This is a genomic window from Trichocoleus sp. FACHB-6 (assembly GCF_014695815.1).
GTDB lineage: Bacteria > Cyanobacteriota > Cyanobacteriia > Cyanobacteriales > FACHB-T130 > Funiculus > Funiculus sociatus.
The window spans coordinates 115344-173014 of record NZ_JACJOY010000050.1; the positions used below are offsets into that span (position 1 = coordinate 115344).

The 57671-nt window shown below is 46.4% G+C and carries 46 protein-coding genes and 1 tRNA gene (2 of these 47 cut by a window edge); 27 read left to right on the plus strand and 20 right to left on the minus strand.

Going from position 1 to position 57671, the window contains the following annotated elements; translation table 11 throughout:
* A protein-coding gene (locus H6F66_RS09545) for a hypothetical protein (RefSeq protein ID WP_190420553.1) crosses the window boundary here: on the minus strand, positions 1 to 372 show its 5' end (the start). It extends 897 nt beyond the left edge of the window; 372 of the gene's 1269 nt are visible here — the first part of the coding sequence; the start codon lies at positions 370 to 372; its stop codon lies off the left edge, out of view.
* A 1108-nt stretch (positions 373 to 1480) separates the two neighbouring features.
* On the opposite strand from H6F66_RS09545, the gene H6F66_RS09550 reads away from it, so the two are divergent.
* The 3 genes from H6F66_RS09550 to H6F66_RS09560 all read left to right on the plus strand — a co-directional run bounded on the left by H6F66_RS09550 (position 1481) and on the right by H6F66_RS09560 (position 3712).
* Positions 1481 to 2002, plus strand: coding sequence for a hypothetical protein (locus H6F66_RS09550; RefSeq protein ID WP_190420555.1), 522 nt, complete (start codon positions 1481 to 1483; stop codon positions 2000 to 2002).
* Between the two features lie 41 nt (positions 2003 to 2043).
* Positions 2044 to 3066: a mechanosensitive ion channel family protein gene (locus tag H6F66_RS09555; protein ID WP_190420557.1), complete on the plus strand. Its 1023-nt coding sequence runs from the start codon at positions 2044 to 2046 to the stop codon at positions 3064 to 3066.
* A 265-nt stretch (positions 3067 to 3331) separates the two neighbouring features.
* Positions 3332 to 3712, plus strand: coding sequence for a DUF2614 family zinc ribbon-containing protein (locus H6F66_RS09560; RefSeq protein ID WP_190420559.1), 381 nt, complete (start codon positions 3332 to 3334; stop codon positions 3710 to 3712).
* A 72-nt stretch (positions 3713 to 3784) separates the two neighbouring features.
* Here the strand turns inward: H6F66_RS09560 and H6F66_RS09565 are convergent, their stop codons facing one another.
* Positions 3785 to 4225, minus strand: a complete 441-nt coding sequence (locus H6F66_RS09565; RefSeq protein ID WP_206755778.1) for a hypothetical protein — start codon at positions 4223 to 4225, stop codon at positions 3785 to 3787.
* Between the two features lie 66 nt (positions 4226 to 4291).
* On the opposite strand from H6F66_RS09565, the gene H6F66_RS09570 reads away from it, so the two are divergent.
* The 4 genes from H6F66_RS09570 (at position 4292) to H6F66_RS09585 (ending at position 8843) form a co-directional block, all read left to right on the plus strand.
* The gene (locus H6F66_RS09570; protein WP_190420561.1) at positions 4292 to 4471 is read left to right on the plus strand and encodes a hypothetical protein; all 180 of its coding nucleotides are present in this window, start codon (positions 4292 to 4294) and stop codon (positions 4469 to 4471) included.
* 68 nt (positions 4472 to 4539) lie between these two features.
* The gene (locus tag H6F66_RS09575) at positions 4540 to 4887 is read left to right on the plus strand and encodes a hypothetical protein (protein ID WP_190420563.1); all 348 of its coding nucleotides are present in this window, start codon (positions 4540 to 4542) and stop codon (positions 4885 to 4887) included.
* Between the two features lie 249 nt (positions 4888 to 5136).
* Positions 5137 to 7341: a pentapeptide repeat-containing protein gene (locus H6F66_RS09580; RefSeq protein ID WP_190420564.1), complete on the plus strand. Its 2205-nt coding sequence runs from the start codon at positions 5137 to 5139 to the stop codon at positions 7339 to 7341.
* 308 nt (positions 7342 to 7649) lie between these two features.
* The gene (locus H6F66_RS09585; protein ID WP_190420566.1) at positions 7650 to 8843 is read left to right on the plus strand and encodes a glycosyltransferase; all 1194 of its coding nucleotides are present in this window, start codon (positions 7650 to 7652) and stop codon (positions 8841 to 8843) included.
* Between the two features lie 66 nt (positions 8844 to 8909).
* On the opposite strand, the gene H6F66_RS09590 is transcribed toward H6F66_RS09585, so the two are convergent.
* Positions 8910 to 9239, minus strand: coding sequence for an SDR family NAD(P)-dependent oxidoreductase (locus H6F66_RS09590; RefSeq protein ID WP_190420568.1), 330 nt, complete (start codon positions 9237 to 9239; stop codon positions 8910 to 8912).
* Between the two features lie 110 nt (positions 9240 to 9349).
* Positions 9350 to 10090 carry an SDR family oxidoreductase gene (locus H6F66_RS09595; RefSeq protein WP_190420570.1) on the minus strand — a complete coding sequence of 247 codons (741 nt, stop codon included), beginning with the start codon at positions 10088 to 10090 and terminating at the stop codon, positions 9350 to 9352.
* A 162-nt stretch (positions 10091 to 10252) separates the two neighbouring features.
* On the opposite strand from H6F66_RS09595, the gene H6F66_RS09600 reads away from it, so the two are divergent.
* Positions 10253 to 10630 (plus strand): winged helix-turn-helix transcriptional regulator, encoded by a 378-nt coding sequence (locus H6F66_RS09600; RefSeq protein ID WP_190420661.1) that lies wholly within the window; start codon positions 10253 to 10255, stop codon positions 10628 to 10630.
* 81 nt (positions 10631 to 10711) lie between these two features.
* On the opposite strand, the gene H6F66_RS09605 is transcribed toward H6F66_RS09600, so the two are convergent.
* From H6F66_RS09605 to H6F66_RS09620, 4 genes are all read right to left on the minus strand, one after another.
* On the minus strand, positions 10712 to 11245 hold the full coding sequence (locus tag H6F66_RS09605; RefSeq protein WP_190420572.1) for a hypothetical protein: 534 nt from the start codon (positions 11243 to 11245) through the stop codon (positions 10712 to 10714).
* A gap of 233 nt (positions 11246 to 11478) precedes the next feature.
* The gene (locus H6F66_RS09610; RefSeq protein ID WP_190420574.1) at positions 11479 to 12264 is read right to left on the minus strand and encodes a DUF3891 family protein; all 786 of its coding nucleotides are present in this window, start codon (positions 12262 to 12264) and stop codon (positions 11479 to 11481) included.
* 148 nt (positions 12265 to 12412) lie between these two features.
* On the minus strand, positions 12413 to 12673 hold the full coding sequence (locus H6F66_RS09615) for a hypothetical protein (RefSeq protein ID WP_199297688.1): 261 nt from the start codon (positions 12671 to 12673) through the stop codon (positions 12413 to 12415).
* Positions 12674 to 12828: 155 nt separating this feature from the next.
* A complete protein-coding gene (locus H6F66_RS09620) occupies positions 12829 to 13728 on the minus strand; it encodes an alpha/beta fold hydrolase (RefSeq protein ID WP_190420576.1) in 900 nt (299 codons plus the stop codon).
* A gap of 130 nt (positions 13729 to 13858) precedes the next feature.
* Between H6F66_RS09620 and H6F66_RS28320 the strand changes: the two genes are divergently transcribed.
* A complete protein-coding gene (locus tag H6F66_RS28320; protein WP_190420578.1) occupies positions 13859 to 15892 on the plus strand; it encodes an S-layer homology domain-containing protein in 2034 nt (677 codons plus the stop codon).
* 147 nt (positions 15893 to 16039) lie between these two features.
* Here the strand turns inward: H6F66_RS28320 and H6F66_RS09630 are convergent, their stop codons facing one another.
* From H6F66_RS09630 to petB, 3 genes are all read right to left on the minus strand, one after another.
* On the minus strand, positions 16040 to 17221 hold the full coding sequence (locus tag H6F66_RS09630; RefSeq protein WP_190420665.1) for a glycosyltransferase: 1182 nt from the start codon (positions 17219 to 17221) through the stop codon (positions 16040 to 16042).
* 277 nt (positions 17222 to 17498) lie between these two features.
* Positions 17499 to 17981 (minus strand): cytochrome b6-f complex subunit IV, encoded by a 483-nt coding sequence (petD, locus tag H6F66_RS09635; RefSeq protein WP_190420580.1) that lies wholly within the window; start codon positions 17979 to 17981, stop codon positions 17499 to 17501.
* 98 nt (positions 17982 to 18079) lie between these two features.
* A complete protein-coding gene (gene petB, locus H6F66_RS09640) occupies positions 18080 to 18748 on the minus strand; it encodes a cytochrome b6 (protein WP_190420582.1) in 669 nt (222 codons plus the stop codon).
* A gap of 184 nt (positions 18749 to 18932) precedes the next feature.
* Between petB and ctpA the strand changes: the two genes are divergently transcribed.
* The 4 genes from ctpA (at position 18933) to trmFO (ending at position 26720) form a co-directional block, all read left to right on the plus strand.
* Positions 18933 to 20168, plus strand: a complete 1236-nt coding sequence (gene ctpA / locus H6F66_RS09645) for a carboxyl-terminal processing protease CtpA (RefSeq protein ID WP_190420584.1) — start codon at positions 18933 to 18935, stop codon at positions 20166 to 20168.
* Positions 20169 to 20462: 294 nt separating this feature from the next.
* On the plus strand, positions 20463 to 23420 hold the full coding sequence (locus H6F66_RS09650; RefSeq protein ID WP_190420586.1) for an ATP-binding protein: 2958 nt from the start codon (positions 20463 to 20465) through the stop codon (positions 23418 to 23420).
* A 325-nt stretch (positions 23421 to 23745) separates the two neighbouring features.
* Positions 23746 to 25251: a site-2 protease family protein gene (locus H6F66_RS09655; RefSeq protein WP_190420588.1), complete on the plus strand. Its 1506-nt coding sequence runs from the start codon at positions 23746 to 23748 to the stop codon at positions 25249 to 25251.
* A 122-nt stretch (positions 25252 to 25373) separates the two neighbouring features.
* Positions 25374 to 26720, plus strand: a complete 1347-nt coding sequence (gene trmFO / locus H6F66_RS09660; RefSeq protein ID WP_190420589.1) for an FADH(2)-oxidizing methylenetetrahydrofolate--tRNA-(uracil(54)-C(5))-methyltransferase TrmFO — start codon at positions 25374 to 25376, stop codon at positions 26718 to 26720.
* Between the two features lie 64 nt (positions 26721 to 26784).
* On the opposite strand, the gene H6F66_RS09665 is transcribed toward trmFO, so the two are convergent.
* Complete coding sequence (locus H6F66_RS09665) at positions 26785 to 26946, minus strand: hypothetical protein (protein WP_190420590.1); 162 nt, start codon at positions 26944 to 26946, stop codon at positions 26785 to 26787.
* Between the two features lie 409 nt (positions 26947 to 27355).
* Between H6F66_RS09665 and H6F66_RS09670 the strand changes: the two genes are divergently transcribed.
* Complete coding sequence (locus H6F66_RS09670) at positions 27356 to 28498, plus strand: peptidoglycan DD-metalloendopeptidase family protein (protein WP_347269358.1); 1143 nt, start codon at positions 27356 to 27358, stop codon at positions 28496 to 28498.
* 27 nt (positions 28499 to 28525) lie between these two features.
* Positions 28526 to 28598: transfer RNA gene (locus H6F66_RS09675), tRNA-Arg, on the plus strand.
* Between the two features lie 104 nt (positions 28599 to 28702).
* Here the strand turns inward: H6F66_RS09675 and H6F66_RS09680 are convergent.
* The 5 genes from H6F66_RS09680 to H6F66_RS09700 form a co-directional block, all read right to left on the minus strand.
* On the minus strand, positions 28703 to 28882 hold the full coding sequence (locus H6F66_RS09680) for a hypothetical protein (protein WP_190420592.1): 180 nt from the start codon (positions 28880 to 28882) through the stop codon (positions 28703 to 28705).
* Entirely contained in the window at positions 28883 to 29731 is an 849-nt protein-coding gene (locus H6F66_RS09685; RefSeq protein ID WP_190420593.1) for a class I SAM-dependent methyltransferase, read from the minus strand. It abuts the gene before it with no gap.
* A 377-nt stretch (positions 29732 to 30108) separates the two neighbouring features.
* Positions 30109 to 31674, minus strand: coding sequence for a circadian clock protein KaiC (kaiC, locus tag H6F66_RS09690; protein WP_190420594.1), 1566 nt, complete (start codon positions 31672 to 31674; stop codon positions 30109 to 30111).
* Positions 31675 to 31796: 122 nt separating this feature from the next.
* Entirely contained in the window at positions 31797 to 32111 is a 315-nt protein-coding gene (kaiB, locus tag H6F66_RS09695) for a circadian clock protein KaiB (protein ID WP_190420596.1), read from the minus strand.
* 74 nt (positions 32112 to 32185) lie between these two features.
* Positions 32186 to 33103, minus strand: coding sequence for a circadian clock protein KaiA (locus tag H6F66_RS09700; protein ID WP_190420597.1), 918 nt, complete (start codon positions 33101 to 33103; stop codon positions 32186 to 32188).
* 328 nt (positions 33104 to 33431) lie between these two features.
* Between H6F66_RS09700 and H6F66_RS09705 the strand changes: the two genes are divergently transcribed.
* The 3 genes from H6F66_RS09705 to H6F66_RS09715 all read left to right on the plus strand — a co-directional run bounded on the left by H6F66_RS09705 (position 33432) and on the right by H6F66_RS09715 (position 39017).
* Positions 33432 to 36656 (plus strand): hybrid sensor histidine kinase/response regulator, encoded by a 3225-nt coding sequence (locus H6F66_RS09705; RefSeq protein WP_190420598.1) that lies wholly within the window; start codon positions 33432 to 33434, stop codon positions 36654 to 36656.
* Positions 36657 to 36891: 235 nt separating this feature from the next.
* A complete protein-coding gene (locus H6F66_RS09710; protein WP_190420599.1) occupies positions 36892 to 37896 on the plus strand; it encodes a hypothetical protein in 1005 nt (334 codons plus the stop codon).
* Positions 37897 to 37940: 44 nt separating this feature from the next.
* Positions 37941 to 39017 (plus strand): hypothetical protein, encoded by a 1077-nt coding sequence (locus H6F66_RS09715; RefSeq protein WP_190420600.1) that lies wholly within the window; start codon positions 37941 to 37943, stop codon positions 39015 to 39017.
* 71 nt (positions 39018 to 39088) lie between these two features.
* Here the strand turns inward: H6F66_RS09715 and H6F66_RS09720 are convergent, their stop codons facing one another.
* Together H6F66_RS09720 and H6F66_RS09725 are read right to left on the minus strand one after the other, a co-directional pair.
* A complete protein-coding gene (locus H6F66_RS09720; RefSeq protein ID WP_190420601.1) occupies positions 39089 to 41005 on the minus strand; it encodes a glycosyltransferase family 39 protein in 1917 nt (638 codons plus the stop codon).
* Between the two features lie 236 nt (positions 41006 to 41241).
* A complete protein-coding gene (locus H6F66_RS09725; RefSeq protein ID WP_190420602.1) occupies positions 41242 to 41838 on the minus strand; it encodes a hypothetical protein in 597 nt (198 codons plus the stop codon).
* 181 nt (positions 41839 to 42019) lie between these two features.
* Here H6F66_RS09725 and H6F66_RS09730 point away from each other — a divergent pair, with 181 nt between their 5' ends.
* Genes H6F66_RS09730 through tilS form a run of 3 tightly spaced genes read left to right on the plus strand, consistent with a single transcriptional unit; the run spans position 42020 to position 44471 of the window.
* Positions 42020 to 42376 carry a DUF565 domain-containing protein gene (locus tag H6F66_RS09730; RefSeq protein WP_190420604.1) on the plus strand — a complete coding sequence of 119 codons (357 nt, stop codon included), beginning with the start codon at positions 42020 to 42022 and terminating at the stop codon, positions 42374 to 42376.
* Positions 42376 to 43404 (plus strand): glycerate kinase, encoded by a 1029-nt coding sequence (locus H6F66_RS09735; RefSeq protein WP_190420606.1) that lies wholly within the window; start codon positions 42376 to 42378, stop codon positions 43402 to 43404. Before H6F66_RS09730 ends, H6F66_RS09735 begins: the two co-directional genes overlap by 1 nt.
* Complete coding sequence (gene tilS, locus H6F66_RS09740) at positions 43404 to 44471, plus strand: tRNA lysidine(34) synthetase TilS (RefSeq protein WP_190420608.1); 1068 nt, start codon at positions 43404 to 43406, stop codon at positions 44469 to 44471. Before H6F66_RS09735 ends, tilS begins: the two co-directional genes overlap by 1 nt.
* 33 nt (positions 44472 to 44504) lie before the next feature.
* Here tilS and hmpF read toward each other — a convergent pair whose 3' ends face one another.
* Entirely contained in the window at positions 44505 to 46265 is a 1761-nt protein-coding gene (gene hmpF, locus H6F66_RS09745) for a pilus motility taxis protein HmpF (protein ID WP_190420609.1), read from the minus strand.
* Positions 46266 to 46871: 606 nt separating this feature from the next.
* Between hmpF and H6F66_RS09750 the strand changes: the two genes are divergently transcribed.
* The 6 genes from H6F66_RS09750 to H6F66_RS09775 form a co-directional block, all read left to right on the plus strand.
* Positions 46872 to 48194, plus strand: a complete 1323-nt coding sequence (locus tag H6F66_RS09750; RefSeq protein WP_190420612.1) for a response regulator — start codon at positions 46872 to 46874, stop codon at positions 48192 to 48194.
* Between the two features lie 121 nt (positions 48195 to 48315).
* Entirely contained in the window at positions 48316 to 48462 is a 147-nt protein-coding gene (locus H6F66_RS09755) for a hypothetical protein (protein WP_190447935.1), read from the plus strand.
* A 47-nt stretch (positions 48463 to 48509) separates the two neighbouring features.
* Positions 48510 to 48875, plus strand: coding sequence for a response regulator (locus tag H6F66_RS09760; protein WP_190414517.1), 366 nt, complete (start codon positions 48510 to 48512; stop codon positions 48873 to 48875).
* Between the two features lie 81 nt (positions 48876 to 48956).
* Positions 48957 to 49487, plus strand: a complete 531-nt coding sequence (locus H6F66_RS09765; RefSeq protein WP_190420615.1) for a chemotaxis protein CheW — start codon at positions 48957 to 48959, stop codon at positions 49485 to 49487.
* Between the two features lie 128 nt (positions 49488 to 49615).
* Positions 49616 to 52495, plus strand: coding sequence for a methyl-accepting chemotaxis protein (locus tag H6F66_RS09770; RefSeq protein WP_190420617.1), 2880 nt, complete (start codon positions 49616 to 49618; stop codon positions 52493 to 52495).
* A 209-nt stretch (positions 52496 to 52704) separates the two neighbouring features.
* Positions 52705 to 57671, plus strand: partial view of a response regulator gene (locus H6F66_RS09775; RefSeq protein ID WP_190420619.1) — the 5' portion only. It continues 2821 nt past the right edge of the window; the window shows 4967 of its 7788 coding nt (coding positions 1-4967); the start codon lies at positions 52705 to 52707; its stop codon lies beyond the right edge, outside the window.

Here is a 57671-nt window from a genome sequence, read left to right on the forward strand (position 1 = left end):
AGGCGTGTCAGAGTTACGAGGTAAAACCCCAGAAATTATCCAGGTTTTGCCAATATTACCTTGTTTATCAGCTGCGAGCTTTCTAAGAGTTGGGAAGCATTTAAACGATTGTAGATAATCTCGATCGTCGATTTGAGAATTAAACAAAAGCCCGTAATTATCGCTGAAGCGCACCGGATAATAAAAGCCTTTAACGGGATATCCATCGACGCGATCGCTAAAAGTATAAAAAGCTTCAGTTTCCCCTGCAAGAGTTAGTAATTCCAGGTAATCTGGATCGGTAAAAATTGCCTCCTCAGCAGAGGCGAGTATTCCTTGTAACTGTGGGGGGAAGTTATTCCAGAAGGCTTGCTGATTTTCTTCTATTTGCATAGGATTGTCTCCCAACCCGTTTCTGAGGTGGTAAACAAATAGATCCAGTTTGGGAAGAAATAACAAGTTCATCGGGAGAGTATACATATGCCAAAATACCTGGCGATTGAAATCGCGGCTATACAAACTTTCGTCCGCCTGCGCGGACTTAGAATTAATATATAGCGTCTGATGAAACCTGCGTGAGTAGGTTTTGTTTGTGTAGAGACGCTGTAGACAACGTCTCTACAAAGATTCTCCTAAAAAAGGTAATAGACGCTGAAGCCATTTTTTTTGACCTGTCGCTTTTTCTAATCTTTCTTTAGCCGCTTGTGGCATATTATCAGAATTGAAAGTGTATTGAGCAATATTTTTCAGTTGATCTGGGGGGATGGGTGCGCTAAGATTTCTTAGCGAGGTTGGAGGTGGTTTGGCACAATAAAGTTTGTTTAAGCAATCGCACCTAGAACCCCAGCATCCTATCGCTTATTTCCTCGCCCCCAGTACACCTCTGCATATTGTGCTTCCATTGGGATATTCTCTCTTTCCTCTGCGGTTCGTTTTAATCGCTTCTGGTCGGGTACTTGCAACCCGACGGCGGGAACCGCCAAACAAACGCCGAAATCATCTTATAAGCGATCGCTAAATCCTGCTTAGCATTACCACCACGGCATTTACCCAATTTTAGGCTGGGCGAATCAAGGAATAAGTGATCGCGCTTACCCAAACTTAGTCAGAGGATGCGATCGCTAGAACTAAAATATTGATGGTACGACGCGATACCCATATTACAAAAAGAAAACATCAGCGGCGAAATACTGGCATCTTCCCCCAGTAACATCTCGTTAACCATTTTGATAGCACTTGGCCGAAACCCGCGTAATTAGGGATTCTTTACATCTAAAACCTAATAATCAGCAATTGTATCAGCAGAATATAGTTTTTCTTTTGCCATGCAATGATATTCTTAAACTCTCGATTTACGAATGTCTAGTTGCATAATATTATCCTGTTTAAATTAATATTCCTTAATTTACCAAACGTGAGTTACAAATTCTTTGCGAGTGAGTTCGGGACGGGAACCTTCGGTTTAAACTGTAATAAAGAGAAGAGAAATCAGTAAGCAGTTATGCAACCAAAAATCGTCTGGCAACAAGGCAGCAACAACCCCGACAATGCTAATAACTTTGCTACCATCCGTGAATGGTGGGCAAGCCTCGCGGATAAAAAAATTGCTTGGAGACAGCGAATTATTCCCCAAAGCGGCGATGTCATCGAACTGGATTGGGAAACCCAACGCTTTGACGAAGTATTTCAGCTAAAAACACCTGAAATTCGCGGTATCACTCTCTATTGGCACAAAGCCGATGAAGATAGAGAACGCAGTACCACACCTCGAAAACTCGAATTAGATAACCAGCGTCAGCAAATCTATATCTATCCACAATCCCAAAAAGAACTTGTGATTAGGGTTGGAATACCAGAAATCATCTATCAAAAGATGGAATTGAAAAATCCCCAGATGCAAGTTACTGCTGCTGGTGAAAACCAAATCCTTACCTTACGCGATACTCAACAGCAGGTAGAAGTGAAAGTTACTCTAAGCCCAGAAAATCTTAACCAACTTAAGGCAAATATCTTAACCTTGTAGAGATGCGATCGCGTTTTTTAATTAATTAGGATTTACTCAAAATGATGCAATGGATTGTCCCCCTAGGATTAATTTTAGTCGGATTAATCTCTGGGGGGATTTTTGAGAAATTTTTCCTCGACAATCTGAAAAGATTTGCCGCTAAAACTCGATTGCCAGGAAACGATCTATTTTTTTATTCCCTGCGGGGCATAACTAAAATCTGGTTTATTATTGCCGGATTTTATGGTGCGGTTATTAGCCTTCAGCTAAATGGCATTATTTCCGACAAAATTTCTGATATCCTACAAAAGTTTCTGACTGTCCTATTTCTTTATTCAGTGACGATAGTCTTAGCTAGACTTGCGGCTGGCTTTGTTAATTTATTAGCTCAAAGAATCCAAGGAATTTCAGCATCATTACTTTCTAATTTAGCGAGGATTATCGTTTTTGTTTTCGGGATATTGACGATACTGCAAACTCTAAATATTTCTATTACACCAATTCTGGCTACTTTAGGAATCGGTGGTTTAGCTGTAGCTTTGGCGTTTCAGGATACTCTGTCAAATTTGTTTTCAGGTTTATATCTGATTATTTCCGGACAAGTGAGGACTGGCGATTATGTAAAAATTGAAACCGGGCAAGAAGGTTATATAGTAGATATCACTTGGCGAAATACAGTTATTAAAGAACTGCCTAACAATGTAGTTATTGTACCAAACAGCAAGCTGGCTTCGGCTATTTTTACTAACTATCATTTGCCAGCCAAAGAAATTACTTTGAACGTTCCGGTAGGTGTCAGTTACGATAGCGACTTGGAACACATTGAAAAAGTAACCATCGAGGTGGCTAAGGAGGTTATGCAAGAAATTGCGCCAGATATTACTGGATTTGAGCCATTTTTACTTTATCAAAACTTTGGAGATCATAGTATAAACTTTACGGTATTTCTCAGGGTAAATGAATTTTTGGATCAGCGAGTTGCTAAACATAAATTTATTAAAAGATTACATCGCCGCTACCAGCAAGAAGAAATAACAATTCCATTCCCTAGTAGAGAAATTTATATGAGGAACGGAGAATAATTAGATATAGCAATCCTCTTTCATTTGTAAAGTGTGGGACTATCAGGAGAGCCAGTCGCTCTCCTGACGAGAGCGCTAAAAACGAAAAAATTTTTCACAACTGGTTTAGAACTGCTATAGGCGTAATTAAACAACGCGATCGCATCCTACCGAACTGACATCAGGCGGCGATCACTTATTGCACTGGCTTGTGTTAACAGAGACAATTGAATCTGAACTACGATGGAACTATTCCATACAACGCAAGCTTTCATTGGAGACTGCCGTGAACCAGAACAGCACCAATACCTTTCAGTTCAAGCTTTCTGGCGTCGGCTCTTGGCTTACCCTTCTGCTGATTATTTGGTTGCTGGGGTCGATTGGGCTGGGCTGGTTAGTTAAGTCGTTTATGATTCTGATTGGGTTAATCCTCATCACGCCTGCGATCGCCTTCCTCGGTTTTCGCTGGTGGTTGCAGCGCAACTTAGTTGGTGACGAGTGTCCCGTCTGTAACTATGAATTCCGCGCTTTGAATCGAACTGAGTGTCGATGCCCCAACTGCAACGAACCACTCAAGATAGAACAGGGACATTTTAACCGCTTGACACCTCCCGGAACTATTGATGTCGAAGCGGTTGAGGTATTAGCTAAACAGCTAGAAGACTGAAAAAGCCAAAAGTTAATGGCTAATGGCTCTTGAACAATTAGCCATTAGCCATTAACTTTTGCCATGAGCTATTTACTTGTTTTGTTGCGTGATATATAAGGTATAAGGATGCTTGCCGCCAGTGCGATCGCCTACATAGACCGAGTAATTACCGCGCAGCCAAACTCCGGAAATTTCTGGATTGTCTCCAGAAGCTTTATCTGCCAACACGCAGAAGCGTCCTCCTGGTCCATCAATCAGCAACGTAGGCTCACCAGTGGTGCTTTGTACGCCCAGGCGCAAATAGTCGATTTTGTCTGCCGTTACCCTAACCACTTGATTCGGTGTCTGGGAAATATAACCGCAATTGCTGTTTTTTTGCCCGCCAGATGTACCGCTCATCTGAAGCGGATCGCGCTGCAATTTCGGCGTAATTTCTATCACTGGGGCATCACTACGAGCCACACCAGCACCCGCCAAAATCAAAGCCAAGGTCGCGGGAACAACCATCAACTGAGAAAGTGTCTTCATCATGTCATCCCCTTGCCTTTTTAAGGGCATTTATACTATCAGCTTCCTACATTAGAAGCTAAATGTGTTATGGATATGTTCCTATTTCTCAAGTGTCACTGTCTGGGGCTGGGGACTGGGGACTGGGTGCTGGGGACTGGGGACTGGGGACTGGGCAGGATTCTTTTTCAATTCCCAATTCCCAATTCCCAATCCAAAGAAACTGTTATTTTTTTTAGTCCTAGTGTTTTGGAAACAAACCTTGGTTAAGATCGCAAACATAAAGGCATAGCTAAGTGCCAATGTGCCTGTTTTGTAAGCGAGTATAAAAACCAAAGATGAATCCTCAAGAAAATCAAGACTTAGAGCGTAAAATTCAACAACTAGAAGCCGAAATCGAGCAAGTACCATCCTCGCCAACCGTGGAAACCGAGGCGGGACAACCTATCCAGATCACGACTAAGGAATATCCTACAGTCAAATCTCTGTTGAACAGAGTCACTAACTGGTTTAACGGGCTGCCTGGTGTTGGTAAAATATTGGCGATCGCAGTAGCGGCTGTAGTTGGTTTTGCCATCCTCAGAAGCGTTTTGTACCTGACTGCATCCTTGATCAGTCTGGGAATATTGGCAGGGATAGTGTACTTGGTGTACAAATTTTTCATTGCCCCCAAGTCCGCAGAATAAACCCTTAGAGGATGTCTCAAAAGTCATAATCGAGAGGCTTAGAGGGTGGAGATCCCCCTTGCATCCCCCTTAAAAAGAGGGAACTAAGACTTGATTCTCCCCCCCTTTTCTCTAGCGCAGCGGCGCTCTCTTCGCGGGGGCTGGGGGGGATCAAACTAACTTTTGACACTTCTGGGACATCCTCTTAGACTAGAGACGCTACGCTTCACCGTCTCTAGTCTTTAGTCAGCGCCGTTGTGGAATGCTTGCATGGCTACCCAAGTAAAAAAAGCCTCGAATCGGAAAAGCCCAGCGTGGCGAATACAGCTGCACCAATTGCCACTAGGTCTACGACGTGGCGCTGCTAGCATCGTGGAAATTTCTCTGGTTGTTGCTAGTGCCTTAGTTCCTTACAGCATCGGGCTTGTAGCCAAGTCGTGTACCGGAACGTGGCCTTGCACCGCTACGGAAACTGTTCCCCTAAACCCAGTGCTGGCGAATACCAAGGATGCGATCGCTCAAACTTTAGCGGTTCCCCGCCGAGATACAAACCAGCAAGTTCCCCCACTCACAAATTTGTTGTGGTGCGCGGCATTGGCGGCTCCTGTCCTCGTGGTAGGGCGGCAACTGTACTTATTGGGGAAAAAGGGTCAAACTTCCCCCAAGCGGTCTTTAGGCGTACAAGTGGTAACGGAGTCGGGCGACCCGCCGGGATTAATCCGCGCCGTGTGGCGGGAAGGCTTAGGTAGGTGGGGATTACCCTTTACGACGGCTTATCTAATCTGGCGCTACAGCGGCGCTTTTCCCGATTTAGGCATTTTGCTGGGGTTGGCGGCGTTGATGTGGTTGGGGGAGAATGCGATCGCACTTTTTGATCCAGAACGCCGCACCCTGCACGACAGAATCGCCGGAACCTTTGTTATCGATAGCGCGACTTTTACACCCTACCCAGAAGCTGACCGGGGAATACCTCTGCGATCCAAAAAGCCAGTCACGCTGGAGGTGCAAAGTAGTTGGAGTGAGGCAGACGACCAACGTCACGAAAAAGTCACCACCATCGTTTTATCTTCAGGTTCCAGAGGGCGCAAGCTACATCTGTGGTACTGGATGCGCCAGCACCCCGGCACGATGCTGCTGATTGCCGCCGTCTCCACCATGATTGCTATCCTGGGAACCTTTGTTGGCACTCAGATATATATTCAAAATCAGGCAAACTGGCGCGACGCTAAACAACAGAATAACAAGGTGTTTTTGGCGCTGGTGAATCAGTTGAGCCAAAGTTACCCCTACCAAATAGAGGAACGACGCAGTGCAATTTTAGCGCTGGCAAGGCTTGAGGATTCCCGTGCTGTTCCTTTCTTAGTAGATTTACTCGGTCAGGAAGTTGCTCCGAGGTTGATTGACACGACTCAGCAAGCTTTGGTGAGCGTGGGGCCGAAAGCTTTACCATACTTGCAACGCTTGAATCTGGCCTTGCAAAAAGACGAAGCGCTGCTGCGCGGTAGTGCATTAGAAGAACGACAGTTAATTGCAAGACGACTGGGAGCAACCAAAAGAGCGATCGCGAAAATTCTCAGCATCTATACTACTCAAATCCAGAATACTGACCTCAGCCGCACCAACCTCGATAAAGTAACCACAGAACCTGCCCCATTCACCCTAGTTCTGGACAAAACTGATTTATCGAGGATACAGTTCAAAGGGGCAAACCTCACAGGTGCCAGTTTACGCGGTAGCCGCTTCTTCGGTGCTGGTGAAGACGGGCGACTTGGCACATTTGATGATTGGATTGCCGACTTAAGCGGTGCTGACTTGAAAGAAGCTAACTTAACGGACGCTTTTTTAAGCCAAGTCCCCCTGAATCGCACCAACCTGATCCGCGCCACCCTAAACCGCGCAAATTTATCTAATGCTCAACTGGTGGGAGCAAACCTCAGCAGCGCCAAGCTGATAGAAGCAGATTTGCGTCAAGCCGTGTTAGAAAATGCCAGCCTGACAGGAGCAGATTTAGGTGATGCTAACCTTACCAAGTCAAATCTCTCTGGTGCGCGTCTGGGAAAGGTGAGAGCCGTCGGTACTAAGTTCGATTTTGCCCTACTTACTCAATCAAACTGGCAAGGAGCAGATATGACAGAGGCTCAATTGCGTAATGCAAATCTCCAAAATGCCGACCTCAGCTCAACTAAATTGACGAGAGCAAATTTAAGCGAGGCTCAGCTGCAAAATGCCAAGTTTCGCAACGCCAACCTCAGCGCCGCCGATTTGCGCGGCGCGAATTTAGAAGGGGCAGATTTTCAAGGGGCAACTTTTGCCGATGCAAAACCGCGCCAGCCAGATCAATTTATTCAAGAATTACCGCCAGCAGCGTCATCGGCTCGTGTCAAGGGCGTTGATTTTTCCAAAGTTAAGAATTTAGAAACTAAACAAATTCGCTTTATCTGCGATCAAGGTGGGCTGCATCCGAGGTGTGAGTAAGTAGCGGCGTTAGCGGAAGCGGTACAAAGCACACCATTGCGCCTTGGATCTTTTGGTGACTGCGATAAATTTTCTACCGCAATGCTGCTACAGTCATTAGACTTCTTGCATTTATAACTAAAGTCATCGTCACGATTCCTGGGTAAATATTTCAACCCGTTAAAAGGGGTTTAAACTTTAAGCCGGAAATTTATTTCCAGGGACATGAATCCAAGAAGTCTATTAGTCATTAACAACAAGCGAAAGGGTATGAAACTCCGGTTATTTACCCAAGTAGCAAAAACGCTTAAGTTAGTTAACGGTACAAAATGAAGCTAAGTTTCTGCATAATTGTGAAAAATGAAGAGGCATCATTACTTAGATGCCTCAGTAGTGTTAAAGATTTGGTAGATGAAATTGTAGTCTTAGACACTGGTTCTACTGACAAAACAGTGGAAATTGCCAAAAGTTTCGGGGCGAAAGTTTACTATTTTGAATGGTGTAATGATTTCGCGGCGGCGCGGAATGAGGCGCTGAAATATGTGCAGGGTGATTGGGTTTTGGTTTTGGATGCGGATGAGGTGCTGACTCCGGAAATTGTACCGCAGATAAAGCAGACAATTGAAAGCGATCGCTACCTCGTTATCAATCTTATCCGCCAAGAAGTCGGCGCGTCGCAATCCCCTTATTCTCTAGTTTCGCGTCTATTTCGCAATCACCCAGATATGCGCTTTTCCCGTCCTTATCATGCAATGGTCGATGATAGCGTTAGCGAATTGTTGCAACGAGAACCAAATTGGCAGATTGTCACTTTGCCAGATGTGGCGATTTTGCACTATGGCTATCAACCGGAAGCGATCGCATCTTTAAATAAATATGCCAGAGCGCAAGCGGCAATGGAAGGCTTTTTGGCAACTCATCCTAACGATCCTTACGATTGCAGCAAACTGGGGGCGCTATACGTCCAAACTGGCGAAACGAGTAAGGGAATTGAACTTCTAGAACAAGGTTTGAAATCAACTGATATTGATGCTTCTGTTTTGTACGAGTTACACTACCATCTAGGCAATGCTTACACCCGTCTTGACAACCCTACTCAGGCGGCAAAACATTATCAAACGGCAATTAAACAGCCAATTTTGCCAAAGTTGAAACTCGGTGCTTATAACAATTTGGGTAATTTGTTGATGGCTGCGGGGGATTTTGCCAACGCTGAAAAAGCTTACCAAACTGTTTTGAAAATCGATTCTAAATTGGCTTTAGGTTACTACAATTTAGGGATGAGTTTGAAGGCGATGGGAAGATTGCGGGATGCGATCGCATCTTACCAGCACGCCACAAAACTCCATCCAGAATATGCAGAAGCCTACCAAAATCTGGGAGTAGCGCTGCTGAAAATTGGTAATGTAATCGAGAGTGTAGAGGCATTTCGCCAAGCGATCTCGTTGCACCAGCAACACAACCCAGAAGAAGCAAACAGGCTACGCCAAGGACTGCTGGAAATGGGTTTTAAGGTTGGGTAATTAAAAGGCAAAAGGAAAAAATAAATAATTATTTTTTCTCGTTCCAACCAGCTAATGCCTCATGGGTTAGCAAAATAGGCAATGCCAACTAATTAACCCGAAATCAGGTTGTTTTACTCCTGCTTTTTTGGCAGCTTCTAAACTTGTAGCGTCCAGTTCTACCATGTTGGCAACTAGCGGCGTTGCCAAGAAAAGTTTATCAATTCCTGTAAAGGCGGATTGAACTGTTTCTGGCTTGTTCAGGTCAAACTCTACAACTTCTACTCCACTTAACTTTTCTGCTTTGCTGGTTGAACGTAAAGCAGCCCGAACATTTGCGCCAATTTCTGCCAGCTTTTTGACGACTTGACTGCCAACGGTTCCGGTGGCACCAGTTACTAAAATTGTGTCATTCATTATTTATTACTCACATACAAAAAGGTAGGTATTGCCCACTTTTTAAATCCTGTAACTATTGATTCGAGCTGAAATATTTCTACGCAAATATTGCTCACTCTACTGAGGACTTATAAATTGGGGAGAAATTGGGCAAGCTGCTTTTCGACAGCCTTGCGATCGCTACTCAGTTGAGCAATCGTATATGTCGCTTCCTCCCCAGGATAGACATCCTCCACCCCATCAATGACTGCCTGCAAGGCCGCCTGAGCCACTTCAGCCGGGGGTGTCTTCGGTCTGTCATAGTCTTTGCTGAAATCGGTGTCAACCGTTCCTGGCATCACTGCGACAACTAGAGTTCCCTGCGCCACCAATTCAGCCCGTACTCCCTGCGTCATCGACAATGCAGCCGCCTTTGAGGCGCTGTAGCTTCCACGGGCAGGAAGATTTACTAAAGCCAGCGAGGATAATATATTAGCGATCGCTCCGCCGCCATTGTTTTTGAGGATGGGAGCAAAAGCGCGGCACATTTTCAGCGTGCCGAAATAATTAACTTCCATCTCAGTTTTGGCGTCAGACAAATCCGGCGCAGCGATCAAACCTGCATCAAACCCTATACCAGCATTGTTGATTAACAGAGTGACATCGCCGCAATTGGCAGCAGCATCGTTGACGGATTTATCATCGGTGATGTCGAGTTGGATGGGAATAATCCGTTCCGGGTCAGTAGAGACTATCTCTGCAACTGAATCAGCTTTACGCGCACAGGCATAAATTTTTGCTGCCCCCGCTGTTTGTAATGCCTCAACAAACTGCCTGCCAATTCCCCGATTTGCACCTGTCACCAGCGCAACTGCACCTTCAATTTGCATTTGTTCACTCCCTTAATTTATTAACTCAAATACCAGTGCCTAAACTTATCCGTACATTGGTGTAAAATGCACGCAAGCTATTTAATTCATTCCCCTATAGGTATGATTACAATAGTACAAATCTTTTAACAAGTAGGTACTAAAAAGTGCTGTACTTACCAAATAGTGCCTAAATTTCCCGAACCCGACATTTTCAATGCCAATTGCCCCACGCAGCAAGTATTAGACACGATTGCTAACAAGTGGAGTGTTATTGTTGTTTATTCCCTTTCTTTTGGCACCAAGCGCCACAGCGAACTTCAGCGACAGATTAACGGTGTGTCGCAAAAAATGTTGACGCAAACGCTACGCAACTTAGAGCGTGACGGGCTAGTTGTGCGAAAAGTTTACCCGGTTGTCCCGCCTAAAGTTGAGTATTCTTTAACACCTTTGGGAGAGACGCTGATAGAACCATTAGGAACTATCTGCAAGTGGGCTGAAACCCACATAGATGAGATGCAGGCAGCGCGGGAGCGTTACGACAATACAGTGGAGCATTAGACTTTTTATTCTGGTTCTCAGTGCCATGTATGGCACTGAGAACCAGAAAATTTTTTAGGACTTATGATAGCAGCTATCAAATTATTCCTTAGTCTCAGTAATAGCCTTAATTTGAACACTCAGCTGCTCACGCCTAACCTTAAACCTAGCAAGCTGACCCTGAAATGTAGTTAACTGAGTCTTAAGCTCGTCAAACCGCTCGTTAAACTTATTAGCCTCAGAGCTAAACCGACTACGATCAGCAAGAGTCGGCTTTGGTATGCACCCTAGCTCCCATGATTCGACTGGAGAGATATAGATAGCACTTAGCAGCTGGGCTAAAGATTCCCTGATAGGCTTTTGGGTTATCACAATTTCTTTAGCTAATTCCTTAGCTTCATCAAGCGTTAACCGCTCTGCCATAAGCGCGGTACATAAATCGTGGTTTGTATTACTTAACTCTTGCTGTATTTCTTGCAGTTGTTGACTCTGGTAACTAAGCTCTAGTTTTAAAGTGTCAACCTGCTCCCGCAAAAGCTGATTCTCATCCTGACTATTCAATTCGCTAAACCCTATAGAAGGATCAGTAGATGCTTTATCTTCTGCCAGTTGACGCTCTGGTTGATATTTCTGCATGGCACGTATTGCCTCTATAACTGGAAAAATTCACCACCCTGTCTTGACAAAAATTAACTTCCTTACTGCTTCATTTATACTAAAAATTATTAAAATAGTCGTCTATCTTAAGTTCTTATAACAATTCCTAAGATAGACGTTTGGATGCACTATAAAAGCAGGAATTGGGAATTGGGAAAAAGTTTTACCCAGCGCCCAGTCCCTAGTCCCCAGCCCCCAGCCCCCAGCCCCTTTCATTCTGGGCTGAGGTGGGTTTTTATTGTCGTCCAAGGAGCGATCGCGATCGCGTTCCGCATCGTCTCCTCATCTGCAAATGTTTCCGACAAATAACGTCCCTCGCAAACCAGCGTCACCGTCTCTTTTGCAAAAGGCCAAGGATTCACACTCACTCGCGTCGGATCGCCATTTAGGGGCGTTAGTTTCAGCGTCGTTTCCCCGTTAGCGGTGGGAACCTTCTCAACTAATCGCTCTTTTAAGAGCCTCATGCACAGGATAAGTGACAGACCATCCCATATTGCAACTAACTGCTGATTTCGGGCGATCGCTTCTGGTGTAGTGTAGGCTGCGTAATCAGGATCGTTGCGGAGAGTGGCAATTAGTTCCTTTTGGAAAGCCTGTTCGCGCACGAGGAACTTCTGCACAAGCTGGGCATCTTCTGGCGAATCATGGGTAGCATCGTAATGCTCGTAGAGGCGCGTACCATGCAGCGAAGCCAAAAGCGCCGGATATCTCCCCAGCGCGATCGCTAATCTTGCCGCCCCAGACCAAATATCTATGTGTATCTTTCGTGGCAACTCTGTGAAGCTGTGCGGCAAACCCGTCTTGGGGTTGAAGGTGGGCATCTTTTCCCACGAAAACCAGCCGATATCGTGTTGTTCTGCACCCATACAGACATCTTCTCTGGGTGCCAAATTGCCAAAATATTCATTTCCCCAAGCACGCGCCAACTGACCGGAAACCCACGCATGAGCAGGTTGCGCGATCGCGAGAAGCCCCTCTGGATCTTTGCGATATAGCATTCAATAGTTCCTACCGCACCTTCTTAACTATACTCGTCACGAGTTTGATGTATCACTGTAAGAGACGCAGTGGTGCTTTCCTTTCTTAAACTCGCATCGGGTCTTTCTTATACCATTTCATTTTATGTCTGCAACAGCTCCGTTTATATTAAGCATCGTCAACAAGTTGCTCAATACCCACAATTTCCGTATCGCCTATAATATTTGGCTTTGTGTGAAATGTGAAGCGGCGCTTATCTCCTTGTTGGTTCCACACCTCTTGCAACGCTGCATTAGGGTAAGTCCCACTATTTAGTTGAGCCAGTAGCAAAGGCCATGTCACCTGAATTTTGCTGGCATCACCAGCGTAGAGCTTCAGATGACCAATGTGCGCGATCGCATATATCCCAGAAGCCATAGTTCGGGGCATAAATAAATTGCTCGGAATCTCAGAATTACCTTGCTCTTTCTTAGCTGTTTTCAAAATAATTGACTAAGACTGATATAGCAATCCTAAATGATTCGTGAACCTCTGTAGGGACATGGCACTGCCGTGTCCCTACAGGGGGAATATTCGTTCACAAGTTAAATAGGATTGCTATACTTCGCCAACCAATCCAAAATCAACTCATTCACAATGTCTGGTCTTTCATCATGGGGACAGTGACCCGCCTTGGGAATGCCCACAACCTCAACAGGTTGACCAGTTTCACCTAGTTTTCTGTAGATTTCAGCAGCTTTAATCGGTGTCCAAGGGTCATTTTCTCCCCAGAGTACCAACAACGGGTGTTGTACTTTTGGCAACAACTCTGATGGACTAGGGCCAGGGGGTGCAGTCAGAATTGAAGCGAAAACCTGCTGTGCGCCAGTGTCACAAGACGGATCGTAAAGCATATCTACCAGTTCATCTGTAATCGTTTCTGGGTCTTTGTAAACTTGGCGGAGAGTGCGACGGAGGCGGTCTTTCTGGCGGATGCGGTTAAACAAAAATGGCCCAACAATTTTGGAACTCACCAGCTTAGTAAAAGTTCCCATCACCAACCGCAAAGGTAAATTTAGCTCATCTGGACGATGATTTAGACCACCAGCACAGTTAATCAAAATCCCACCAGCAGACATCTCTGGATGATTTGCTACCATCATCAGCGCCAGTAGTCCGCCGATAGAGTTACCCACAAATACAGTTGGCTCCTGAATGTGCGTTGTCCAGAAATCTTGTATCAGTGATTCCCACAACTCCACGGTATAATCTAACGCTGGCTTATCAGAACCGCCGAATCCCAGCAAATCCAGCGCAAACACCCGATACCCTCCTGCTGCTAACACTGGTATATTTTTCCGCCAGTGTCCAATAGAGGCTCCAAAGCCATGAATCAGTACCAAGGGACGACCAGTTCCCATCACTGTGTACTGAATTTTGTAGCCTTGCCAAGCCCAGTTGAGTTTTTCAAACGTGCTTGTTGTTGTTATCTGTTGGGTAGTCACAAGAATTATTAAAATTTATAAACTCTTTTTCTATCCTAGTGTTTTATGACTTAAAAAAAGAGAAATCAGGGAACATTCTAACCGCATTCACAGTCACTCTAACGGTTTATAAAGGTGTGAGAACAGCGCGATGAATCGAAGTTCCTTTGCTTTTTTGGGCAGCATGGTATTAGCTGCTACGAGTCTTAGTATTGCCACTACTGCAAGTGCCTTACCTTCTGAAATTACACAAGCTGGCAAGTCTGGAGAACAAATATTAGTGCAGCAGCCTGCTGTAAGCCCAGCAGAAGAAGAAGCTGTTGAGTTGCCGAAACCTGTTGCTGATGCCGTTTTAAAAGATATTGTCCAGCGGACGGGTGTGGAAAATTCTACCCTTCGCGTCCTTCAGGTGGCAAGGCAAACTTGGTCAAATGGTTGTTTGGGTATCACTACCGCCGGTGTTGCTTGCACTGAGGCTACTGTTCCCGGCTGGGTGGTGCTGGTAGCCAACGCCCAAACAAAAGACCTCTGGATATATCGGGCTAATGAATCTGGTTCTTTGGTAAAGTGGGATGAAGCGGCTACCAAGACTCTGACTGCTCGGCTGAGAACCGAAACCACGACTCAGGAACGAACGACTACTGAGCAGCGCACTACAAGCACACAGCCGTCTACAGTTGCAGTCAGCCAGTCAGCAGGATTTAGCCTCACGGTTCTGCAACCAGCAGGCACTTTATCTGATGTGATTGCTCGCGTTTCGCTGAAGGAGAAACAAAGCAATAGCTATACCCAAGAGAAATATCTGGGTGATTTCAAGTATAAAATCAAACAAAAGGCTAAGTTTGTCCAAGGGGTAAAACCAGGCGATCGCGTCGTAGTTCGCTTGTACAATTTGCAAAACAGCCTGATTGGTTACAGCGAGTTTGAACTTCTCTCGGAAAACGCCGCGGTTAACTTAATTCTGCCGCCGAACCCTTCCCAAGTGCGCGTAGTTCGGACAGTATACGGGATTGATGCTAACGCCGATGGCAATATTGACAGCGGCACCACTGTTTACAACTACTACACTCAAATTAATAGCCAGGAGCGCGTCACCTTCCTCAGTAGCGTTGAGCAGCTTAACCTCAGCTCTTTCCAGCTAAGCGGAGTATCCGCCTCTGCTGCAACCAACGTTTATCCTACTTCCTTTACCAGTGGTGAATATGCACTCGCCAGCCAGACGATGAGCGCTTACAGCTCAAGCTTAGCGGCGGTTTTGACATCTATACCTGGTAAGCTGGTGCAAGTGGTGGACGTAGGTGCTGGTAACGCCATCTACCAAGTTAGCCAACTGCTTTCCCAATATCAACAGGTGGCGGCGGCGGCTCAAACTGTTCAGACGAGTTTTGTGGATGTGCCGCAGGGACATTGGGCAAAAGGTTTTATTGCCGAGTTAGCATCCTTGGAGATTATCGAAGGCTTCCCCGATGGTCGTTTCCGTCCCGATCAGCCGGTGACTCGCGCCCAGTTTGCGGCGATGATTCGGAAGGCGTTTGAGAAGAATAAAGTCAGGAATGCGATCGCATTCAGAGATGTTTCCTCAAACTACTGGGCATATACTGCCATCCGAGAAGCTTATGAAATGGGCTTTTTGAGCGCTTCTGGCAACCAGTTCAACCCCACGCAAAATCTTTCTCGTCTTGACATCTTAGTAGCCTTGGCAAAGGGAATGAATTACTCTTCTGCCACCACCACTACCGAAACCCTGCTGCAAGCTTACAGCGATGCCTCTACTATTCCTAGTAGCGATCGCAGTTTGATCGCCGCAGCTACGGAACGCGGTCTGGTAGTGAACTATCCCGACATCAAGTTACTCAAACCCAATGAAGTAGCAACTCGTGCAGATGTCTCGGCTTTCCTCTACCAAGCCTTAGTCAGCAGTGGCAAAGCTAGCAACATCACCTCACCCTACGTGGTAGGAGAAGAAGCGACACCTCAGCCGACTCAAGTCCGTGAGGTGGAACAAACCCCTGGTAACAACCGTCAGGTAGATGATCGCGATCGCACTAACCAGCGTCAAAATTGTAACCAAGGCGTAGGTAATGGCCCAGAGGGTTGCGACCCAGGCAATTCAAATCGTAACCAACCAAGTAACGACGAAGGAGCAGGAGCAGCACCTGGGAATCCAGGTCGTCAAGGCAAATAATATTAAGTTTGTCTAGCCGATAACAAAAGAACCCCACCCCCAACTCCTCCTCGCCAGCGGAGAGGGGTGCCGGAGCTAGCGTTGGGTGAGATTCCTCAAATGCGACACCCCTGTGCGCGGCTTGCCCGCGCACAGGGGTAGCAGCCCCTACAATACTTTCCTCTGCGTTCTCTGCGCCTGGGCGGTTCCTTCAATCAACTGTTTTAACTGCACCGCAAGAGCTTCCTTACTAAACAAAGCAAGGCTTTGTTCTCGCAACCAGTCACTATCACAGCGCTGATCTCCTCCTTTAAAAATTTCAATACAAGCAGCTGCAACGGCTTCCGGGTTGCGGTGAGGGACGCGCCAGCCGAAGCGTCCATCCTGTAGAGGGTCAGCGGAACCATCGTCGTCACCAGATAGAACCGGGATACCACACGCCATCGCCTCTAGATAGACAATGCCGAAGCCTTCTTGAGAAGGCATGATATAAGCATCAGCAACGCGGTAATGCTCTACCAAGTCTTCTGTGGGGACAAACCCGGCAAATACAACTCGGTCAGCAACTCCTAAATCTTTGGCAAGCTGGGCGAGTCTGGCTTGATCGTCGCCGCGACCAATCACCAGGTATTTTACTTCTGGGAATACTTGAGCGATCGCCGGAATTGCCCGAATTGTCACATCCACGCCTTTGTAGATATCGCCTGACCACAGCCGCGCCACAGTCATCAATACCTTGGCACCAGCAAGATTATACCTTTCGATCAATTTCTGCGGTTTCGGCCCTGGGGTAAAGTAATTTCCATCAACCGCACAGGGTAACATCTGCACTTTGTGGGGGTCGAGGTTATTCACCGCACAGGCGCGATCGCGGCTATAACGACTGATTGTCCATATCCCTGAAGCCTGCGCCAAAGCTATGCGCTCGCTTATGCCTAAAGGTTCCCAAAACTCTTTTCCGTAAGTAAGCACCGTGTAGGGAATCCCTAGCGGCTGACAGAAGAATCTAACCAGTGGTGCCAAATTAATGTGACCGCAAAAAACGTGCTGGGGGCGTTTTAGTAATAAATACTTTAAAAATGCGCTTGCCAGTTGCAATCGCTCTAACTGACGAGTTTTACCTTTAAAATAATGAAATTTCAGGTTCTTACCTTCAAACGAATTTGGGCATCCAGAACCATCTCTCAGCAAAAATACCTCCCCCCTAGCTTGTCTCAACGAGAGATAGGACTTCAAAATGTCCTTGACATAAGATTGAATGCCACCTTCGCAATCAAAAACACTCAGAAAAATGAAAGCATGGTTGGCGGCTGGCTTAAGTTTCTCAGCAAAATCTGTATTTTCTCCCACTTCAGTATCCCAGGATGTTAGGAGTTCTATTTCTGTTGGGGTAGAGGCACTGGAATGGTTGGTCAATGTTTCAAGTCCTTAAAAACCATCTTCTTCAAAAGACTTTCAAAGCTGATTGCGGTTCCCAATTAAGTTTAAGTAGCGCTTTCTGTTAAGACTACCAGTAGGAAATATTTATCATCACTATTTCGTAATTAACGCCTGTAAAAGTTTCCTAGCTGCACCTTAGAACTGCTGAAGAAACTCTCACAGGCGTTAAATCGCAAAAATGACCGTTTTAGAAAAGACCAAGGGTCAGAGATTTGTCAATTGGGAAAGTAGCACCGATACCAAGCCAGATGGTAACAACGGTTCCAAAGAGGAAAACCGTTGTAGCGACTGGACGACGGAAGGGGTTTTGGAACTTGTTGACGTTCTCAATAAAGGGAATCAGAGTCAACGCCAAAGGAATAGCGGTCATGCTGGCGATACCCAACAGTTTGCTGGGTAGAATCCGCAGGATTTGGAAAACAGGCCATAAGTACCACTCTGGAAGAATTTCCAGGGGGGTAGCGAAGGGATTTGCTGGTTCGCCAACCATAGCGGGGTCTAGCACAGCTAACCCGGTACAAAGAGCGATTGTCCCCATAATCACCACGGGGAAGATGTAGAGTAGGTCGTTAGGCCAAGCAGGTTCACCATAGTAGTTGTGACCCATGCCTTTGGCAAGTTTTGCACGTAATTCTGGATCTGCCAGATTCGGCTTTTTTAGAGTTCCCATTTTTTGAAGTGTTCTCCTAATGAGTTGTTAACGGTTTGTTTGGAGATTTCTAGTGGTTTTTAGCTAATGGCTATTAACCATTAGCCATTTTTCACTATTTACAAAGGACCGGAAATGCCCTGCTTACGAATCATCAAGAAGTGTAGCAGCATGAAGACTGCAATCAGCCAAGGCAACACAAAGGTATGCAGGCTGTAGAAGCGAGTCAGAGTGGCTTGACCAACACTTTCACTACCGCGCATTAGCTCAACGATTTGATCGCCGACAATGGGGATAGCAGCTGGAACGCCGGAGACAATCTTAACCGCCCAGTAACCAATCTGATCCCAAGGCAGGGAGTAACCTGTAACACCAAAGGAAACGGTGATAACTGCGAGAATTACACCTGTCACCCAGGTCAGCTCACGGGGCTTTTTGAAACCACCAGTGAGGTACACCCGGAAGCTGTGCAGAATCATCATCAGCACCATCATGCTGGCAGACCAGCGGTGGATGGAGCGGATCAGCCAACCGAAGTTGACATCCGTCATCAAATACTGTACTGAGGAGAAAGCTTCGGTGACGGTTGGCTTGTAGTAAAACGTCATCGCGAATCCAGTGGCAAACTGGATCAAAAAGCAAGTTAAAGTAATCCCACCCAGGCAGTAGAAAATATTAACGTGGGGAGGTACATACTTGCTGGTGACGTCTTCGGCAAGCGCCTGTATCTCTAGGCGTTCCTCAAACCAGTTGTATGCTTTTGAATCAGTTACCTGCTTAGAAAACATGAAGCCAGAGTTCCTAAAAATTTATTCTTGTTTTTGACACGATTGAAGCCTATGAGACAGTGTGCCGCTCTTTGGGGGGGGCTTTCAGTTTCGATGAGGCTAGTTTAAAGGCAGCGCTTGCGGGTTGTCTAGGCGTAGCCTCTACAAAAAATGTAACATAGCCCGAAAGGGAGATTAGAGTGTTATGCACAATCGAGTTTTTCGGGTTCTATTTGTACTGATCATACAAACTATCGTTGCCTTTAGTTGGTTGAGTGCGCCTGCTTTGGCTTTGACGCAGGAACAGCAGATCCTGAACGAAGCATGGCGCATTGTCAATAACGCCTATGTGGATGATACTTTTAATCATCAAAATTGGTGGTTGGCGCGGCAAAAAGCTCTCAAGCAGCCGCTGTCGAATCGTGAAGAAACTTATACGGCAATTCAGAAAATGGTTGGGATTCTGGACGATCCGTTCACGCGGTTCCTGAAACCAGACCAATACAAAAGTTTACAAGTGAATACTTCTGGAGAGCTTCAGGGTGTGGGACTGCAAATTGCTTTGGATTCAGAGACGAAGCAGTTGCAAGTGGTGGCACCGTTAGACGGTTCGCCAGCCCAAAAAGCCGGAATCAGATCGCGCGATCGCATTCTGGAAATTGATGGTGTGTCAAGCGCCGAACTGACTCTCGACGAAGCTGCTGCCCGGATGCGCGGCACAGCAGGCACCAGCGTTACCGTTTTGGTACAACACGAAGCAGAAACACCAAAAGAAATCAAGCTGGTACGCGATCGCATTGCCCTCAACCCAGTTTATGCGGCATTAGATTCTCGCAATTCCGGGATACCAGTAGGTTACATTCGCCTCTCCCAGTTTAGCGCCAACGCTCCAACTGAGCTGGCTAATGCTGTGGCCAAACTAGAAAAACAAGGCGCACAAGCCTACATTCTCGATCTCAGAAATAATCCCGGCGGACTTTTGCAAGCGGGGATTGAGATTGCCCGTTTCTGGTTAGATGAAGGCACAATTGTATATACAGTAAACCGACAAGGAATCTTGGGCAGTTTTGATGCCAATCAACCAGCACTAACTCGCGCTCCGCTGGTAGTTTTAGTTAATCAGGGAACAGCTAGTGCCAGCGAAATTTTGGCAGGGGCGCTACAAGATAATGGTCGCGCTCAACTGGTGGGTGATAAAACCTTTGGTAAAGGCTTAATTCAATCTTTGTTTGACCTTCCCGATGGCTCCGGACTGGCGGTGACAGTTGCCAAGTACGAAACGCCAAACCACCACGATATTCATAAATTGGGTATCACGCCAGACCGAATAGTGCCAAATGAGCCAATTACTATTGAACAGGTCGGTACACAGGCAGATAGCCAATACCAAGCCGCATTGGAGGTGTTAACCGCTAAAACCGTAGTTGCTGGTGCAACTTGATTTACAACTAAGATATGAAAACTGAGTAACTAACGGGAGATTTTCTCGTAATCCCAAAAATTAGCTACAAAGTGACAATATTTTACTCAGTTCTTAGTTCTTAAGACTCTGTATTAAAAGACCAGCGTAAATTGGAAATAAGTCAAGAGGCTTGACGATAAATAGATTGTTGAAAAATCTAAACTTGAGAGGGTTAAGAACTGCGATGCGGCGACCTGTCGGTTACTGAATTTCTCATGCCTAATCACCAAAACTGGTGAGTGTTTTTACCGCCTTTCCCCAGCGCTCAAGCTCATGGTTTTTCTGCAAAATAATCCCAGATACTCTATCAGTCGGTTATCTGTTTTGTCTGTTGCTCACTCACTGCTAAAGTTTTTGGCTTCAGAGCAAAATTCTAGAGTGTTACTCATCAAACCTGGCGAGTCAGATTTCACATTTGACGACCTTTGTCCGGATTTGGTATCAAATACTCCCCACGATTTGCCCGATTTGTCTCAACATAACTGTTATTTGACACTGGCAACCCAGGAGTCAGTAAGTAGGGTGGGGGAGAACGCGGCACTACGCTGCTGCTTCCCTTGCTCTGTCGAACTGGGGGAGATAATAACTGAAAACGCCCTTTCCCTGCCATCTGTGGCGATTTTGGGAATGGGCGATCGCTTCAACGTGCTATGTTTAGCCTACAAAGCAGCCCAAGACTCACCAACGGACGCTAAGTGTTATGAGTTGTCCTTTGTGTTCGATCCAGGGATTGTTGCCAAAATTTGCACCGAAATTCAAAGCGGTCTGGCCTTAACACCAGAAACAAAGCAGATATTTGAGCAAGCGATCGCATCTTGGCATCCTCAACCCAATCTGCCAGAAGCACAAAGCGAATTTACCTCAATGCTGGTAAGTGCGCTCTCTACCACACAATTACAGGGGGAGAGTGGGAGAAGGGGTTCAGGGGTTCAGGGGAGAGCCAGAATTCTCCAACCCCCAATCCCCAATCCCCAATCAACAGCTTCGCAACAGCAGCAATGGTTACAGCAAGAAAAGTTACTGCACGAACTGCTGCGCCTTAGCTGGACAACTCAAGGAGTCCAGGCGATTTTGCAGGGTTCGGCAGCATTAATTCAGGAGAATTTAGGGGTCAGTCGGTGTTTAATGGGGTTTTATAGCCCCAAAGATGAGCGCGTCATCTGGGGTGCGATCGCTCACGCTCCATCTATCCCCGTTGCTTCGCGGCAAAACCATTATCCCGACTGGGCGAAGGTGGAACAGTGTCTTTTACAACACCATCAATCTAATCCTTGGGCGATAGAGCGATCGCCTATGGACTCTTACCTTGAGCAAAACCTTAGCGCCAGAGCAGCCAAATCTGCCTTTCTAACATGGCTGCATACACACCCGAACCAGAATCTAGAGATGCAAAATCTCATGCCTCTAGGTGGCACGTCTGTAGTCGTTGGTTTGCTGGTGGTTGAGCAATGGGATGAACAGCGAGATTGGCAACCTTGGGAGCGGCAATTACTTCATCTCACACTCCATCTGATGCACAGAGCGCACGATCTGTCAAATCTTTATCAGCAAGCCGAGGAACGGATTACATATACAGCGCTGCTAAATCGACTGGTTGCCCAGATCCGTGCTTCTCTAGACGTGTCTCATATTTTTCAGACGGTGACGTTGGAATTGGGACATCTCCTGGTGGCAGATCGATGTTCAATTTTTCAATATGTAGAAGCTCAGCAATGTTGGAAGCCGCTCGTGGAGTATCGCGCTCATTGTGATGTTCCCACAGCCATGAACCTGATAATTCCCGATCAAAATAACCCTTATTCCAGAGCGCTGCGGAATTTGCAGATGGTTCAGGTGAGCGATACGCGCACAGTAGATGACCCGATTAATCGCTCGTTGGCAGTAAAATATCCCGGAGCGTGGCTAATGGTGCCGATTCACCGCAGTGGCTCTATCTGGGGTTTCCTCAACTTCTGTCAGGATAAGTATCCCCGCTACTGGCACGAGTCAGAATTACGGTTTGTCACCACAGTTGCCGATCAGCTGGCGATCGCTATCTACCAAGCGACACTCTACCAAAAAATTCAAGAGCAAAACCAAACTTTAGAAGTTCAAGTGCAAGAGCGCACCGCCGAGCTTGAAAGTTTCTTTGACGCTCACCCAGATTACATTTTTGTGGTAGAGCGCCAAGGTATGCGTCTGCGCTTTTGCAACCATGCTTTTGCCAAAGCGATTGGCTTTGATAACCGTTACTCAGTTCAGGGACGGTCTATAATCGAATGCTTCCCGCCGCTAATTGCCAATTCTTTTGCCAAACAAAATCTGCGGGTATTTGAATCCGGAGAAACTCTACACGAGCAGGAAACGCTGATTTTCGCAGACGGAACTCACCACTTTGATACTTTCCGAGTGCCGCTAAAACACCCTAATGGCGAAGTTTATGCTTGCTTAGGAACTTCCCGCGACATTACCGAGCTACTTAAAACAAAGCAAGCTTTAGCGGAACGCACTGAGCAGCTGCAAGATGCCTTAACTGCTGCTCATGCTGCTTCTCAGGCAAAAACCGAGTTTTTGGCAACGATGAGCCATGAATTGCGGACACCGCTTACGTCTGTGATTGGTATGTCTTCAGCTTTAATGCAGCCGTACTTTGGCGAACTGAACGTTAAACAGAAAGAATATCTCAACATTATTCATCGCAGCGGACAGCATCTGTTGCAGCTAATTAACGATATTCTCGATGTCTCTAAGATTGAAGCAGGTAAGGCATCTTTATCGCTAAGTCAATTTTCTCTGCTGGCGGTGGGTCATGAATGCTTGGCACTGTTGCAAGAAAAAGCTCAAGTTCAACAAGTGAGCTTGATGGAAGATTTTACTGGGTTGCCTCAGGGGGAAGAATTTTGTGGCGATGAACGGCGGGTGAAGCAAATTTTGCTGAATCTGCTCTCAAATGCAGTCAAGTTCACGCCGCCTGGGGGTGAGGTATGGCTGCGAATCGGGTATATCGACGACAAGGTGATGATTGAGGTATCCGATACAGGAATTGGCATTCCTCTAGATAAGCAGCATCTTTTGTTTGAGGCGTTTCAACAAATTGATAGTTCTCTAAATCGCCAGCACGAGGGTACTGGCTTGGGGTTGGCTTTGACTCGCCAGCTAGTGGAGATGCACGGCGGTACGATTGAGTTTAATTCTCAAGAGGGTGTAGGTACGGTGTTCACAGTTTATCTGCAAGCGCAAAATTTAGATTGAGGGATTGGGAATTGGGAATTGGGAGAGAAAAACCACGGACAACTGACATCTTCTAAAACAATCGTTCAGGATATTGCCTGGGTTTTCTACAATGGAATATAGGGTGTGGCACTCAATCTATCTAGATTGGGTGGAAAAGTCTAAATGGCATCAAGGACAGCGAGAGGTTATTTAATAGCCCCAGAGTGTTCTGCCATAAGCTGTGAGGCGGGAAGGAAAGCGCTGTATTCTGGAGAATCTGGTTGTACTTTGCCAGTGATTAGAGTAGCTAGCAAGCTTAAGCTGCTCTCGTTAATTCTCCTGTAGACCAATTCAGATTTATATCATGGAACTCTGGTTGCTCCTAATCTTACTGGGTCTATTTACTTACTTGATCGTTAAGCGTAGTGTTGCCACCATCACTCGAACGCCAGTCTGGCTATTGTGGCTGGTGATGATGACTCCTGCACTGATTTGGACTGGCTGGATTTTGGTCTACGGTGAAGACACGCGGATGCCTCCAGTGTTGGAAATTGCTCCGTTCGTCGTCTGCCCGTTATTGTACTGGGTGTTGATTCAGATGGGTCGCAGGGAGAGTAACACACCCTCGACAAAAACGCAAGAGATGGCGGCAACAAATCAGAGTCAGAATCCAACTGAGGTAAAGGCTGTTGTGCCTCCCGTGCCGGTTAGTAGCTATCGTCCCATCGATAAAACAGAAGAAACTAATCTCCGAAATTGCTTTCCCTGGTCGATTTACTACCTCCAGAACATTGATTATCGACCGCAAGCGGTGATTTGTCGGGGTAAGTTGCGCTCTAACCCAGAGGTGGCTTACAAGACAATTAGGGAGAATATTGAGAATTTATTTAGCGATCGCTTCTTCGTTGTCTTTCAAGAAGGTTTAAACAAAGATCCGTTTTTTGCTCTAGTTCCCAATCCCCAAGCGCACCCAGAGACGCGACAGAACACCGAACCCTTGAAGCGACCAGGTTTAGCTTTGGCGTTGCTGGTCGTTACCTTGCTTACCACCACTTTAGTTGGGGTGGAGATTGCAGGCGTTTCTAACTCACAATTGCAATCAAACCCAGCTTTGTTACTAGCAGGATGGCCCTACGCTGTAGCGTTAATTGCCATTTTGGGCATCCACGAAATAAGTCATTACCTGACAGCCCAATATTACAAAATTCGCACCACCCTGCCTTACTTTATTCCCGTGCCGTTTTTCCTAGGGACATTTGGGGCGTTTATTCAAAGGCGATCGCCTATACCCAACCGCAAAGCATTATTCGACGTGGGCATTGCCAGCGCCCTAGCTGGCTTTGTGGTAGCGTTACCGCTATTGTGGTGGGGATTAGCTCATTCTGCGGTAGTTCCCCTGTCCGACCAATCGAATATTTTAAACTTCACTTCCCTCAATCCCCGGTTTTCTCTGTTTTTAACCGTGCTGAGTAAATTGGCGCTGGGAACTGAATTCACGTCGAATATGGCAATCAAGCTGCATCCGGTAGCGGTGGCGGCTTACATTGGTTTTGTGTGGACGGCATTTAAGTTGATGCCTGTGGGACATCTGGATGGCGGTCACATTGTCCATGCTATGTTTGGGCAACGAACTGGCGCTACTATTGGTCAAGTTACCAGGCTGCTGATGCTGGGATTGTCTTTGGTTCAGACAGATTTGTTTATCTGGGCAATTTTCTTATTCTTGATACCTGTAGCTGATGAACCAGCGCTGAACGATGTCAGCGAACTCGACAACAAGCGAGATTTTGGGGGATTGCTGGCGTTAGCACTTCTAGTCAGCATTCTTTTGCCAGTGCCTGGGACTATTACTCAATGGTTAAATATTTAAAACGCGGCGAGTGCTGCCAGTTAATTTGGTTTTTTAAGGTAATTCGCTAAGGATTTCTTTGCGTTCCTTTGCGTAGACCTTTGCGTTAAAAGAAAATCCGCACTAGGGATAGAAAGATTTAGATGGAACAACAACCAATTCAAGTTATAGGCGGCGGTTTAGCGGGGACGGAAGCAGCGTGGCAAATTGCCAATGCTGGGTTGCCTGTAGTGCTGCACGAAATGCGCCCCAAGCGGTTTAGTCCTGCCCATCACTCAGAACATTTGGCGGAATTGGTGTGCAGTAATTCCTTTGGGGCAATGTCAAGCGATCGCGCTGCTGGTCTTTTACACGAAGAACTGCGTCGCCTCAACTCAATTATCATTGGCAAAGCTGACGAACACGCCGTTCCTGCTGGTGGTGCTTTAGCCGTTGACCGGGGAAAATTTAGCAGCGAACTAACAGAAACTCTTGCTTCTCACCCTAATGTAGAGTTGCGGCGCGGCGAATTGCCGCAAATCCCTACAGAAGGTATTACAGTTCTCACTACTGGCCCTCTAACTTCCCCCGATTTGGCGGCAGATTTGCAACGCTTCACGGGCATGGAATACATGAGTTTTTTCGATGCCGCCAGCCCGATTGTGGTGGGAGAATCGATTAATCGTGACATTGCTTTCCTCGCTTCTCGCTACGACAAGGGAGACGCTGCTTATCTCAATTGCCCAATGAATAAGGAGCAGTATCTACATTTCCGGGAGGAACTCTGCAAGGCTGAACAGACTGAATTGAAAGACTTTGAACGGGAGACGGCAAAGTTTTTTGAGGCTTGTCTGCCCATTGAAGAACTGGCGCAACGGGGAGAAGATACCATGCGCTATGGCCCTCTGAAGCCTGTGGGATTGTTTGATGCCCGCAAAGGTGATTTCCGCGCCCCAGAAAATCAGTCGCAACGTCCTTATGCGGTGATACAGTTGCGCCAAGAAGATAAGGCAGGGCAACTCTGGAATATGGTGGGATTTCAGACGAATTTGCGCTGGGGCGAGCAGAAACGGGTGTTTAGCTTGATTCCAGGCTTGGAAAATGCGGAGTTTGTGCGGTTGGGCGTGATGCACCGCAACACGTTTATTAATGCGCCGCAGTTGTTAAAGCCTTCTTTACAATTTCACAACCGCCCTACGTTGCTTGCAGCAGGGCAGTTGGTGGGAACTGAGGGTTACACGGCGGCGGCTGCTGGCGGTTGGCTGGCGGGGACGAATGCGGTGCGAATTGCTTTGGGTAAAGAACCGCTGACGCTACCAACTACGACGATGATGGGGGCGTTGTTTGAGTTTATTAGTTCGGCTTCACCAAAGCATTTTCAGCCGATGCCACCCAATTTTGGCATTTTGCCGGAATTGCCTGTAAGGATTCGCAATAAGCAGGAGCGATATGGCGCTTACCGCGATCGCGCTTTTGCTGATCTCGCTAGTTGGAAGTCTGCCATAGGTTAATTTCTCGTTCCCAGTCAGATGCTGGGAACGAGAAATTTGCATTTAAGTGTCTTCTCTCAGCATATTAATAGCCGATGAGTCCGTAATAATAACTTACAGCCAAAATCAGAATTGTTAAAACTCCAATCGTAGTGCTGATGACAAATTGCTTAGATGTTTTTTGATTGAGTTCCTTTTTACTTTCACCTACAGCATTTTGGGAATTTGTTGTTTTGTCAGTGGTCATTGTTGTTAATCGCTTATACTTATTTATTACCTAGTTTGCTTTAACTGCAAAAAACTTCATCTAACTTTAGGGCTATCAAAAAACGGTGTACAAAGATACCTAACAGTTTTAAGTTTTTTATTTCGTTACGCAGCTTGTAGAAATGGTTATTTGTGGTATATTTATATAATGGAAATCCGTGCGCTCAGGTAAATGTTTAAATAACCCACATCGCTTCAACTGGTGGGGCAGGCGGTCTTTCCGGCGACTAGAGATGATCAAAGCTTTATTTCCCAATCAAAGCCAGAATTATTACCTTTTGCTGTCTGTGTGTCTTACCCGAAGATTCGGGAAGACAAAGCTACATCGAAATTCCGGACGCTTTTTAAGCTTTGTTGGGGGTATTGCCCTTTGCTTTTCCCTGTGGCTAATGCTATCAATGCCCGTGAAGGCTGAATCTCCCACGCCGCCGCCAGTCACAGTGGACACGTTGAAGCAGATGCAGCAACAGTTAGATCGACAAAGGTCTAATTTTTCCCAAGAAAGCGATCGCTTACAAAAACTCGAAAAAGCCGCACAGGGACAACTGGGCAAAGTACAGCAAAATATTAACTTAACCGACACCCAAATCAACGATTACCAGTACCAATTACAACAAGCCACCCAAACATTAAAAAAGTTACAAAACCAGTTATTTTTCGCCCAAAGGGATTATCAACAAAAGCAAGCCGCCACCGTCGCCAGATTGCGTTTTCTGCAACGCCAGAACCTAACTAACCAAGGCTGGAATATCCTGCTTTCTAGCCAGAATTTTAATCAATTTTTTGACCGCCGCCGTCAGATAAAATTAGTTTTTCAGGCAGACAGGCAAATTTTAAGCAACCTGAAAGCCCAATCAGATCAAATCAACAGCCAGAAAATCGCAGTCGAACAGCAGGAAAATCAAATTGCCCTAATTAGCCAGCAGCTACTGCTACAAAAAGCAGACTTTATGGCACAGGGACAAGTGCAGCAGCAACTGATTGAACGCCTCAATAGCAACAGACAAGCCTTAGAAGCTGCCGAGAGAGTTTTGGCAGAGGATTCCCAAGGCATCGCCACCTTGATTCAAAAACGGGTTGCAGAAGCTAAAGCAAAAGAAGCCGCCGAAAAAGCCATTCTTCGCGGCGACGACATTAAGCGTAGCACTGGTGGCATCTTCGGATATCCCAGCGATGCCGCAATTAGCAGCAACTTTGGCTGGCGGATACACCCAATTCTAGGCTACCGCCGCTTACATTCCGGTCTTGACTTTGCGGCAAGCTATGGCAGCACCATCCGCGCCGCCGAGAGTGGAGAAGTAATTTTTGCCGGTTGGTATGGCGGTTACGGCAAAGCAGTGATAGTCAACCACGGCAAGGGTATTACGACTTTATACGCTCACTCTAGCCAACTGTATGTATCTGAGGGACAATTGGTGAGAAGAGGAGATGCGATCGCATCTGTTGGTTCCACCGGATTTTCCACAGGCCCCCACCTCCACTTCGAGGTACGAAAAAATGGCGAACCAGTAGACCCCATCAATTACCTCTAACAGTGCTATACTTATCCAAAGATATCAGGGCACGTAGCTCAGTGGATAGAGCACCAGATTCCGGTTCTGGGTGTCGGGGGTTCAAATCCCTCCGTGCTCGTTTAAAGCAATAGCGAAACCCAACAAATCGCTAAAACTAAGCCCGCTTGCGCGGGCTTAGTTTATTCGCCTTTGACTTTAGTGGTCAGGCGTTTTTCCCAAAAATTAGACAAGCCCCAATACTTCTTGGATAAACTCACAAACTCGGTTTCCTCTATGCTCCACAAGCCAAGCCATTGCCTTCGCAACGGCTAAAATATCTTGAGGCTGCTTTTGGACAGTCTTTGTCCCTGTAACCGCGCCCTTGAGGATGACAGCTATTAATCGAAAAGTATAGAAGCCCATCTAAACTTTGCTGTAAACGCTATAACCACAAGCTAAAAACTCTTTCAAGAATTTGGGAGGATTTATTTCCTTATTAATGTCATTAGAAACACGCATCCCCACGTTCCCAAATTTTTCTTGCAGCAAAGCAGGTTTATGCGGTTTGATAGTATATTGGGGACACTTCTGCGATAATTGAGAATTTTTCAACAAACGCTTTATCTCCCGTAAAGAATATTGCTTTAAATGACCGAAATCGAGTTTGGATTTCCTCGTTTTATTCAAAACGTTATCCAAAATATTCATCGGACAGTAGCGATTGTAGAATAAATCTTCAAATACAAAAACTCCCCCCGGCTTGATAACGCGAGCAATCTCTGCCAGATTGTGTTTTAGTTGCTCTGTTTCTAAACTCAAAAAAATACTACTTGCTCTAACAAAATCTATTGAGTTGTCCTCAAAGGGCAACTTATCCCCGGCAATACAAATTAAAGAGAACTCGGCTGACGGAAACAAATTATATGCTCTTTTATACCCCAGCATACGCCGCAGAAGACTCTCGGAAATATCTATTCCATAATATTTGTTGCAGGTAATCTTTTTCTGTTTGGAAAGATAGGCAGCGAGTCTGCCATATCCACAACCTAGATCCAAAATTGAATCAAAATGTTTACCAATAGGTAGGGGTTCCCAAACTTCCCCAAAACTTCCTAGAGACTCTGCTGTTTGTTCCCATTGCACTACAGCTGTTTCCCACAACAACTGCTTGAGTTTCCACATGGAGCTAGCTTCATAGTTTTTGGGAAAATATATCTCTTGAACCAGTTGAAAATCGCTTAACTGAAGTTGAGATTCGGCGAGTGTAACCACTTGAATATACCTCCCCTGTAGCTTTGGCGGAATAGGAAGAACCTGTATCCTTACCCTTGCCGCCTAAAGATCGGGTATTTACGTGAAAATGCGGATTGACATCAATTGCATTTTAATTTCTATTTAGAAAATTTTGCTATAGCTAAAACCCATCTTCACTTAATCTTTAAGTAAGAAGCTAACTGAAGGCAGAATTATGAAGTTTGTGTAAAGTGTAGTTGTAATTACCAATAACCGGAATTCAGGAGCTTTCATTAAAATCAAGGCTGACAGGCAATTGAAGAAGCTATACTATCCCGACTGAGGTTATTACTAGGTAAAGATTCGCTTATATCCGCAATAATACGGATATAAGCCCTTAACTGACAGACCCAAGGTTAAATTACCGTATCGCTACTATTGTCCCTCATCCCTCGAACAATGCGGGATAATTCGCTCTTTTCGTCAACTGCAATCCGAGTGGGTGAGCCACTGATAATTCTTTCGTAATTACGGAAAGAATCTTTAATTTCAGCTCCCTCATCAGTGATAGTATACTCGCGGATACCTTTTTCGTGCCAAGAACCTCGCATCTTGAAAACATTGATAGCACGGGACATTTCACCGCGAATTTCCACATATTGCAGCATCAAAATCGTGTCTGTAATCGTGGAAATATGGGAATCCGTAATCGAATGGGAACCCATAAATTGGTCAGTTGTGTTGGTAAAAAAGCCAGTAATTTCCTCTTGCTTGGCATAACCAGTAACGCCAATTACAAACTGCCGGAAGGCATTACTGCTAACGCCGCGTGCTAAAGCAGACAGGGAATCAATGGCAATGCGACACGGCTTAAATTCAGCAATTTCTGATTTAATAATTTGCAAATGGTCTTCTAACCCAGCCGACTCTGGATAAGTACAGAGAATTTTGAGCAACCCTTTTTGCTCCATCTCCTCAAAATCAATGCCCCAGGAATAAGCATTGCGAGAAAGTTGGGCGCGAGATTCTTCATAGGCAAACAAGATGGCACGTTCGTCCCTGAGGCAGGCATTTTCCAAAAATTTGCTTACTAAAAGCGTTTTTCCTGTACCTGTAGCACCTGTTGCCAAAATAATCGAATCTTTAAAGAATCCACCACCACACATTTCATCGAGGGTTTTGACACCAGAAGACACCCGAATATTGGAAGAACGCTGGGTGAGTCGCATTGCTCCTAGTGGGAAGATATTGATTCCATTATTGGTAATGGTGAAAGGGTATTCGCCTTTCATATGGGTAGTACCGCGAAGTTTAAGAATTTCAATGGTGCGGCGGCGACGTTCTCCTTCCAAAACGTTGCGAACAATGGCTACGTTATCAGAAACAAATTCTTCTACCCCAAATCGCGCCACTTGACCATATTCCTCAATCCTTTCTGTCGTCATTATGGTGGTGACACCAATTTGTTTGAGGCGGGCTACCAATCTAAAAATTTCCCGTCGTACTAGCCCTGCGGCATCATATTGCTGAAAAATAGCTGTTACAGAGTCAACGGAAACCCGCTTGGCTTTGTATTTACGAATGGCATACTGAATGCGCTCAATTAAGGCGGAAAGGTCAAAGTTACCGACAACTTCCTGTCCTTCGGGATCGGGAGAAGCATCCAGAATAAATAGCTGGCCTTGATCTATTAATTTCTGCAAATCCCAACCAAAGCTGGAGGCATTTTTTATGATATCTGTGGGAGATTCTTCAAAAGTAACAAATACGCCGGACTCATCAAACTGAGTAATACCGTTGTAGAGAAACTGAACTGCAAACAAGGTTTTACCAGTTCCGGAGGTGCCACTGAATAAGGTGGTTCTCCCCAGTGGTAAGCCTCCATGACTAATGTCATCGAAGCCTTCAATCATTGTGCGAATTTTTTGGACTCCTAGCGGTGCCAATTCGTCTTTATGCTCGCTTGGATTAGTTTGATTCATCACGTGAGTCAAAAAAATAAGAGATTAGCAGAAACTGAGTAAGGGCTATAGACCAGTCTAAAGTTTAAAGGCGCAAGTACCTCTGGTTGTAGGGGTTTATTAGTAATACACCCGAATATAATTTATAAATCTGATTCGGCTTGGCTGAGTTCTTCATACAGAAGATCCAATCCGACTAATACCTTTTCTCTATCCGAAAGATCCCCGATGATTCTGCGGACTGGCGGAGGTAATACTTTTGCCAAAGTCGGCGTGGCTAAAATTTTATCTTCTTCAGCCAGTTGGGGATTTTTGAGAACATCAATCACTTTGAGGGCATAGACACCCTGGAACTCTTGTTCCAAGATATTTTTGAGCGTTTTTAAAGCCCGTACTGAGTTGGGAGTGTTTCCAGCAACGTAGAGCTTAAGAACATAGGTTTTCTTCAGGGCGACCATAAATTAGCAATTGAGGACTTGAAAAAATAATTAGGCTTAAAATTAAATTCTTTTTAATTCTTAATTTTTAATAGTTAAGACTCTCTGGGAATGGAACGGCGATACATTTCGCACAGATGAGCAATGACATCAATCAAGGTCAGACGATAGTCTAATAATATTTCTTCGCTCCGCCCTTCTAGTTTCAAGTGTTTGGAGAATTCATCCATTAATTCCATATGAATCTCGACAATTTGAGACACTGACATATCGGCAAAAAAAGCCACAGTGACAAATTGATCGATGGCTTGATTCAGTGTACTCTCTTTGGAGAAGTAATTTATGACAATCTGGCGATATTCGGCTTTGAGTTGGTTTAAAATTTCTTGCCTTTCAGTTCGCGATAGATGACGGAAAAAAGCCTGGGAATTTCTCTTGTAGTACACGCCTAAATACCCTAATCGTTCCTGAAGTTTTTCAGCTAGCCGACGCTGCTGTAGCATTAGGAAACTTTGAGTATTTAGCTCAGTAACGGGATCGAGGCTGGCGGAAAGGTCAGGGAGAAGACAGCTGGGTGCTAGGGTGAGGAATCGAGCGATCGCTTGATCAATCAACAGCGTCATCTTGTTGGCTTGGCTTGCGGTTACATGAACTTCCCCAGGGTGGTACAGATAAGTCCCCAACGATTGGTTAGCATCAGCGACGCTACTTACGTTACTCGGCTTATCTGTAATCACCGCATAATTACTGAGTTCATGCGTTACCTTTTTGAAAATTACAATTGGCAGCAGAGTGCCTTGTTCGTACAATTGGTTAAACAGGGGTAGCAACTCGCCTTCCTCCTGTAAAACCAAACAATCAATCTCCTGCTTGTGTTGCTCGATTTCGGCAAAAAACTCAGATAAGGAGCTGGACTGAGTTACAAGATAGTGATCGCTGCTCAAATCGTCCCTCACGGACTTAGCCAGCGATTCATTAGAAACAAACGTACAAATAGACAGGGGTGAATCCAAAACCTTAGTCAGTGTAATAAATTAATTCAGTGTTTCCATTGAGACATCCTTCACGAGGAGGATTTCTCACCGGAATCGTTTAGAAACTACTTAATAATAATTTAAACATTAATCGAATTGTAATTAATTGTAAGTAGGAGTATCTGGGAGTCGCCTGGATGGAGCCATAATTAAGCAGAACCTCTACTTTCATATTCCATAAGAAACTGCGCGATCGCCAGTTTTTTTTTAAACCCAACTTTTTTGGCAGAAGGCAGGAGAAACACCTACCGAGAAGCCAAGGAAGTACGTCCGCGCAGAAGTCACTCTCCCAAGAGCCAGGTTTGTCATGTTCATTACCAATCCCAGTCTAAAGGAATTTATTGAACGAGTTCCTGTTTGCGAACAAACAGCTGCCTTCGCATCTCTTTTAGAGATTTTTCGCTCTGGCGGTTGCGATCGCGTGGTGGTGGTGAGCGAACAACAACACCCGCTAGGAGTAGTAAACCTCCGGGCAATTATGCCTCATCTGATCGTAAAAAACCAGTTTAAGAAGCAAGATTACCTAATTGCGGGGGTAGCAATCGATTTGCAGCAACCCCTGTGCGAGCTGGATTTGCCGCTGATTGAAAAAGTGGCAACCTTGCCTGCTTGGATTTCTTTAAGCCAGTTCTGGCTGTATTTGCGTTCTTCTAATTCCCAAACACATCTCCCAAACTGGGCTGTAGTCGATCCCTCAGATAAATTCTTGGGTTTGTTGGATAGCCAACGTCTGGTGAAATTTCTGGCAACGATAGAAGAAATTCCAGGGGAAATGGAGCAAAGGAGCCGAGGAACCCAGGAAGCCAGGAGCAAAGGAACTCAGGAGAATTGGAACACAGGGGAATTGGAATCTACTTCCCCTACTGGCTGTACCAAAGAGTCCCTAGTTCAACTCTTGGAACAACTGCCTTTGCCCTTGAGGTTGCAAACCATAACTGGGCAAATTATCGCCCAGAATCTGACCTGGAGACAGCAGATAGGAGAAAGTCTTGAATCTTACCTAGAAGAGCCTGAAGAAGCACCTGTCTTAATAGATTCCTTGTGGCAACAGGAGTTAGTGGGCGTAAGTTCTAGCGGCACCGCAGCAGAGTTTGTAAATTGGTGGGAAGGTGGCGACCAGACAAATCACCATCAAATGTCAGCGACAGAAGCAACCATTGCCTCTAGGGAAACGACCTCTTGGGAGGCGGTGACGCGAAATCCAACTACAAAAAAGATAGGCGATCGCCTCTGGCAATTTGTCACAATTCCCCTGCGCCAAAACAGCACTAACGTAGAGGGGAAGAGTATCCGAGTATCCGAGTGGGAACACCTACAACACTACAACACTACAACGCCCCTGCATTCGCTCAGCCCTGACCTCTCGCTGGTGATGGCAACCGACGTAACAGAGCAGCACATCTTCGCCCAGGAATTAGCAGCTAAAAATGCCGATTTAGTCCAACTCAACCGGATGAAGGATGAGTTTTTAGCCTGTATCAGCCACGAACTCAAAACCCCCCTGACGAGCGTACTGGGTTTAGCCAGCTTGCTGAAAGATCAGTTAATCGGGCAGCTGAATGAACGTCAGGCACGCTATGCACGACTGATTCATCAGAGTGGGCGACAGTTGATGACGGTAGTCAACGATATTTTAGATTTGACCCGGATGGAGACAGGGCAGCTGGAACTGACACCAGAGCCAGTGCATATTCCCACAGTATGCGATCGCGCCATTACTCAAGCGCGACAACTCCAGCCAGGTAAAGAACCATTGGAAACTGATCTTCAACAAGAAGAAATCAGCTTCACACTCAGCATAGAACCCGAATTAGAAACAATGGTGGCAGACGAATTGCGCCTGCGCCAGATGCTAAGTCACCTGCTTTCCAACGCCCTCAAATTTACTGAATCTGGAGGCGCAATCGGTCTTAAAGTAGCTTGTTGGGAAGGCTGGATTGCCTTTACTATCTGGGATACTGGCATTGGCATCCCCGAAGCAAAACAGCATTTAATCTTTCAGAAATTTCAACAGTTGGAAGATACCCTCACCCGCAGATTTGATGGTACAGGTTTGGGGCTGGCTTTAACCCAACGCCTTGCTCACCTGCACGGCGGAGATATTTCGTTTATCTCCAAAGTTGGTGCGGGAAGCCAGTTTACCCTGTTACTACCTCCTGTTCCACCACCCAATTCTAAAAAACTGGGGACTGAGCAAGATTATTCCCAACCCCCAATTTCTAATAAACAAAAATCCAAAGCCCAAAATCCAAAATTTAGCAATCGGTTAATCTTAATTGTCGAAGCTGTACCCCAGTACATCGAAGATTTAACCCAGCAACTGACAGGTTTGGGCTATCGATACGCGATCGCTCGTTCCGGTACAGAAGCAATCGAAAAAGCACGGCAGTTGCAGCCACAAGCCTTACTGCTCAATCCCTTACTACCCCTGCTTTCCGGCTGGGACGTTTTGACTCTGCTCAAATCAGATGAACAAACCCGTCACATCCCAGTCCTTGTGACAGCAAGCCAAGGAGAAAAAGAGCAAGCATCCGCCAACCGCGCAGATGGCTTTTTAACCCTGCCAGTACAGACAGAAGCATTACGACACAGCCTGATTAGCTTAAAAGCACCTCAAACTCCTACCCCCAGTCTGACGATTTTGCATCTTACCTTTGAGGAGCAAGCAGCAATAGAATTCTCACCTACAGCATTGGGCCTGTCGCCAAAGCACCGGGTTCTCGAAGCCGACGATATAGAGCAGGCAGAACTTTTGGTGCGTGTTTGGCACCCGAATGTCGTCATCCTCGATGGTGCTGGTTTAGAAGACCCTCTTGCCTACTTAAAGGAGCTTTCGTTAACTGATCTTGCCTCTTTACCCTTAATAACCTTAGACCGCCAGACTACTCAAGCGGCAAATCAAGTTACTGGTCTTTCCGTATTTCCGTGTTTAGCATCAGATCGCCATGAGAATATGGATGCCTTATTGCAGGTGATTCAAGTTGCTGCTGGCATCAGCTGCCAATCAAATATTTTAGTTGTGGATGCCCGAAGTCTCACCGATGTGTTCTCCCCCACCGAAGAAATTGGGGAACCGAGAATAGATGCAGGGGCAAATACTTCTCCCTACGACCGTACAGGCGAAGCATTTGACCCCCAATTTGTGGCTAGCCCCCAAATTAGCAGCTCGAATGGTTCCCCTCTGCTGCACTACCTAGAAAGCGCAGGGTTTAAAAGTTTACTCTCGCGTTCTTGGGCGGAAGTATGCCGTCAACTGCAACACCAAAACGTAGACTTACTGCTCATCGATTTGGCGGACATCAAGCCTTATCCAGCACTGGTGGAAGCTTTGACCTCCTTGAAGCAGATGCCTGCTTTACCGCCCATTTTGGTGCTGGATCATCGCTGGGATGGGAGAAATTTGGATGAAGCGACCATTAAGTTTGAGGCAGCCTTGAGAGCGATCGCTACTAAAATTCTCTCAGTACCTCCCCTGTCAATGGCAGAAGTGCTAGACCACATTCACGCCTCCCTCGCCCAAACAAGCTTATAGCCCCCTCTCCCCTCGTTCCCAGGCTCAGCCTGGGAACTACGTAGTCTTTTGATTTTTTATTCAAAGCAATTTTATACAGAGCTTCTAAGTATTTCTTTCCTTGACATTACTGCTAATCCTTGAGTATATTGCACTAGAACAAATGTTCTAGTAGAGGACGGCGTTCCCGGACAGATTGCTGCACTCTGCTGTAGGAACACCTGCAACAGAGCAACTTTGTTATGGAGAAAAAACCATGAATAAAATAGCCTCAAGAGACAGCAAACAAAAAATTCTTGAAGCTTTCAAGCAGCTTCTAACAGAAAAGAAAAAAATCGAGTCAAAAATAGCCACAAAAGAACAGGAAGTAGAAAAAGAAAAAAACAAAGAAATTCTCCAAGCTGCTTCTACATATACCGTCGATAGTATTGTCAAAGGTCTAGCAGACCTGCAATTAGAATTTGGCAGCATCGTCACCGGACTCTCCACAAAATTAACAGGAGAAACATCAAAGTTAAACGAGCTAAAACGGGCGATAGAAATTGAAACCCAACACCTACAAGAACTTCAAGAAATCAGAATAGTAGCAGATGCGCTGCACATCTTAACTCAAGAACACCAAGAAAACTTAAAAGCGCTAAAACAAAAAACCGCAATTGAGCGGGAAGCACTAGAAAAACAACAAACTATAATCCGCAAATCTTGGCAAAAAGAGCAAGAAGAATACGAAACGGCACTCCAAGAACAAAATGCCTTATTAACCGCAGAACGCCAGCGGGAAACTGAAGATTATCAATACGAATTAGAAAGAACTCGAAAACTGGAAACAGATGAGTACGAAGAAATCAAGCGAAACCTAGAACGGGAATTGCAAGCCTCTGAGAAAGAAAAAGAAAAACAATGGTTAGAACGAGAAAATAATCTAACAGCGTGTCAAGCAGAGTTTCAAGAGCATCAAAAGAAAATAGACGGATTTCCTAAAGAATTGGAGGACGCTGTTAAAAAAGCCAGAGAAGAAGCTATTAAAGACGTTCACCAAGACGCTAAGGTGCAAGCTGATTTGTCTGAGAAAGAGTGGGAAGCCACTAAACAGAGTAATGAATTTAAAATTCAATCTCTGGAACAGACAATTCAAAGACAAATGGAACAGATAACAGAAATTACCGCCCAACTTCAAGCCGCCTCTAAGCAAGCGCAAGATATCGCCATGAGAGCTTTTGAAAGTTCCTCTGCTAAGCTGACAACCAAAAGGGAAAACTAGGGGTTAAGGATTGGGGATTCGGGAAAAAAATTAGGAGATTAGGAATGGCGAGAAAACCTAGCGATAAAAATACCAAGGCTGAAATCTTAGCGGCGTATGAGGAATTAAACAAGGAAAAAGCAGCCATAGAGTCACAACTTAAGCAACTGAGCCAAGCTAAACCACCGGCGATTAAAGATAAACAACCATTAGAATCTTGGACGACTATGAATCAGGGTGCTGCGGCTCAAGAAAAAATGGGTAACGTGATTGAAAGTCTCGCGAAGCTGCAATTAGGCTTTGGTGGTGCTGTCAGCGAATTGTCGGAAAAACTCACCTTAGAAGCTTCTAAATTACAAGAATTCCGAAGTTCTGTAGAAACAGAGGTTACACAATTACAAGAGCTGCACGCTCTAGAAATTGAAGAAGGAATGTTGGATACGCTCATCCAACAATATGAGGAAAGTGCGAAGAAATTTGGCGAGGAACTAAGCCAAAGTCGCGAAACTTTGGAACAACAAACGCTGGAGGAAAAAAACGCTTGGTTCAAAGAGCAAGAAGAACGTAAACGCTTAGTTAAAGAACGAAATGAGACGCTGAATAAAGCTCGACATCGAGATGGAAAAGAATATAAATATGAGCTAGAACTGCAACGCAAACTCAATCAAGATGAGTACGACCAAAACAAGAAAGGATTGTATAAGGAAATAGAAGAGTTCCAGCAAGAAAAAGATAAACAGTGGGCTGAGAGAGAGAAAGCGATCGCTGAACGAGAAAAACAATATGACGAAGCTAAAGCCAAGGTAGAAGCCTTTCCGAAAGAATTGGAAGCCGCTATCAAAAAAGCCAAGGAAGAAGGCAAAGGAATTGCTCATCACCAAGCTAAGATTAAGGCGGATTTGTATGCTAAGGATGTGGAAGTGCAAAAGCGTTTGCACGAACAAAAGATTCAATCCTTAGAGGAGACTATTCGCAATCAAGAAGCACGACTTCAAAGTCTCTCTAAACAACTCGACTTTGCCCTCAAACAGGTTCAAGATTTGGCTGTTAAAGCAATTGAAGGTGCCTCAAATGCCAGTTCTTTCCAGTCATTGAAAGAAATTACTCTGGAGCAGGCAAAAACCTTACAGAAAACCAAGTGATATCAAATCCGGTTAATTACCGATAGAACCTCGCCCCTCCCCGGTGTTCGTGGAGGGGCGGGGTCATTTGATTAATTGGAGCGGGGTGGCTCGCTCCTAGCAACCATTTGTTTCGAGATTCGGACGAGTTGATAAGCGCCAACTTTACCTAGAGTTTGGTATTGATGAGGCGCAAGCTTTGTTTGCTGCAAATATTTAGGCTCGGTAAGAATGAGTACCGAAGGTGGCTTAGCGTCTGTGGCTGAGATCGCTTCAATGTATTCCATTGCCGAGCTAGCTTTGGCAAAGTAATTTACCGGACGCTGGGTGTAAAATACTACGCTGGGCTTTTTGAAGCCAATCATAACGATCGGTTCCCCAGGCCGCTCAACTTGAGCCGCGATCGCGCTTAATTCCCGCAACGGCAACTGACGCGCGTGATCCATCATGAAGTAGGCGGGTGTCAACACAAAGATTATAAAAGCCATAAACCCAATCAGATTGGGACTCCAAAGCCAACGCCACCAGCGTCGCCACAACAGCACTGCGGCTGAAACAGCAGCAGCTCCCCAGATGATAAATCCCCGCACTGGCAAACCGGAATTTTGCACCAGTTGCCGCAAATCTGGCACAGCCGGATCGTATCCTAGAAAATTTGGGCTGTATAAAATACCACCAGCAAGCACCGCCAAAAATACTACGTTGACAATGCCACTCCAGAAGAGTCCTTTGTTCTTTGAGATTGGATGGGAAGGTTGGATGGGAAGGTTGTTAGAATCCAACGTTTGAGGGTTCAAACTTGACGACTCTTCTGTGACCACAGACAAGGGACGACTAACAAAGGTCATCTGTTCGCTGAACAAAAGCGCCACTAGAATCCCCGCTGCTGGCATCAGGGGCAGCACATAGCTGGGAAGTTTAGTTACTGCAACTGTGAAGAAGCCAAAGATACCAGCAAACCAAAACAGGGCAAATAGACCCAATTGAGCAGAACGCGGTTGTTGACGCCAGCGATCGCGTTTCCAAAAGCGCAGTCGCGCGATCGCTATCGGCAAATAAATCGACCAAGGCGCAAAACCAAGCAGCACCACCAGAAAATAAAAATACCAAGGGGCCCAATGGTCATTCACAACGCCCGTGAAGCGTTCAAAATTGTGATAGCCAAAAAACTTATCTATGTAGGCTTCGCCATTGCGCCAAATTACCAAAACATACCAAGGCACTGCTAGAGCCAGGACAATTGCCAAGCCCCTAATCGGGCGCATCTCCCGTAAAACTTGCCAGAAATTGCCCAGATAAAGTAGAAAAGACCCAATAATTAGCACTGGCAACACAATTCCCACCGGCCCTTTGGCAAGAATAGCCAAAGCAACCAGCACATAAAACGCCAGATACCAACGTGACTGAATTGCTGGGCGAGAGGGCTGAGCATAACCAAGAAAAAAGGATAGGATTGCACAACCCATGCAGCCAGTCAGCAGCATATCAGAAACGCCAGTTCGTCCCCAGACGATCATTTCAGGATTCAGGGCGATCAAAGCTGCACCCAGCAGTGCCGATAACCACAACTGGGGAGGTGTACGTTTGCCAACGCTAGATTGCCCCGTCGCCACAGCACCAGAAGTAGCCCCAAAGTATCGCAACGTGTAAAAGGCTAACCCAGTCACAGCGATCGCACTCAAAGCAGAAGGCAGCCGCACCGCCCATTCATTCACGCCAACCGATTTATAAGCGATCGCCATCAGCCAATACACTAACGGCGGCTTATCAAAGCGCGTCTCACCATTAAAAAACGGCGTGATCCAATCTCCCGTCACCGTCATCTGGCGAGCAGCTTCCGCAAACAGCGGCTCCGTCTCATCGATAAGACCGATACTGCCTACATTCCACACAAAAGCCAGCCAGCAAACCACTAGCACCCACAGAATCGATAGCGTCCAAGCAACGCCTGGATGCTTATCCCAATATTTCCACCCACGTCTAAGCGCTTGATCTACCCTAAATTTCATGAAATCCCGAACAGTCCCTCAGTAATGGGCAACCCCAAAGAGCATCTTCCCAGACCTTAATCTATCTGGAAATGCGACGCTCATGCTCAGTTGCAGGGGCTAATACTCTCGCTTGTCCCAGTTGCATTTCCTGACTCTGCCAGTACACGGGAGTTCCCCGTTATTATTCAGAGAAAAGTTTGTCAAATTGTCAAGTTGAAATATTGTCCGGTTCCCACAAACAACCGACAAAATTCTCATTGTAAAACCAGCTGCCATTCCGACACCTGACTATTCCACACAGGCAAAGGTGTCTCGCCCACAACATAAGGCCCCCAGTATTGACGGGAGCCATCCTGGGCAAATGCCACCAGAATATCCCCCTTTTTTAGCTGGAAATTACCATTTGGTAGGGATACAATCAGTCCTTGGCTGCCACCTTCCCCAGGCGCAAAATCCCAGTGTGCAGGCTGCACAGAATAGGGGCGGCTGCTAGGTGAAGACAGCCCAGGAACAGAAGAAAATTTAGTCGGTGCCGTAGCCGCCAGGAACGCCAGCCGAACTGGGTAATCGGTTTGATTACTCACCCGTAAAACCCCCTGAAGATCCGTGACTACGGCTGGTGGAATGACTGAGGGTGGGGAAACTCGGATAGAGTTCGACAATGCAGAAGTCTTGAGCTTTTCCACGCCTTCAGAATTAAGCAACACTGAAGGCTTAGTTTTCTTTAAAAAAGAGGCATCTGGCGACGCTGACTCAGTTTCTACCCTAAACTGCGTTCCCAACACAAAGAGTCCTAAAAGTAAAGCAATCAGAACTCCAGGGTAAACTTTTAAGCTCAAAAGCTTTTTCATAATTTTTAACTGCTTTACCCCGCACCGCTGGCTAGCAATAACTTTCTCCATAACAACAAGCTGCTCTTGAAAGCATCGCCACCCTAATATTATTGAAGCAGGGTTATAGAACGCACGACATCTGAGCATGAAATATTTGCTCAAAGTCTGCTAATGCCAACTTCACTCGTCAGCCCCGATCATGCAAAGGACTCGTCTGAACAATTTTGTTGATGTTATCGCCGCTCGGCTGGGACAATGGCTGAGCAATCCTTGGCGGCGAATATCACTGGTTACTATTAGTCTGCTGTTTGGTGTCTTTCTGGGAACTGCTATTCCCACTACATCGGGACAAACCGCTGAGGTAGATATAATTGCGGCGGGAATTTTGATTTTCTTCACTGAACTCGTCAGCCGATATGTTTATGGCGGGAAGCCGCAAACAAGACAGGCGGCTGTTGGTAATCCCCGTCGCAGTTTACTATCAGAAATTTTGAACGCTCTTAAAATTGGTCTGACTTACAGCTTGTTCATTGAAGCCTTTAAACTGGGTTCCTAATGTTATCTCTGAGTGAAATTCTCAATCGTTTTTTAGCAGGACAAACGCCGACTTCAGCCGAGTTAGAATATTTGGCTTCGGTGATTTTATCAGATAGGCGGCGATCGCTTGCTTTCGGCATTACATCAGCTAATGTTGAGGAAGTTATTCAAGCGCGATCGCATCTCTTACTGAGTGTCTACCCAAATCTCCACCCAGTCCCCATAGAAACTCTCTGGAACCTCTGGCTTCCCTTAGCAATGCAGCTGGCCCAGTCTCAGCAACAGTTGGGACATCCCCTGATCCAGGGAATTTTAGGCGGACAGGGAACTGGCAAAACTACCCTGGCCACTGTCCTCACCTTAATTCTCAAACACTTGGGAAAATCCACACTCAGCCTTTCCCTCGATGACCTCTACAAAACCTATAGCGATCGCCTCGCCTTAAGAAAGCAAGAAAGACGCCTTATCTGGCGAGGCCCACCCGGAACTCACGATATAGACCTGGGTTTAGCAGTTTTGGATCGCCTGCGCCATCCTGACGGACAACCAATTCCCATCCCCCGTTTTGATAAATCTGCCTGGAACGGTGCGGGAGACAGAACCCAGGCGGAAATTGTCCAGGGTGCCGATATTGTCCTATTTGAAGGTTGGTTTGTCGGTGTCCGCCCCATTGACCCAGTTGCCTTTGAGAACCCGCCACTGCCGATTCTAACTGCCGATGACAAGACGTTTGCCCGCGATATGAATGCTCGGTTAGAGGACTATTTACCCCTTTGGGCGCGATTAGACCGTTTGATGGTACTGTATCCAGTTGATTATCGCCTGTCCCTAGCGTGGCGACAGCAGGCAGAACGGGAAATGATCGCTGCTGGTAAATCGGGAATGAGTGATTCAGAAATTAACGAATTTGTCAAGTATTTTTGGAAATCGCTGCACCCAGAGTTATTTATCAAACCGCTAACCACAAATCCCAACTGGGTAGATTTGGTGATTGAGATTAATGCAGACCATTCACCGGGTGATGTTTATCGACCAAGCGATCGCTAATGCCACAACCTACTTGGACACCTCTCCATGCCCAGCTGCACCGAACTCTCTTGCAACGCCCGTTGATTCCCCGTGGAGAGAGGGTATTAGTAGCAGTCTCTGGCGGACAAGATTCCCTCTGCTTAATCAAATTGCTGCTAGATTTGCAACCAAAGTGGGGATGGCATCTGGCAATTGCTCACTGCGATCATCGTTGGCGGAAAGACTCCCAGGAAAATGCCAACCACGTAGAAAATCTTGCCTTAACTTGGGATATCCCTTTCTATCTGCAAATCGCTCAAGAAACCGAAAATATCGCCTCAGAAGCAGCAGCCCGACAATGGCGTTATCAAGCTCTAAGCGCGATCGCACTCGACAACAACTCCCCCTACATAGTCACAGGTCATACAGCCAGCGATCGCGCCGAAACTCTCCTCTATAACCTAATTCGCGGCAGCGGTGCCGATGGCTTGCAAGCCCTTACCTGGAAGCGTCAATTAAATTCTGGGGTGCAACTCGTGCGTCCCCTTCTAGAAGTCACCCGTACCCAAACAGCCCAGTTTTGCCAAAACTTTCAGCTTGCCATCTGGGAAGATTCCACCAACCAAGACCGAAAGTACGCCCGTAACCGCATCCGCCACGAGTTACTACCCTACCTACAAACCAACTTCAACCCAAAAGTTGAGCAATCTTTAGCCCAAACCGCCGAACTCCTCCGGGCAGATGTGGAATATCTCGAAACAGCCGCCCAGCAGCTACTAGAACAAGCTATGAATCAGGGGCTGGAGGCTGGGGACTGGGGGCTGGGTAAGAATCCTTCCGATTCGCAATCCCCAATTCCCAATTCCCAATCCCCAATTCCCACTCGACTAAATCGCATCGTACTGCGTCAAGCACCCTTGTCCCTACAACGCCGGGTTATCCGCCAGTTTCTCTCCTTAGTCCTACCAGTTGCCCCCAGCTTCGAGCAAATTGAAAAGTTGACAGCCTTAATTACAGCTTCCAACCGTTCTCAAACCGATCCATTTCCCGGAGGCGCGATCGCCCAAGTCTGGGGTGACTGGATTTTGTGGAAAATTGAGTGTTGAATTCAGAAAATAACTCAAAACTCAACACTATTTTTACGCTGCATTAAACTGCCCACTCATCAAACTAACGATTACTTCCCGCATCTGGGCAATAGATTGCAGCTGATAGTCACCCGTTTCCTGAACCTGAGCTAAAGTGGACGCGATCGCTTCCAACTTTTGCCGCATCTCATTAACGCGATCCTGATAAGGCTGTAGCATTTCCTGATAAACATTCACCCTGGCCCAAAGTTCAGCTAAAGCCGTCCTCGACGAGAGCAAATTCTGCTCTAGCTGCTTAATTTGGTTGCGAGTTGCCTCTTGTTCGCCAGCTTGATGATCGATCATTCCCTGCGCTTGGCTGATCGAGAGGCGCATCTGCTCAACCTGACTTTCCAGCTTTTGCAGTTCCTCTGATTGTTGTTGTCGTTGCCCGTCCAGCTGACTCAGAACAGGCCCCAAATCAATTTTCTGGTTGTCCTGCCCATCAGATTCCATGACCCCCTGCCGTCGCCGCAACACCCGCTGGTGCTGGTTCAAAATCTCTTCTCGCTCCCGCAGATTTCGGCGTTGACCTACCAGCGTTTCGTCTAGCATTTGGTAGCAATCCTGCTCCTCTGCCAGTTCATTCTCCAGACTCATCCGGTCATACTCGCTGGCTTGGTTGATCTTCGCCTGCAATTCGTCCACCGTCTGGCGCTGAAATGTCAGCTCTTCTTCCTGGTCGTTGACAAAGCGCACCACTTTTTCCAAATCCTGCTGCAAGTTTTGCACAACTTCTTGCAGCTCTCCTAAGGGCATTTTCTCCAGGGCTTCCAGATCGATTTTCTGACTAATTTTGACATCTGCTGAAGTCGTTGCCAGACGGTTAAGTTGCTCGTAAAGCTCTTGTTGGGTTCGCAATTGGAGATCCTGCATCCGAGCAAACTCCTGCTTCATTTCCAGAGCATTCTGAAACACCATCCGCTCCGAACGCGCCTTTTCCAAAGCATTTTCAGCTTGCGTCAACTCCTCAGTGCGCCTTTGCAGCTCTTGAGTTTGCCGATCTACATCTCCTTGCATCTGAGTAGCGCTATTGCGTTGTTGCTCCAGCTGCTGCCAATGCCCGTTAAGCAATTCCTGCTGCCCATTGACAATTTCAAAAGCCAGATTCAGTTGTTCCCGGATCGCTTCAGTGGGCGCGATCGCCCCCGCTAAACGATCCAGCAATTCCCTAATCTTTTGCCCCTGAGCCTCATCTAATACCGTTCCCTGCTGATACTCCGCCTGTCGCTCCTCCAGCCGTCTTGTCTCGCCTCGCAGGTGTTCCCAAGCTCCCTCCAACTCTAGGCGGTTGCGCTCAAACTCCTCCCGCAGTCGCTGAGTTTCCTCCCGCGCCGTGTCAATCTCCTGACGCTGCGCCTCCAGCCGTTCAAAATCTTCATCCAACTGCGCCAGCTGTTCCACCCGCGCTTCCATTTCCATCTCGCGGCGGTTCAGCTCCTGACTCTGATAAGTCAGCGACTGCTTCCACTGTTCAATTTCTTCTTCCTGGGTTTTTGACTTTTCCAGCTGGCGAGAGAAATTTTGCAAAATGCTCACCAACTGCCGCCCCGCCTCCGTCGGCGGACGCTGCACTTGTTTATTTCCACTCAGCTCGACTAACACCAAGACGCCAGCATTAAAATTATTGGCTTCATCGGGAGCGGGAATTACTTCATCAGCAGTCACCGCACTCCAACTCTGGTCAGTCCGCTGACAAGCCAGCAGTTTTAGGTCGGTCTTAAAACCCATTAACCCAGATTTCTGCTTTTGTACTTCTGCTAGATACAGCACACTGATGGTCCTCTTGATGTGTGTTGTGCCTGATTCTTGACCGACCTTTGGCCCAACCAGAGCCATAAGGTGACAATTGCGTAAGGCTAATACAATCGAGATCCTAACCTTTTGTGTCCCTGTTGTGGGAGTGGCAACCCACAAGGCTTTGAAAGAGAGTAATTGGCACCCCGCTCTTAGCCATTATGAGTGGTGGTCAGTTTCCTGTGGAAAAACCCGATGAATAAGCCCGTATTGGCAGCGCCGTCAAGACTTAAATTAAACTAAATATATTTCGATTTTCTGTTTATTTAATATCTAACTTGAAAAACCGCCCAATCTCAACACTGTATGTCAGATAATTTCATTTTCCGTTGAGCTTACCTTCATCGGAAGCAATCTCTAAAGCATTCGTCTTGCTACGAGTCCAGATTCAGGCTAAGCATTTTCACCTCCCCACCAGAACGATCCCTGGTACTGTATTATCTGGTTCAATCCGTTGCCAAAAGAAAAAGGGCATAATTGTAAAGAATTTTATAGCAGACATGGCCAATTAAATCAACACTTCCCCCGAATACAGCATTAACTTTTTTCTTAAAACGGTAATTAGGAGAGCGTTTTCATTACATGCAGGGAACGTTAAATGAAATTGATATACGCAGCATCCTGCAACTGATCGAATTAGGTCAGCGAACAGGGGAATTATTTGTAGAGGCATACAGCCATTGTGCCTCTGGTGCCTCCGAGAGTGCAGGAGCGCGATCGCGTAATATGCCCGGACGCGAAGCCAAACTAAAAGAACCAGGCCCCTTCTGGTTCGTCTTCTTCCACAACGGGCAAATAGCTTATGCTAGCGATGGCACTCTCAGCCTATCGCGCCTGCGCGATTACCTGCGTCGCTACCGAGCCGACACCGCCCTCAACAACCTAGAAGTCCCTGCAATTGATTCCATAAACGCCCCAGAGTACGGCTACCTGTGGGCAATGCTCGAAAATCATATCCTCACACCAGCACAAGGGCGCAGTATCATCCGCAGCATGGTACACGAAACCCTCTTCGACCTTTTGGGCCTCCACCAAGGAGCTTTCATCTTCGACATCGGACCAGCACTAGCACCCCAACTAACCACCCTAGAAATTGCCCCGCTAGTCACCAAAATTATGAAGCAGGTGCAGGAGTGGAAACAGTTTCATCCCCACATCCAGTCCCCTGACCAATGCCCAGTAATTACAGATCCCGCCGCTTTAGGCAACGCCCTGCCGCACAATGCCTTTAACACCCTAGAGCGTCAGCTAGACGGAAAAACATCCCTGCGCCAGCTATCCCGATATTTGAACCGCGATATCTTAACCGTAGCTAGAGCGATCTATCCTTATGTACAACAAGGCTGGGTACAACTACTAAATTCCACCAACGACGAAACCATAGGAGCAGGTTTTAAACCCCCCCGTACCAAAGTAGGCGCAGGATTAAAACCCGATCCAACCCAAGAAACCCAAATTCCTCGTGTTGTCTGTATTGAAGATGATGTTGCCATAGGAAAAACAGTTGAATATACCCTAAATCAACAGGGTTACGAAGCAGTTGCGATTAACAATCCCCTGCAAGCCCTTAGTCTCGTCTTCCAACTCAAACCCGACCTGATCCTCTGCGACCTAGCAATGCCAGAACTAGACGGATATGAAATTTGTGCCATGCTCCGCAAGTCAACAGCTTTTCGGCAAACGCCCATCGTCATGCTGACAGGCAAAGATGGATTTATCGACCGCGTTAGAGCGCGAATGGTAGGAGCAACTGACTACCTAACCAAGCCGTTTGGAGAAAGTGAGTTATTGATGCTACTAGAAAAATACATTGGCCCAGGCGAAAAGGAAGTTATACTCCCCGACAGCACCTACCCTTCCAGCTTAGATCGCGAGATAGAACAAACAGATGTACGGGCCGGGTAAAGAAACACACAGCAGAGGGCAAAGAGAATTTTTTCCCTCCGCTTCTACTAAAAAATTGTCCCGGCTTGGGGCTTAGGCTTAGTTAATGATTAATCTAGGAATAGACTATGGACTAGGGACAGTGAACTACAGACTATCGACTACAGACACCACTGGAGTCATCAGCGCCGGAGCAAATCAGTATATCTGTAAACTTAGCCCCGGCATGAGTCTAAAGTTAGATGGGATACTTGAATTATTAGAAGGTCTAGGGGTGAACCAAGCGTGAGTCGTGAGCGTTCATGTTTGAACCGGCAGACAGGGAGGTAGAGAGTTATGAGTGTAGTTCTGGTTGTAGAAGACAGTCCCGCCCAACGGGCAATGATCTCAGACCTCCTAAAAGGAAGTGGGTTGACAGTTACAATTGCCACTGATGGCGTAGAAGCCTTGGAACAAATTCTCAAGTCTTGCCCCGATTTGGTGGTATTGGATATTGTTATGCCTCGAATGAATGGTTATGAGGTTTGCCGTCGGCTCAAAGCTGACCCAAAAACTCAGAATGTTCCAGTGGTAATGTGTTCCTCGAAAGGAGAAGAATTTGACCGCTATTGGGGCATGAAACAAGGTGCAGATGCTTACATAGCCAAACCTTTTCAGCCAACCGAGCTGATTGGTACGGTAAAACAGCTGCTACGAGGCTAAAAATCAATTAAAAATTAAAGATGAAAACTTAAAAACTTTTTCTTCATTTTTAATTTTTGATTTTTAATTAGAGGAGATGGGATGGTAGGCAATCCAGACTTTTTAACAAGCAGCGGTCAAGATCACTCACCGGATTTTCAGGAACTAGAGAGTCCTGAAGGCGAATTACATTTGCGTTTCTACGTTCCTTCAGGTAATGAGTTTGCCTTGGGAGCAAGTGGAATTCGCGAAGTGATTTCCTCGTCACCAGACAGGATTACTCCCATTCCCAATGCTTCTCCCTTACTATTGGGAACACTAAACTGGCGCGGACAAGTGATTTGGGTGGCAGACTTGGGTCAATTTTTAGGGGATTCCCAACCTTTGAATACAGATAAACCGGAAATTCCGGTGATTGCCGTTGAAGACCAGGACACTATGTTAGGTTTAGCTGTTGACCGTATTGTAGGGATGGACTGGCTTGATATCGATCAGGTGCAAATGCTAACCAACGTTCCAGACAGTATGGCGCCTTTTTTGCGAGGCGAGTGGTTGTTAGATGAAGCCAGCAATCAGTTTCTGAGATTGTTAGACCAAGTGGCAATTGTTCGCTCAGCGCGGTGGGCGGCATGAAAAGGCAAAAGTAAAAAGGCAAAAGGCAAAAGAAAAAACTTTTTTGCAGTTTTATATTTCTTTTTTTCTTGATTTTTACTTTTTACTTTTTACTTTTTACTTTTTACTTCTTTAGCTGGGGAAGGCAAATGAAATCAAGTACCGATTACTCACAAGAATATCAACACGCCTTTTCGGCATACACTCTGGGTAACTACGAAGAGGCGGCTACTATTATCGATCGCTTGGTCGAACATTATCCGGATGATCCGAATGCTCGAATCCTGAAAGGTCATATTTACTGTTATGGGTTACGGCAGTATGACATCGCACGGGAACAATATGAGTTGGTGCCTAGCCTTACTGACAATGCAGAATTTATTGATTGTGCCAACAATGGAATAGAATACGCTGTTTCTTGTCAAAACTACTCGGAATCAGTGGGTGTATCTGATACGCCAGTTGAAACGTATGAGTCAGGCAACCACGAAGAGTTCGCGGATGGTGACAATTATATTCCTGAAGGAATAGGGACATGGAATTCTCTGGAAGATCCAGACCCTAACGAGGCATGGAATTCCTTGCCAGCTTCAGACATGGAGACGGAAAATTTCGGCTCTCTAGATGATTTTGACTCCGGAGATTTTCAAGATATAGAGGCTTACCCAGAGGCTGATCCTTTTGGTAATCAGGCTTTTGAGAATTCAACTCCGGAGACACCAGCAAGCTATCACGATCCGTTTGTACAATCGTGGTCTGAAAACGATTTGGACGATCCGGTAGCATCCAACAATCCGGCTTTGTTTCCTATCGATGCCTTTAGTGACTTTGATGAACTGCCGAATGATGAATTTACGGGTGATGACACATTCGATATTAGTCAAAGTTCGACATATGAACTTCCAAATGCTGCTGACTCTTTAGAAACAAACAATTTCGAGCGCTTCCCTCTTGAAGATGAAACTCTTTTAATGAGGGCAAAAGAGCTGGAAAACGATCTAACTCCAGACGACAGTTTTGGATATGATAGCCTGGGTTCCACAGACGACACTGAACCGTATGGAACGATAAGTGACTCGATAGGCTCCCGAAATCGGTCGTTTGAGACTCATCCTTACCATGAAGACGTAACTTTTGTATCTCACTCAGACCAAAACGGCAACAGCGCTCAAGAGCATTTTGATTTTGAGGCTTTTGACGAAGCAATTAACTATGACTCGCTGGATTCGCTTTCAACAGATACTCCCAGTAGTAGCGGACTACATACAAGTAGCAGCGACTTTTTAGACGAATTTGGTGATTTTGGCGATGATTTAGCTAGTATTCCGGATTTCGATCTGCAACGTGAAGGCAATAGTCAAGGATTCACTTCGGGAAATTCAGACTTGAGTGGAATTTCCCGGCGATCTTCGCCCAAAGATTTTGTCCGGAAAGTAGATAAGCGAATTCCATCTGGACAAGCTGGCGATCTGGGTACTAGCGTTCAGGATGATGAAAATTTCACCTTCACTGGAACTAGCGAACAAGTACCGCACTTTTCCCCAGATGTTACCAGAGCTGAGGCAAACGTTACGGTTGAGCAAGGGCCGCTTGCTTTCTATGAAAATGCTCCTTTAAAAAGAAAACCGCTGATTGCAGCTGCGATCGCAGGAGTAGTTTCCGCCATCGTCGTCGCCGTAGTTAGCCAAATCTCCGCCAACGCCTCTCCCCAAGCCAACAAAGGCCCCATTGTTAACCATCTCCGCAGCACTGGCTGGGTCATGACTCTCTTTGCAGGTGCCGCCAGCTTTGGCACAACTTTAGCTTTAGGGCGAATCACCACCCAACAAATTAAAAGAGCCACTGAAGACCTGCAAAACCAATTTGAATCAGTTTCGAGTGGCAATTTCAACGCTCAAGCTACTGTCTACACAGAAGACGAATTTGGCACCCTAGCCGCTGGCTTTAACCAAATGTCTCGCGTTATCCTGATTACCACATCAGAATCCCAACGTAAAGCCGAAGAGCAAGAGCAAGCCAAAGAAGACTTACAACGGCAAGTTATTCGACTGTTGGATGACGTGGAAGGTGCTGCTCGTGGGGATCTCACCGTACAAGCAGAAGTCACCGCCGACGTGTTGGGAGCGGTTGCCGACTCGTTTAACCTGACAATTCAAAACCTGCGGGAAATTGTGCAGCAGGTGAAAATGGCAGCGCGACAAGTTAGTAAAAATGCTACTGATAGCGAATCTTTCGCCCGTAGTCTGTCAAGTGATGCCTTGCGTCAGGCAGAAGAGTTGGCAGTAACTCTGAACTCAGTTCAGGTGATGACCGGATCGATTCAGCGCGTTGCCGAGAATGCGCGAGAAGCTGAAGATGTTGCCCGTGCCGCCTCTGCTACCGCCCTCCGGGGTGGTGAGTCGGTGGAAAGGACTGTTGCTGGTATTCTGCAAATCCGGGAAACTGTAGCAGAAACTACTCGAAAAGTCAAGAGGCTTGCGGAATCTTCCCAGGAAATTTCCAAGATCGTCGCCTTGATTTCCGGAATTGCCTCCCGTACTAACCTCTTGGCGTTAAATGCCAGTATTGAGGCAGCACGGGCTGGCGAAGCAGGTCGCGGCTTCGCGGTGGTGGCAGATGAAGTGCGACAACTGGCAGACCGAGCCGCAAAAGCTCTTAAGGAAATTGAGCAGATCGTGCTACAAATCCAGCAGGAAACGGGTTCGGTGATGACGGCAATGGAAGAAGGCACCCAGCAGGTAATTGAGGGAACTAAACGGGCAGAACAGGCAAAGCGCAGTTTAGAAGACATCATTCAGGTGTCAAATCGCATTGATGCGCTAGTGCGTTCGATTACCGCTGACACTGTGGAACAGACAGAAACTTCTTCTGCTGTGGCTCAGGTGATGCAGTCGGTGGAACTGACCGCGCAAGAAACTTCACAGGAAGCTCAGAGGGTGTCAAATGCGCTGCAAAATCTGGTCGGCGTGGCGCGAGATTTGCTGACTTCCGTGGAACGCTTCCGCATCGAAGCTACCGAGGGAAAATAAGGGTCAGTTGGCGTTGTCAGGTTGGAAGGTGGGAAAGTTGTTAAAACATGACTTCGTTTCAAGAAGTTGAAAAATCTTGCCTGAAGACTGACTAACGGCTAATGGCTAATGACTGGTGATGTCGATTTTGAGTAGATTGGGTACATTAAAAGCAATCTACTCAACAGACAGCACTCAGCAATCATCAGGGACACACAGGCGAGACACCTGTGCTACGCACTCAGCACTTAGCACTCAGCACTGATAGGGACACTGCTATGCAGCCGGAACAACAACAGCGAATCATGGGCTACTTTATTGAGGAGGCGAAAGACCACCTCAACACCATTGAACAGGGTTTGATGAATCTGCAAAGCACGATTGAAGACCCGGAAATGGTAAATGAAGTATTCCGCGCCGCCCATTCGGTTAAAGGAGGGGCGGCAATGCTAGGACTCAATAGCATTCAGAAAGCCTCCCACCGCTTAGAAGACTCTTTTAAAATTCTCAAAGAGTGTCCGGTGAAGATTGACCAAAAGCTGGAGTCCCTGTTTTTGCGAGTTTCTGATACTCTCAAGGAACTGATAGAGCAACTAAGCGGCCCGTTCGGTCTGACGGAAGATATTGCCAACAGCATCATGTCAGGGGTGGAGCCTGTATTTGAGGAACTAAACCAGCACATGGCGTTGCTGGTAGGGGGGGCTGGCGGCATGGCTTTAGAGGCGGCTAACGGCACTAAGGCTGAGGCACCAATGGTAATGTCTGCACAGTACGCTGGGAGCAGCGTTCGAGATGGGCAGGCTCAAAAAAGCGTATTTACAAGCGATGTGCTGAGCCAGCTGCGGGAGATGTTGCAGTTATTTAAGCAACCGGACTCTGCCAGGTGTAGGGAAAAACTTCAGGAAATCTGCGGCAGTTTAGAGCTTTTGGGCGAGCAATTTGAGTTACCAAAATGGTCGCAGTTGATTCGGACAGCTGGAAGCGCGATCGCTAATCCAGAAAATTCCTATCGCACTCTCGCCAGCGTCGTTATTAAAGAGATAAAACAAGCTCAAGAACTGGTGTTGGCAGGTCGGGAAACATCAATAGAGCCAAGTTCCCAGCTAAAAGCACTGATACCATTAACTGCTGTAGTCGCGACTGGTGAAACTCACGAAGCAGAAAACTATCTCCAGGGAGCGATCGCTACTTTTGAGCCAGCACACCAGACAAGCGATCGCACCGTATTGGCAGTAGAGGCGGGAAATCTCCACAATCATCACGCAATCGCCATTGATGGCGATCGCTACGCCGATACACCAATCCAAGAAGAAATCGTTGCCTCCGTGTCCTCTGGCGCTACTTCTTGGCAGGAACAAGCCCTTTCGCCAGACGTAGATAATATGTTCTTTGAGCCAGCTAATAACAAAGGTCGGAGTAAAGAATCAGCCACCCACCGCGCCGATCCCAGTGGGCCAGAAGTGGGAATGGCAGAACTCAACAGCCTCGCAGACCTCTTTGAAGGCGAAAGTCCGGAACTAGATGAAACCTGGCAAGAAGAAGAAGTCCTCAGCGATGTTGGTCATGACCTGGTAAATGAGCGTCATGGGGAAAGCGATTTTGACGAAGAAGGCGATTCTTTCGATGATTTTTCCGATCTTTTGGGCGATTCATTAAGTGGAGTAGCAAAACCCTCACCCACAGCCACAGCGGGAGACGAATTAACCAATTTATTTGGCGAAGACTTTGTAGACGAAGCAACAGTAGATGAGCAACCTTCTCTCCAATCGGTTGATGATGGCTTTGCCGATATGCTATTTGAGGGCGATAGTTCACTCGATACGACATCAGAAGATTTAAGTAGTCTCTGGGACGATAATTTCATAGACGAGGAAGAATCAGATTCACAAGAAATCGCAACAACAGCCACAGGAGCAACCGAACTGAGTGATGAAGATTTGGTTGTCATTCTTGCTGCTGACAATGTGGAAATGGCTGTAGCAGCGACAACCTTGGAAGAATCATTCGGCGAGGATGGGAATGCTGTGGGTACAGATACCGACGAAAATGAATCGATTTTTGATGCAGCACCTGGTTCTCTGGAATCGTTCGACTTTGAATTGACAGCAGAAATTTCCGACGACGAAGTTCTAGAAGATTGGGACACTCAACCAGCGATGTCTACCACAGAAGCCGCAGATGACTGGACTGCGGACTGGTCGAGTGAAGATTTGCAAATACTTGATGGTGTTTCAGAAACAGAGCCATCTTTGACCAGTTCTCCTGAAGATTGGTCAGATTCGATGTTCGCCGATGAGCTAAATGCGGATGCCGCTTTGAGCGACAATTTGGACGGCGGTATGATGGCAGATGACGAAAGTTGGACGACAGATGCTGGTTGGGAAGAAGAACCAGATTTTAGCAGTTTGAATTTGTTTGAAACGCCAGTTGCTACACCAGAGAGTCAGAATGCTTTACAAGAACTGGTGCTAGACGAAAACGGCGACCTTTGGCTTGAGGAAAATCGAAGTACCGCAGAGGAATTAGAAGCGTTTGGTTTGGATGGGGTAGGCGAAGCTATGCCAGATGAGGATGCGATCGCTTCTACCGAAACCAATTCTGTAAATGATGTGAACCTTGACTTTAACTGGCCCTTCACGTCCAATACTGAAGACACCAATCCAGCAGACACAGAAAACAGGTCAGCAGCAGACTTGGCGTGGGATACAATCGACAACCCAGTCCTATCAGAATCAACCTCAGCAGACGAAGATCCAAACAGCCAGGAATTTAATCAAACTCAGCTTGAAGATCCATTATCAGCTTTAGATAATCTGGAAATACCCAGTGAATGGGCAGCAGGCGATCCATTTGCACTCTCTGAAACCTCAGAAACAGCAGCCACAACAGATGCACTGGAATTGCTTGATTTAGACAGTCCTCACCCCAGTCCCTTCAACATGGATTGGGATAGTGCAGCAGAAAGCGCGACACCAGAGGAAAATGTTAACGAATATCTAGACGAACCGCTGAACTTAGACTTCACAGAACTCCAAGAAGAAACCCCCCATACAGCACTGGATAACTTCTTTAGTGAAGAACCAGAAGCAACGGAAACTTCTGACTGGGATAGCAGCCTAGACTTAACGGGCTTTAACCTATCCGAAGCAAATACAGATGTGGATGCTTTTGATACTAACCAACAGGGCAATTTTACTGATCTGCTCGACACAAGTATAAGTGAGTCGGGAACCCTTTCATCCTCCGATAACTTATTTAATACAGGCGACACGTCTTTAGAATCATCAGTTTTTGATGATGCAGAAAATAGCCTAGTTGTGTTTGATACCGAACAATCTTTAAGTACAGATGCTTTGGATTGGAATGAACAAAACCTGTTATCTAGTGAAACTGACCCAGACTGGGAAATTCCCTCAGCAACGGTGCCACCAATAGAAGCCGAAAACATCGAGTCGATGTTCGGTGAGGATTTGTCTGCAACTACTGAGGCGCTGGAACTATCAGATGAGGATTTATTTGCCAGCGACGACATGAACGCTGACTGGGATATGTCTTCAATGCCAACAGCCGAAGCCGAAATGGACGATATGTTCGGTGAGGATTTGTCAGCCACACCAGCCGAAATGGACAATATGTTCGGTGAGGATTTGTCTGCAATACCAGCCGAAAATATGGACGATATGTTCGGTGAGGATTTATCTGGAACTACTGAGGCGCTGGAACTATCAGAGTCAGGTTTGTTTGCCAGCGACGACATGAACGCTGAGTGGCATATGTCTTCAATGCCAGCAGCCGAAGCCGAAATGGACGATATGTTCGGTGAGGATTTGTCAGCCACACCAGCCGAAATGGACAATATGTTCGGTGAGGATTTGTCTGGAACTACTGAGGCGCTGGAACTATCAGAGTCAGGTTTGTTTGCCAGCGACGACATGAACCCTGAGTGGGATATGTCTTCAATGGCACCAGTCGAAGCCGAAATGGACAATATTTTCGGTGAGGATTTGTCAGCCACACCTACCGAAATGGACAATATGTTCGGTGAGGATTTGTCAGCCACACCCACCGAAATGGACAATATGTTTGGTGAGGATTTGTCTGCAACTACTCAAGCGCTGGAACTCGAAAATCTGGACAATATGTTCGGTGAGGATTTGTCAGCCACACCAGCAGCCGAAGCCGAAATGGACGATATGTTCGGTGAGAGTTTGTCTGCAACTACTCAAGCGCTGGAACTCGAAAATCTGGACGATATGTTCGGTGAGGATTTGTCAGCCACACCAGCCGAAATGGACAATATGTTCGGTGAGGATTTGTCTGGAACTACTGAGTCCCTGGAACTATCAGAGTCAGGTTTGTTTGCCAGCGACGACATGGACATGAACGCTGAGTGGGATATGTCTTCAATGCCAGCAGCCGCCGAAATGGACGATATGTTTGGTGAGGATTTGTCAGCCACACCAGCCGAAATGGACAATATGTTCGGTGAGGATTTATCGGGAACTACTCAAGCGCTGGAACTCGAAAATCTCGACAATATGTTCGGTGAGGATTTGTCAGCCACACCAGCCGAAATGGACGATATGTTCGGTGAGGATTTGTCTGGAACTACTGAGGCGCTGGAACTATCAGAGTCAGGTTTGTTTGCCAGCGACGACATGGACATGAACGCTGAGTGGGATATGTCTTCAATGCCAGCAGCCGCCGAAATGGACAATATGTTCGGTGAGGATTTGTCAGCCACACCAGCCGAAATGGACAATATGTTCGGTGAGGATTTGTCTGCAACTACTGAGGCGCTGGAACTATCAGAGTCAGGTTTGTTTGCCAGCGACGACATGAACGCTGAGTGGGATATGTCTTCAATGCCAGCAGCCGCCGAAATGGACAATATGTTCGGTGAGGATTTGTCAGCCACACCAGCCGAAATGGACGATATGTTCGGTGAGGATTTATCTGGAACTACTGAGGGGCTGGAACTATCAGAGTCAGGTTTGTTTGCCAGCGACGACATGAACGCTGAGTGGGATATGTCTTCAATGCCAGCAGCCGCCGAAATGGACGATATGTTCGGTGAGGATTTGTCAGCCACACCCGCCGAAAATCTGGGCGATATGTTCGATGAGGATTTGTCTACAACTACTCAATCGCTGGAACTCGAAAATCTGGACGATATGTTCGGTGAGGATTTGTCTGG

What these genes read in the sequence shown, in the direction of transcription:
- H6F66_RS09550 (WP_190420555.1), top strand. Translation starts at nt 1,481, where the DNA reads ATGCAACCAAAAATCGTCTGGCAACAAGGCAGCAACAACCCCGACAAT.
- H6F66_RS09555 (WP_190420557.1), top strand. Translation starts at nt 2,044, where the DNA reads ATGATGCAATGGATTGTCCCCCTAGGATTAATTTTAGTCGGATTAATC.
- H6F66_RS09565 (WP_206755778.1), bottom strand. Translation starts at nt 4,225, where the DNA reads ATGATGAAGACACTTTCTCAGTTGATGGTTGTTCCCGCGACCTTGGCT.
- H6F66_RS09570 (WP_190420561.1), top strand. Translation starts at nt 4,292, where the DNA reads ATGGATATGTTCCTATTTCTCAAGTGTCACTGTCTGGGGCTGGGGACT.
- H6F66_RS09575 (WP_190420563.1), top strand. Translation starts at nt 4,540, where the DNA reads ATGAATCCTCAAGAAAATCAAGACTTAGAGCGTAAAATTCAACAACTA.
- H6F66_RS09580 (WP_190420564.1), top strand. Translation starts at nt 5,137, where the DNA reads ATGGCTACCCAAGTAAAAAAAGCCTCGAATCGGAAAAGCCCAGCGTGG.
- H6F66_RS09585 (WP_190420566.1), top strand. Translation starts at nt 7,650, where the DNA reads ATGAAGCTAAGTTTCTGCATAATTGTGAAAAATGAAGAGGCATCATTA.
- H6F66_RS09590 (WP_190420568.1), bottom strand. Translation starts at nt 9,239, where the DNA reads ATGAATGACACAATTTTAGTAACTGGTGCCACCGGAACCGTTGGCAGT.
- H6F66_RS09595 (WP_190420570.1), bottom strand. Translation starts at nt 10,090, where the DNA reads ATGCAAATTGAAGGTGCAGTTGCGCTGGTGACAGGTGCAAATCGGGGA.
- H6F66_RS09605 (WP_190420572.1), bottom strand. Translation starts at nt 11,245, where the DNA reads ATGCAGAAATATCAACCAGAGCGTCAACTGGCAGAAGATAAAGCATCT.
- H6F66_RS09610 (WP_190420574.1), bottom strand. Translation starts at nt 12,264, where the DNA reads ATGCTATATCGCAAAGATCCAGAGGGGCTTCTCGCGATCGCGCAACCT.
- H6F66_RS09615 (WP_199297688.1), bottom strand. Translation starts at nt 12,673, where the DNA reads ATGCCCCGAACTATGGCTTCTGGGATATATGCGATCGCGCACATTGGT.
- H6F66_RS28320 (WP_190420578.1), top strand. Translation starts at nt 13,859, where the DNA reads ATGAATCGAAGTTCCTTTGCTTTTTTGGGCAGCATGGTATTAGCTGCT.
- petD (WP_190420580.1), bottom strand. Translation starts at nt 17,981, where the DNA reads ATGGGAACTCTAAAAAAGCCGAATCTGGCAGATCCAGAATTACGTGCA.
- petB (WP_190420582.1), bottom strand. Translation starts at nt 18,748, where the DNA reads ATGTTTTCTAAGCAGGTAACTGATTCAAAAGCATACAACTGGTTTGAG.
- ctpA (WP_190420584.1), top strand. Translation starts at nt 18,933, where the DNA reads ATGCACAATCGAGTTTTTCGGGTTCTATTTGTACTGATCATACAAACT.
- H6F66_RS09650 (WP_190420586.1), top strand. Translation starts at nt 20,463, where the DNA reads ATGGTTTTTCTGCAAAATAATCCCAGATACTCTATCAGTCGGTTATCT.
- H6F66_RS09655 (WP_190420588.1), top strand. Translation starts at nt 23,746, where the DNA reads ATGGAACTCTGGTTGCTCCTAATCTTACTGGGTCTATTTACTTACTTG.
- trmFO (WP_190420589.1), top strand. Translation starts at nt 25,374, where the DNA reads ATGGAACAACAACCAATTCAAGTTATAGGCGGCGGTTTAGCGGGGACG.
- H6F66_RS09665 (WP_190420590.1), bottom strand. Translation starts at nt 26,946, where the DNA reads ATGACCACTGACAAAACAACAAATTCCCAAAATGCTGTAGGTGAAAGT.
- H6F66_RS09670 (WP_347269358.1), top strand. Translation starts at nt 27,356, where the DNA reads ATGCTATCAATGCCCGTGAAGGCTGAATCTCCCACGCCGCCGCCAGTC.
- H6F66_RS09680 (WP_190420592.1), bottom strand. Translation starts at nt 28,882, where the DNA reads ATGGGCTTCTATACTTTTCGATTAATAGCTGTCATCCTCAAGGGCGCG.
- kaiC (WP_190420594.1), bottom strand. Translation starts at nt 31,674, where the DNA reads ATGAATCAAACTAATCCAAGCGAGCATAAAGACGAATTGGCACCGCTA.
- kaiB (WP_190420596.1), bottom strand. Translation starts at nt 32,111, where the DNA reads ATGGTCGCCCTGAAGAAAACCTATGTTCTTAAGCTCTACGTTGCTGGA.
- H6F66_RS09705 (WP_190420598.1), top strand. Translation starts at nt 33,432, where the DNA reads ATGTTCATTACCAATCCCAGTCTAAAGGAATTTATTGAACGAGTTCCT.
- H6F66_RS09710 (WP_190420599.1), top strand. Translation starts at nt 36,892, where the DNA reads ATGAATAAAATAGCCTCAAGAGACAGCAAACAAAAAATTCTTGAAGCT.
- H6F66_RS09715 (WP_190420600.1), top strand. Translation starts at nt 37,941, where the DNA reads ATGGCGAGAAAACCTAGCGATAAAAATACCAAGGCTGAAATCTTAGCG.
- H6F66_RS09720 (WP_190420601.1), bottom strand. Translation starts at nt 41,005, where the DNA reads ATGAAATTTAGGGTAGATCAAGCGCTTAGACGTGGGTGGAAATATTGG.
- H6F66_RS09725 (WP_190420602.1), bottom strand. Translation starts at nt 41,838, where the DNA reads ATGAAAAAGCTTTTGAGCTTAAAAGTTTACCCTGGAGTTCTGATTGCT.
- H6F66_RS09730 (WP_190420604.1), top strand. Translation starts at nt 42,020, where the DNA reads ATGCAAAGGACTCGTCTGAACAATTTTGTTGATGTTATCGCCGCTCGG.
- H6F66_RS09735 (WP_190420606.1), top strand. Translation starts at nt 42,376, where the DNA reads ATGTTATCTCTGAGTGAAATTCTCAATCGTTTTTTAGCAGGACAAACG.
- tilS (WP_190420608.1), top strand. Translation starts at nt 43,404, where the DNA reads ATGCCACAACCTACTTGGACACCTCTCCATGCCCAGCTGCACCGAACT.
- H6F66_RS09750 (WP_190420612.1), top strand. Translation starts at nt 46,872, where the DNA reads ATGCAGGGAACGTTAAATGAAATTGATATACGCAGCATCCTGCAACTG.
- H6F66_RS09760 (WP_190414517.1), top strand. Translation starts at nt 48,510, where the DNA reads ATGAGTGTAGTTCTGGTTGTAGAAGACAGTCCCGCCCAACGGGCAATG.
- H6F66_RS09765 (WP_190420615.1), top strand. Translation starts at nt 48,957, where the DNA reads ATGGTAGGCAATCCAGACTTTTTAACAAGCAGCGGTCAAGATCACTCA.
- H6F66_RS09770 (WP_190420617.1), top strand. Translation starts at nt 49,616, where the DNA reads ATGAAATCAAGTACCGATTACTCACAAGAATATCAACACGCCTTTTCG.